46 protein-coding genes, 1 other RNA gene and 1 pseudogene (2 of these 48 running past the window's edge) are annotated in these 57,671 nt (G+C 62.7%); 24 read left to right on the forward strand and 24 right to left on the reverse strand.

From position 1 onward, the window contains the following. A protein-coding gene (locus FHY19_RS13310; protein WP_259166590.1) for a tail fiber protein crosses the window boundary here: on the reverse strand, window positions 1–280 show its 5' portion. Its footprint begins 272 nt before the window's first position; the window shows 280 of its 552 coding nt (coding positions 1–280); it begins with the start codon at window positions 278–280; its stop codon lies off the left edge, out of view. 24 nt (window positions 281–304) lie between these two features. After that, on the reverse strand, window positions 305–844 hold the full coding sequence (locus tag FHY19_RS13315) for a tail fiber protein (protein WP_259159121.1): 540 nt from the start codon (window positions 842–844) through the stop codon (window positions 305–307). 492 nt (window positions 845–1,336) lie between these two features. Here FHY19_RS13315 and FHY19_RS13320 point away from each other — a divergent pair, with 492 nt between their 5' ends. Beyond that, window positions 1,337–2,371, forward strand: a complete 1,035-nt coding sequence (locus FHY19_RS13320; protein WP_259166591.1) for a nucleotidyltransferase family protein — start codon at window positions 1,337–1,339, stop codon at window positions 2,369–2,371. Window positions 2,372–2,648: 277 nt separating this feature from the next. Here the strand turns inward: FHY19_RS13320 and FHY19_RS13325 are convergent, their stop codons facing one another. Together FHY19_RS13325 and FHY19_RS13330 are read right to left on the reverse strand one after the other, a co-directional pair. Further along, window positions 2,649–8,171, reverse strand: coding sequence for an AAA domain-containing protein (locus tag FHY19_RS13325; protein WP_259166592.1), 5,523 nt, complete (start codon window positions 8,169–8,171; stop codon window positions 2,649–2,651). Then, entirely contained in the window at window positions 8,168–9,325 is a 1,158-nt protein-coding gene (locus FHY19_RS13330) for a hypothetical protein (RefSeq protein WP_259166593.1), read from the reverse strand. The genes FHY19_RS13325 and FHY19_RS13330 overlap by 4 nt, the downstream gene beginning before the upstream one ends. A gap of 517 nt (window positions 9,326–9,842) precedes the next feature. Here FHY19_RS13330 and FHY19_RS13335 point away from each other — a divergent pair. Both FHY19_RS13335 and FHY19_RS13340 read left to right on the forward strand, forming a co-directional pair. Beyond that, window positions 9,843–10,232 (forward strand): BlaI/MecI/CopY family transcriptional regulator, encoded by a 390-nt coding sequence (locus FHY19_RS13335; RefSeq protein WP_064509858.1) that lies wholly within the window; start codon window positions 9,843–9,845, stop codon window positions 10,230–10,232. Window positions 10,233–10,235: 3 nt separating this feature from the next. Beyond that, window positions 10,236–11,846 carry a M56 family metallopeptidase gene (locus tag FHY19_RS13340; protein ID WP_259166594.1) on the forward strand — a complete coding sequence of 537 codons (1,611 nt, stop codon included), beginning with the start codon at window positions 10,236–10,238 and terminating at the stop codon, window positions 11,844–11,846. Window positions 11,847–12,339: 493 nt separating this feature from the next. On the opposite strand, the gene FHY19_RS13345 is transcribed toward FHY19_RS13340, so the two are convergent. Further along, window positions 12,340–12,579 carry a hypothetical protein gene (locus FHY19_RS13345; protein ID WP_259166595.1) on the reverse strand — a complete coding sequence of 80 codons (240 nt, stop codon included), beginning with the start codon at window positions 12,577–12,579 and terminating at the stop codon, window positions 12,340–12,342. A 254-nt stretch (window positions 12,580–12,833) separates the two neighbouring features. On the opposite strand from FHY19_RS13345, the gene FHY19_RS13350 reads away from it, so the two are divergent. The 3 genes from FHY19_RS13350 to FHY19_RS13360 all read left to right on the forward strand — a co-directional run bounded on the left by FHY19_RS13350 (window position 12,834) and on the right by FHY19_RS13360 (window position 15,756). After that, window positions 12,834–13,424 (forward strand): hypothetical protein, encoded by a 591-nt coding sequence (locus FHY19_RS13350; RefSeq protein WP_259166597.1) that lies wholly within the window; start codon window positions 12,834–12,836, stop codon window positions 13,422–13,424. Between the two features lie 301 nt (window positions 13,425–13,725). Continuing rightward, window positions 13,726–14,583: a hypothetical protein gene (locus tag FHY19_RS13355; RefSeq protein WP_259166600.1), complete on the forward strand. Its 858-nt coding sequence runs from the start codon at window positions 13,726–13,728 to the stop codon at window positions 14,581–14,583. A 57-nt stretch (window positions 14,584–14,640) separates the two neighbouring features. After that, window positions 14,641–15,756, forward strand: a complete 1,116-nt coding sequence (locus FHY19_RS13360) for a saccharopine dehydrogenase NADP-binding domain-containing protein (RefSeq protein WP_259166601.1) — start codon at window positions 14,641–14,643, stop codon at window positions 15,754–15,756. A 207-nt stretch (window positions 15,757–15,963) separates the two neighbouring features. Here FHY19_RS13360 and FHY19_RS13365 read toward each other — a convergent pair whose 3' ends face one another. From FHY19_RS13365 to FHY19_RS13375, 3 genes are all read right to left on the reverse strand, one after another. Beyond that, complete coding sequence (locus FHY19_RS13365; protein WP_259166603.1) at window positions 15,964–16,749, reverse strand: DUF1868 domain-containing protein; 786 nt, start codon at window positions 16,747–16,749, stop codon at window positions 15,964–15,966. A gap of 665 nt (window positions 16,750–17,414) precedes the next feature. Next, entirely contained in the window at window positions 17,415–19,211 is a 1,797-nt protein-coding gene (locus FHY19_RS13370) for a ribonuclease H-like domain-containing protein (protein WP_259166605.1), read from the reverse strand. Next, window positions 19,208–21,703 (reverse strand): DEAD/DEAH box helicase, encoded by a 2,496-nt coding sequence (locus tag FHY19_RS13375; RefSeq protein WP_259166606.1) that lies wholly within the window; start codon window positions 21,701–21,703, stop codon window positions 19,208–19,210. The genes FHY19_RS13370 and FHY19_RS13375 overlap by 4 nt, the downstream gene beginning before the upstream one ends. A gap of 177 nt (window positions 21,704–21,880) precedes the next feature. Here FHY19_RS13375 and FHY19_RS13380 point away from each other — a divergent pair, with 177 nt between their 5' ends. Continuing rightward, on the forward strand, window positions 21,881–22,543 hold the full coding sequence (locus FHY19_RS13380; protein ID WP_259166607.1) for a hemolysin III family protein: 663 nt from the start codon (window positions 21,881–21,883) through the stop codon (window positions 22,541–22,543). Window positions 22,544–22,843: 300 nt separating this feature from the next. Continuing rightward, window positions 22,844–24,484 (forward strand): ricin-type beta-trefoil lectin domain protein, encoded by a 1,641-nt coding sequence (locus tag FHY19_RS13385; protein WP_259166608.1) that lies wholly within the window; start codon window positions 22,844–22,846, stop codon window positions 24,482–24,484. Between the two features lie 521 nt (window positions 24,485–25,005). Here FHY19_RS13385 and FHY19_RS13390 read toward each other — a convergent pair. Next, complete coding sequence (locus FHY19_RS13390) at window positions 25,006–26,097, reverse strand: ATP-grasp fold amidoligase family protein (RefSeq protein ID WP_259166944.1); 1,092 nt, start codon at window positions 26,095–26,097, stop codon at window positions 25,006–25,008. A 479-nt stretch (window positions 26,098–26,576) separates the two neighbouring features. Between FHY19_RS13390 and FHY19_RS13395 the strand changes: the two genes are divergently transcribed. The 3 genes from FHY19_RS13395 to FHY19_RS13405 all read left to right on the forward strand — a co-directional run bounded on the left by FHY19_RS13395 (window position 26,577) and on the right by FHY19_RS13405 (window position 28,209). Next, window positions 26,577–27,230, forward strand: a complete 654-nt coding sequence (locus FHY19_RS13395) for a glutathione S-transferase family protein (protein WP_259166609.1) — start codon at window positions 26,577–26,579, stop codon at window positions 27,228–27,230. A gap of 26 nt (window positions 27,231–27,256) precedes the next feature. Beyond that, complete coding sequence (locus tag FHY19_RS13400; RefSeq protein ID WP_259166610.1) at window positions 27,257–28,072, forward strand: hypothetical protein; 816 nt, start codon at window positions 27,257–27,259, stop codon at window positions 28,070–28,072. Between the two features lie 60 nt (window positions 28,073–28,132). Beyond that, window positions 28,133–28,209, forward strand: a non-coding RNA gene (locus tag FHY19_RS13405) — sX9 sRNA. A 445-nt stretch (window positions 28,210–28,654) separates the two neighbouring features. Here the strand turns inward: FHY19_RS13405 and FHY19_RS13410 are convergent. Together FHY19_RS13410 and FHY19_RS13415 are read right to left on the reverse strand one after the other, a co-directional pair. After that, window positions 28,655–30,739: a M13 family metallopeptidase gene (locus FHY19_RS13410; protein ID WP_259166611.1), complete on the reverse strand. Its 2,085-nt coding sequence runs from the start codon at window positions 30,737–30,739 to the stop codon at window positions 28,655–28,657. A gap of 172 nt (window positions 30,740–30,911) precedes the next feature. Continuing rightward, on the reverse strand, window positions 30,912–31,799 hold the full coding sequence (locus tag FHY19_RS13415; protein ID WP_259166612.1) for a LysR family transcriptional regulator: 888 nt from the start codon (window positions 31,797–31,799) through the stop codon (window positions 30,912–30,914). 135 nt (window positions 31,800–31,934) lie between these two features. Here FHY19_RS13415 and FHY19_RS13420 point away from each other — a divergent pair, with 135 nt between their 5' ends. From FHY19_RS13420 to FHY19_RS13435, 4 genes are all read left to right on the forward strand, one after another. Further along, window positions 31,935–32,687, forward strand: coding sequence for an SDR family oxidoreductase (locus tag FHY19_RS13420; protein WP_259166613.1), 753 nt, complete (start codon window positions 31,935–31,937; stop codon window positions 32,685–32,687). Window positions 32,688–32,869: 182 nt separating this feature from the next. Next, on the forward strand, window positions 32,870–33,559 hold the full coding sequence (locus tag FHY19_RS13425; protein WP_259166616.1) for a glutathione S-transferase family protein: 690 nt from the start codon (window positions 32,870–32,872) through the stop codon (window positions 33,557–33,559). A 204-nt stretch (window positions 33,560–33,763) separates the two neighbouring features. Beyond that, a complete protein-coding gene (locus FHY19_RS13430) occupies window positions 33,764–34,753 on the forward strand; it encodes an antitoxin Xre/MbcA/ParS toxin-binding domain-containing protein (RefSeq protein ID WP_259166617.1) in 990 nt (329 codons plus the stop codon). 358 nt (window positions 34,754–35,111) lie between these two features. Beyond that, the gene (locus FHY19_RS13435; protein ID WP_259166619.1) at window positions 35,112–35,588 is read left to right on the forward strand and encodes a hypothetical protein; all 477 of its coding nucleotides are present in this window, start codon (window positions 35,112–35,114) and stop codon (window positions 35,586–35,588) included. A gap of 38 nt (window positions 35,589–35,626) precedes the next feature. On the opposite strand, the pseudogene FHY19_RS13440 reads toward FHY19_RS13435, so the two are convergent. Next, window positions 35,627–36,178, reverse strand: a pseudogene (locus tag FHY19_RS13440) (NAD(P)H-dependent oxidoreductase). Window positions 36,179–36,960: 782 nt separating this feature from the next. Here FHY19_RS13440 and FHY19_RS13445 point away from each other — a divergent pair. Both FHY19_RS13445 and FHY19_RS13450 read left to right on the forward strand, forming a co-directional pair. Continuing rightward, the gene (locus FHY19_RS13445) at window positions 36,961–38,340 is read left to right on the forward strand and encodes an ATP-binding protein (RefSeq protein ID WP_259166622.1); all 1,380 of its coding nucleotides are present in this window, start codon (window positions 36,961–36,963) and stop codon (window positions 38,338–38,340) included. After that, window positions 38,340–38,888, forward strand: coding sequence for a DUF4276 family protein (locus FHY19_RS13450; protein WP_259166624.1), 549 nt, complete (start codon window positions 38,340–38,342; stop codon window positions 38,886–38,888). The genes FHY19_RS13445 and FHY19_RS13450 overlap by 1 nt, the downstream gene beginning before the upstream one ends. A 567-nt stretch (window positions 38,889–39,455) precedes the next feature. Here the strand turns inward: FHY19_RS13450 and FHY19_RS13455 are convergent. From FHY19_RS13455 to FHY19_RS13480, 6 genes are all read right to left on the reverse strand, one after another. After that, entirely contained in the window at window positions 39,456–39,683 is a 228-nt protein-coding gene (locus FHY19_RS13455; RefSeq protein ID WP_259166625.1) for a hypothetical protein, read from the reverse strand. Between the two features lie 238 nt (window positions 39,684–39,921). Beyond that, entirely contained in the window at window positions 39,922–41,754 is a 1,833-nt protein-coding gene (locus FHY19_RS13460; RefSeq protein ID WP_259166945.1) for an XVIPCD domain-containing protein, read from the reverse strand. Between the two features lie 77 nt (window positions 41,755–41,831). Further along, window positions 41,832–42,485, reverse strand: coding sequence for a hypothetical protein (locus FHY19_RS13465; RefSeq protein ID WP_259166946.1), 654 nt, complete (start codon window positions 42,483–42,485; stop codon window positions 41,832–41,834). Between the two features lie 152 nt (window positions 42,486–42,637). Beyond that, complete coding sequence (locus tag FHY19_RS13470) at window positions 42,638–43,168, reverse strand: hypothetical protein (RefSeq protein ID WP_259166626.1); 531 nt, start codon at window positions 43,166–43,168, stop codon at window positions 42,638–42,640. Window positions 43,169–43,485: 317 nt separating this feature from the next. Further along, complete coding sequence (locus tag FHY19_RS13475) at window positions 43,486–44,127, reverse strand: hypothetical protein (protein ID WP_326521128.1); 642 nt, start codon at window positions 44,125–44,127, stop codon at window positions 43,486–43,488. Window positions 44,128–44,759: 632 nt separating this feature from the next. After that, window positions 44,760–45,035: a hypothetical protein gene (locus tag FHY19_RS13480; protein ID WP_259166628.1), complete on the reverse strand. Its 276-nt coding sequence runs from the start codon at window positions 45,033–45,035 to the stop codon at window positions 44,760–44,762. A 350-nt stretch (window positions 45,036–45,385) separates the two neighbouring features. Here FHY19_RS13480 and FHY19_RS13485 point away from each other — a divergent pair, with 350 nt between their 5' ends. From FHY19_RS13485 to FHY19_RS13500, 4 genes are all read left to right on the forward strand, one after another. Then, the gene (locus tag FHY19_RS13485; RefSeq protein ID WP_259166629.1) at window positions 45,386–46,648 is read left to right on the forward strand and encodes a hypothetical protein; all 1,263 of its coding nucleotides are present in this window, start codon (window positions 45,386–45,388) and stop codon (window positions 46,646–46,648) included. A gap of 376 nt (window positions 46,649–47,024) precedes the next feature. Beyond that, window positions 47,025–47,432, forward strand: a complete 408-nt coding sequence (locus FHY19_RS13490) for a VOC family protein (RefSeq protein ID WP_259166630.1) — start codon at window positions 47,025–47,027, stop codon at window positions 47,430–47,432. Window positions 47,433–47,564: 132 nt separating this feature from the next. Beyond that, window positions 47,565–48,107 (forward strand): demethoxyubiquinone hydroxylase family protein, encoded by a 543-nt coding sequence (locus FHY19_RS13495; RefSeq protein WP_259166632.1) that lies wholly within the window; start codon window positions 47,565–47,567, stop codon window positions 48,105–48,107. 1,093 nt (window positions 48,108–49,200) lie between these two features. Continuing rightward, entirely contained in the window at window positions 49,201–49,740 is a 540-nt protein-coding gene (locus FHY19_RS13500) for a hypothetical protein (protein WP_259159189.1), read from the forward strand. Between the two features lie 6 nt (window positions 49,741–49,746). Here FHY19_RS13500 and FHY19_RS13505 read toward each other — a convergent pair whose 3' ends face one another. Next, complete coding sequence (locus FHY19_RS13505) at window positions 49,747–50,193, reverse strand: hypothetical protein (RefSeq protein ID WP_259159190.1); 447 nt, start codon at window positions 50,191–50,193, stop codon at window positions 49,747–49,749. A 243-nt stretch (window positions 50,194–50,436) separates the two neighbouring features. Beyond that, window positions 50,437–51,618 (reverse strand): MFS transporter, encoded by a 1,182-nt coding sequence (locus FHY19_RS13510; RefSeq protein WP_259166634.1) that lies wholly within the window; start codon window positions 51,616–51,618, stop codon window positions 50,437–50,439. A 451-nt stretch (window positions 51,619–52,069) separates the two neighbouring features. On the opposite strand from FHY19_RS13510, the gene FHY19_RS13515 reads away from it, so the two are divergent. Next, a complete protein-coding gene (locus FHY19_RS13515; protein WP_259166638.1) occupies window positions 52,070–52,693 on the forward strand; it encodes a dihydrofolate reductase family protein in 624 nt (207 codons plus the stop codon). A 282-nt stretch (window positions 52,694–52,975) separates the two neighbouring features. Here FHY19_RS13515 and FHY19_RS13520 read toward each other — a convergent pair whose 3' ends face one another. Further along, window positions 52,976–53,713, reverse strand: a complete 738-nt coding sequence (locus FHY19_RS13520; protein WP_259166640.1) for an SDR family oxidoreductase — start codon at window positions 53,711–53,713, stop codon at window positions 52,976–52,978. A 9-nt stretch (window positions 53,714–53,722) separates the two neighbouring features. Next, window positions 53,723–54,151 carry a hypothetical protein gene (locus FHY19_RS13525; protein WP_259166642.1) on the reverse strand — a complete coding sequence of 143 codons (429 nt, stop codon included), beginning with the start codon at window positions 54,149–54,151 and terminating at the stop codon, window positions 53,723–53,725. A gap of 87 nt (window positions 54,152–54,238) precedes the next feature. Here FHY19_RS13525 and FHY19_RS13530 point away from each other — a divergent pair, with 87 nt between their 5' ends. Next, window positions 54,239–54,616 carry a helix-turn-helix domain-containing protein gene (locus tag FHY19_RS13530; RefSeq protein ID WP_259166644.1) on the forward strand — a complete coding sequence of 126 codons (378 nt, stop codon included), beginning with the start codon at window positions 54,239–54,241 and terminating at the stop codon, window positions 54,614–54,616. 636 nt (window positions 54,617–55,252) lie between these two features. Here the strand turns inward: FHY19_RS13530 and FHY19_RS13535 are convergent. Together FHY19_RS13535 and FHY19_RS13540 are read right to left on the reverse strand one after the other, a co-directional pair. Next, window positions 55,253–55,432: a CsbD family protein gene (locus FHY19_RS13535; RefSeq protein ID WP_259166645.1), complete on the reverse strand. Its 180-nt coding sequence runs from the start codon at window positions 55,430–55,432 to the stop codon at window positions 55,253–55,255. Between the two features lie 132 nt (window positions 55,433–55,564). Continuing rightward, window positions 55,565–57,085: a helix-turn-helix transcriptional regulator gene (locus FHY19_RS13540; RefSeq protein WP_259166646.1), complete on the reverse strand. Its 1,521-nt coding sequence runs from the start codon at window positions 57,083–57,085 to the stop codon at window positions 55,565–55,567. A gap of 162 nt (window positions 57,086–57,247) precedes the next feature. On the opposite strand from FHY19_RS13540, the gene FHY19_RS13545 reads away from it, so the two are divergent. Then, window positions 57,248–57,671, forward strand: the 5' end (the start) of a protein-coding gene (locus FHY19_RS13545) for a hypothetical protein (protein WP_259166647.1). Its footprint extends 542 nt past the window's final position; the window shows 424 of its 966 coding nt (coding positions 1–424); its start codon is at window positions 57,248–57,250; the stop codon falls past the right edge of the window.

Here is a 57,671-nt window from a genome sequence, read left to right on the forward strand (position 1 = left end):
GCAAGGACACCGTCTCGGTGCCCAACTGCTGTGCCAGCACCCGTGCGGTCAATTGCGGTGCGGGTGCACGCGCCACGCCCTGACCCTGGCCGACCGCCAGCCGGCCGCGCAAATCAGGCAGATTGAACGTGGTTCTGGCATCGCCGCCATACGTAGTGCCGATCAGCGCGTAGAGCGCCTGGTAATCGTTGATCAATAACTGGCGTCCGTCGCAAAATGCCCAATTCTCGGGCTGGTAGTTGCCGGCGAACACAATGATCTGACCGGTATAAGCGTCCATGATGTTGTTCCTTTTGTCGCCGCGTCAGGGGTGCTGCGGATAGAGGCCCATCGTGCAGATGCAGAAATTCAGCACCAGCGACGGCTGCATGTTGTTGTGCGCGGCGCCTGCACCCTCTTGGCTTACCGAATCGGCGGCCAGCCCCACCAGTGATCCGCTTTGCGCATACAGGGTGTGCGGTGCGGGGGTCTGGGCGAGCAGTAAGTTGGAGGCAGTCACGACCGCGGCAGTGGTCGCTGGTGCATTGACCGCATTCACGCTATGGGTATGCGGAGGAATCTGCGCGGCGGTCAGTGCCACACCTTCCAGACCGCCGTAATTGCCGACGGCATAGGTCACTGTCGGCGTGGTCGATGGATTAATGCCCTGGCTGACCGGGGCGCGGCCGCGCAGGTCCGGCAGATTGAAGTTGGTCCTGCCGTCGCCGCCGTACTGGGCACCGAGCAGCGACGCCAGCGCCTGGTTGCTCTGGATCGGCAGAGAACGGCCGTCGCAAGGTAGCCATCCCCGCGGGGTCCAATCAAACGGAAACAAGCGAATTTCGCCAACATATGCATCTGTCATCCGTGCACTCCTTTGATGTGAAAACCACGACGACGCACGTCACGCATACGAGATGCGTGACACTGCGGATGGGGCACCTGCGCAACGGCCGGCGCCGCGAACGCTATGCTATTAATGTGCAGACGTGCGCCACAGGACGTCTTTGGCGGCACGCCGAAAAAGCCGCTTGTCAGGCACACGACGATGTGGACGGATCAGGACTTGACTCAGTTTCCCCGCAATCTGCAGATGCAGAAATGACCCCTGACAGCGAACGTAGCACATGCCGCAGACGCGCTAAGGTGAGCACGTTCACCACTTGCGATTCTCATGCGGCCGCACGTTGAGGCGCATTGCGCCGTGACGGTCGAGAGCGCTTGTGCGGCGTGGTCCCCCGCATTCGGCTACGTGCTTTCGCTGTGGCGACACCACGAGGGTGCGGCTGCAGGACGGCCACTGCCGGCCGCACCGTCAGATGCGGTCGCGTTCGAACGCGCGCTTGCACAGCACCGAATGGCGTTGGCCTTGCCTGCTGCCGACACCCTGACGTCGAATGTTTCTGTTGCAGTGCGCGATCGGTTGCGGCGGCGGCAGCAGCGCATGCTGCTGCAGTCGCTGCAACAGACTGCTGCCATCCGTGAGATGGTCGCGGCGCTGCAGCAGGCGGGCATCCGCTGCTGCCTGCTCAAGGGTCTGGGATATGCGGCGCACTTCGGTCAACTGCACCGCCGCGAGGCATGCGATATCGATCTGCTGATCGAGCCGCATGCCACCCAAGATGCGCTCTCTGCGCTGAGCGTCCTGGGCTACGCACTGCAACCGGAGGCCGCGCTCGATCCGGTGGAGTACTGCCGCCACAACCATGCCTTGCCATTGCACCACCACGCGACCGGCGTGGTGCTGGAACTGCATCTGCGGCTGGCTAACCACGAGCGCCAGTTTCCGCTCAGTCAACAGGTCTGGCGCGATCATCTCAGCACTGTCGTGGTGGCCGGGACGCAGGTACCCACGCTGTCGCCGACAGCGGCCGTGGTCTATGCCGCCTTCCACGGCACCAAGCACCACTGGCACCGCGCATTCTGGCTGGTGGACATGGCGCAGGCGCTGCGCAGCGCGCAAGTGGACTGGGATGCGGTCCTCGCGTTGGCACGTCGGCTTGGCGTGGAACGACAGCTGGCGCTGAGTGCGTTGCTGGCAGAAGCGAGCCTGGGTGTCGCTCTACCGGCCGCGCTACAGCGGCAGCCTGCGTTGCTGCAAAAGGCCCGGCCGGCCGCCGCCGCGCTGCTGCCGTGCATGGATGCGCTCGGATCCGACCGCGGTGCGGATCTGGCGGTACGGCTGGGATTGTTTGCTTACGTCAGACACTTGCTATCGCTGCAATCGACCTGGCGCGGCCGTGTGCAACTGCTACCCATCCTGCTCGCTCCGACCGACATGGATCGCCAGGCCGTGCCGTTGCCCGGCGCATTGCATTGGGCCTACGTGGGCGTGCGCATCATCCGGTTGGCCAGGCAGCATCTGCTCAAACGCAGGCACCTGCAGACCTAGCGCGCCGGTTTCAACACGGCTCCAGCGGCCTGGTGTGCGGCATTGAACAACGGCAATCGTTACGTGCGGTGTCCGGAAGCTGCCCCAGGGCAGACGAGCATCCTCGATACAAATCGGCAGCATGGTGGGACGAATTTGCAGCGCTTCGGGCAAGTGCGGGCGGATGCGTGCCCGTCGCTGCCGCATGCGGCGAGCAACGTCCACAGGTTGCGGTACCGCCCTCAGCATTCGCCGAGCGCGCAGCGTCACATAGCGTTGGCGGCCATCCTGCTGGCCATCAAGATGCCGGCGGATCTGCATCCTCCACATAGCCCTTACGCAGCTTTTCAGCCGTCAGTTTGTCCATCTCGCGGGTCGCGCGTTCGACGGTATCGAAGGCTTTGAGTGTCGTCTGGCCGGTGGTGCCGATCCGGCCGAAGGACACGCTCAGCTCCGTACCGTTACGCGCCACGCGCCAGAACTTGCGGGAGCTGCCTTGCTCGAAACGCAGGCTGCGCAGCGCATCGGCCATCGGGGGCTGCGATGGCGCCGACGTCGCCGGTTGCGTCGGCGTCGGCAGGGGCGCCGGGCTGTCGGTCGGGGCGATCGGCAGCGATGCCTGCAGCATGTCATCCAGGGCCAGATCCAGCTCGGCGTCTTCCTCGATGTTCTCGCCAGCCAGCGCCGTTTCGATCCGTAGCAGCACGCCATCGGGCGCGCGCAACCAATCACGTCCCGGTACATCGATGACGTTCCAGCCAAAGCGCCGCAGCACGCCGGGGCGAAACACGTAACGCTCGCGCGTGTCGGCGACGGCCTGGTCGGGTGCATCGAGCAGGATCGCCAGCCGGTAGTCGCCGGTGCTGCGGTCGACGATGGCCAGGTCGCAGCGGAACTGGGAGCGCCCGACGCACTCGTGCACCAGGTGGCCACGCTCGCGCAATGCACGGGCGAGCGCGCTGCGTACCGCATCGGCGCTGGCCGGCCGCACGAAGGCCTCGCGCGCACCGGCATTGAGTGTGCCCAGGACGTGCTGGGCGCGGCCATGGTCGCCGATGGCGCTGGCCTGGGCAAAGCGCAAGAACGCCTGCAGCGCGGCGGCGCCGTCGTTGTGCACGTTGGTGATCGCTTCGGCCTGGATGCTGGACACCACTGCCATGCGATGACGTGCGCGGCTGAAGATCACGTTCAACCGCTTCTCGCCGCCGCGCTGGTTGATCGGGCCGAAGTTCATCAGCATGCGGCCGTCCGGTCCAGGCGCGTAGCAGATGCTGAGCAGGATCACGTCGCGCTCGTCGCCCTGCACGTTCTCCAGGTTCTTGACGAACAGTCCGTTGAACTGATCATCGTCCTCGCGCACGTACTCGCGGTCCAGGCGCAGCGCAAAGTCCGCATCCTCGGCGGCCAGGATCTCCAGTGCGCTTTCGATCTCGCCCTGCTGCGCCTCGGAGAAGGCGACGATACCCATGCTCAGGCCGGTCTCCCGGCGCAGTAGCTCGCGGACCGTCAGGGCGATGTAGCGTGCCTCGGCCGCGTTGCGCCGGCCGATGTACACGCCATCGTCCAGGCGATGGAAGCTCACCGCACGCGCCAGCACCGCATCGGCACCGGCAATGCCGGCATCGGGCCGATCCGAGCGCAGCGTGGCCGGTTGTTCGTCGGCAGGTTCGATCCGTCGGTCCGGAATGGTCACCAGCCGGCCGTCGTAGAACGCCGCGTTGGAAAAACTGATCAACGCCTCGTGGCGACTGCGGTAATGCCACGCCAGCAGGGTAGCCGGCAGATTGCGGGCGGCCTGATTGAGCAGGCTGTCGGCATCGAGATTGATGGCGATGCGCTCGCCGTCGTCTTCGACCACCAATGCGTCGGTGCCATCGCCGGCGCTCGAGAAGAAGCTGGTCGGCGGCAACTGCATCTCGTCGCCGACCACCACGATCTGGCGCGCGCGGCTCAGCGCCGGGACGGCTTCCTCGGTGGGGATCTGGCTGGCCTCGTCGAAAATCACCACGTCGAACAGGTCCGGCGACAGTGGAAGCGTGTCCGAGACCGACAGTGGGCTCATCAGCCAGATCGGCTTGAGGTCGTTGATCACCATGCCGGTCTCGTCATCGGACAGGTCACGGATGGAGCGGTGACGCATGCTCTTGGCAAATTCATGCTCCAGCTCGCGGCGGCCGGTGGCATAGAGCTTCTTGAACGCCTTGCCGTCCTGGTCGAGCTGGCTGGCAGACAGCGACGACTGCCGCACGTGTTCGGCAAAGCGCTGGTGCTGGGTCGCCTGGATCACCTGCGAATTCAGCGCCAGCAGGCGCGCCTGGCCCTGGGCCACCGTGGCCGCCGCGCGGGCCAGCATGGCCCCGTCGAACCCTGCCAGCGCCGGTGTGGCGGCTTCCAGCCGCCGCCAGGCCGCATGCGCGACGATTGCGTCCATGCCTGCAGGCGCTGCAGCGACATTGCGCATCACAAAGGCGCTGCCCGCATCCGCGGCATGCACGCTGCGCAGCAGCGGCAACAGGTCGGCCAGCTCGTCCAGGCATTCGCGCAGGTCGCGCAGATATTCGGAAATACTCTCAAGACTGGCTTCGCGCGGAAGCTCCAGGTGCTCCTCGATGCGGCTGGCCAGCCGCTCCAGCGGGCCGCGCGCGTCGGCGTCGGCACGGGCGAGGGCAAGCGGTGCGATGGCCGCGCGCAGATGCGCCACCAGCGTGCGGGTCGCGGCTGAGGCGCCCAGACGTTCACATAACTGGGCCACTGCATCGATCAGGTCCTGCAGCCGCGCCACACCGTAGCGGGCCTGCCCGGCGGCCTGCTCGGTCTGGACCGCGGCAGCCGCGGTCTGCTCGGCCACCAGCGCGCGCAGCACCGCCGTGTAACCAGGGTGCACGGCATGGCGGCCGAAATCGTAGCGACGAACGAGCTCGCCACGCAGCCGCCACCATGCCGGCTTCACCCAACGCAGCACGGAGCCTTCCAGTTGCTCCAGCAGCGCCAGCGCCGCCCGGGCATCGGCCGGGTCGAGCCGGTCCCGCCAGTGTGCGGTGGCCTGCTGCGCGGTGTTCAGCACGGCGGTCTTCTGGTCGAGCGCCGCACGCAGGGTCCGCAAGTCGCTCGCAGCCGGCGAGTCGTCGTCGAGCAGGTCCAGATGTGCGGCCAGGCCCTGGGTGACCAGCCACTGCGCCTGATCGGCGAACGCGCGTGCCTGGGCCAGCGACATGTCCGCGTCGAGCAGGCTGGAGCCACTTTCCAGCAGCGGGTCCAGCTGCGCCAGCAGTGCCTCGCTGTCGTCCAGCAGCTGGGTTATCCGTGCATGCGCACGCGGATCGGCCAGCACGTCGGCGTGCAGTCGACCCAAGGGATGCTCGGCCAGGCCCTGCACGCCAAAGCGTGTTTGCATCTGCGCATGGATGCGTGCGGCCAACGCGCGATGACGCTCCCACACGGCCAGATCCGGTAGCCGTTCCCAGGCCTGGCCATCCAGCGCGGGCGCGGCCGGTAGCTCAATCAGCTGCCGCACCAGCTGACGTGCGGTGGTGCCGATCGCCTCCGGTATCCGGCTCATGGCCTGCTCGAAGACATCGATGCGTTGCTGGCTGCCATCGATCAGCGCCACCAGCCGGTCGCGTTGGGCCATCAGCGCCTCGCGGCCATGCGCCTGGGCGATCCAGCGCGCGTAGCCTTCGCCCAGCTCGGCGATGAAAGCCTTCTTGTCGGTCTGGGAATCGTGGATCAGGCAGCACAGCGGATCCAGTCCGCTCTGCTTGAGGCGATGGAACACCACATCCAGCGCCGCACGCTTCTCGCAGACGAACAGCACGCGCTTGCCCTCGCCGGCGTAGTCGGCGATCAGGTTGGTGATGGTCTGCGATTTACCGGTGCCCGGCGGGCCCTGGATGATGAAGCTGTGCCGGGTACGCGCCAGCGCGACGGCAGCGTTCTGGGTCGCATCGGCATCCACCACGTTCCATTGCGCGCGCGTCGGCAGCGGCGCGGCGGCTGCGGGGTCGGCAGCGCGTGGCTCGATCGAGAACACCCGGTCGAAGGCCGGATTGGCGTCGGGGGCGTCGATCAACTGCGCGTAGTCGCGCACCAGCGACATCTTCTTGTAGTTGAAGTTCGCCAGGCTGACCTGGGTCAGATCCAGGTCCCAGGCGTAGCGATGGCCTTCGGACTCGCCCAGTGCGTAGCCCACGCGGTCGGCGACCTCCTCGACCGGGGCGGCCATGCGTGCGTGACGCGGCCCTGCCACCGGCGCGGCACCGGCCTCGAACCGCTGTGGCAGCGGGCTGGGCACCACCCGCTGTTCGTACAGCGCGCGGCCCAACGGGCGGTAGTTGTCGGGCGCGTAGCTGTAGTCGGGCAGCCCGCCCGTCGTGGCGGCCGTGCGCGCCAGCGAACGCCGGCGCTGAAACTGCTGCAGGCGCTGCAGCGCCTTCTGCCGCACCAGACGGATCTGCGGCTTGTCGACCAGGCGCAGTTCCACCGACGGTTCGCTGCGACGGATCTGCGCCAGCAGGTCGGCGTGGATCTCGGCCAACGAGGTCTTCTGCAGATCCACCTTTTCCGGCAAGCGGATGTCGTAGAGCTGGCGCAACTGGTGGCGCAGGACCGGATTGAACTCGGCCTCGTCGTCTTCGGCCTGCAGCACATAGCGGTCGCGCACGCCCTTGCGCCTGGTCAGCTCCACCGGCAGCCAGAGCAGGGGCGTCACGATCCGTTCCTCAGGGTCTTCCTTGAGGTTATGCCAACGCAGGAAGGCCGCCACCAGCCGCAGCGTGCCGAAACCGTACTCGGCGCGGTCGCGGCGCGTGTCCTGGATCAGCTTGTCCAAGGCCACCGGCAGATAGGGCTGGTCGTCGAACCGTAGCCAGCGTTGCAGATCGACCGCGCGCCCGCTGACCAGATCGTTGGCGAACGGCCCGCTCCAGGTGCAGATGTGGTCGGGCTGGATACTCTCCACCTGCAGCATCAACGGCACGCTCGACACGGTCAGGTTGACGCTGCTGGCGGTTGGCTTGAAGTAGAGCAGCCGATTGCGGCGCGACAGGTCGAACAAGCGATCGCGTAGATGCGACAGCACCGCCGTACGTCGCGGCACTGCGCCGCTGGCACCGGCCAGCGCACGCTGCACATCCAGTACCTCGGGCTGGTCGCGCCAGGTGCGCAGACGCGTGGCCAGGCTGGCCACGTCGGTGGCGCGCTCATGCCGGTTGAGCGCGGTCATCTCCACGATCACCGCAGCCACCACCGGGTGCAGCCGCTCGGCGATCACGAAGAGATTGCGCCGATGTGCGGCGAAGCTGCGCACGTCATCCACGTCGCCCAGATCCAGCCCGCAGGCCAACGCCGCAAGCACCAGGCCCAGCCGGAACACGTCGGTGATTTCGTCGTGATGCCCCAGCTGCAACTCCCAGCTGGCAAACGCCGGCAGGTACACCGGGCGCTCGATCGGGGCGGCAAGGTCGTCCTGCACCTCCATCAACGCGAGGTCTTCCATGCCGTTCGCGTCGTGCGAGCGCCGCAGCTCGCCGACGATGTTCAGGGCCGAGGCCGGATGCGGCTGCACCCGGTGGATGGCGCCGATGTCCATCACCGGCGCCTGGCCCTGTGGTTGCGCCAGCTGCAGCCCACCTTCCTGACCCAGCAAGATGCTGCGTGTGTCCAGTGCGGCGACCTTGCCGTGCGCATGCAGGTCGGCCACCTGCTGGAACAGGGGCAGCACCATCAACACCACATCGTCGGTGGAAAACGCGGCACCAGCCTGCGCCTGGATCACCGTTGCGAAGCTGCCGCCCGGCACCGCCGGCGTGTCCGATGCGCTCATGCCTGCACTTCCCAGACCTGCTTGCGCAGCCTGTCGATCTCGCGCTTGCCCATCCCGGCGTCGCGTTTGAGCTGCGCCAGCAGTTGCGCTTCGCTGTCCAGCACCCGCGCCACCACCATGGCGCGTTGCAGGGCCAACTCGCGCAGCTCGGAATCGACCAGTGCCAGGTCCAGCATCAGCGCGTTGAAATACCCACGCACGTCGTCGGCGGCCTGCAGGCTTTCGAACTGGTCGGGCGGCGCGACCGGCTCGTCGGCCACCCAGTCGGCAAACAGCATGCGCACCTGGGTGGCCACCGCGTCGCTGCGCAGCTGCGCACTCTCCAGGAACCAGTTGACGAACGCGCGCGTCATCGTCTGCAGCTGGACCTGTCGTGGCAGATCCAGCGTGGCCAGACGCAGGACGCCGCGCAGCTTGCTATCGGTCCACGCGTCCAGCATCGCATCGTCCTGCCACCACAACTCCAGCGCCCGTGCACGGACGAAGGTCTCTGGATGGGTGGTGCCGGCGCTGATGTCCTCCAGCGCACCCTCCAGCTCGGTGGCCTGGCGCAGGTACGCCGCCGGGTCCGGATTGCCGATGCCGGTCTGCACCTTGACCAGCGTGCTGATCGCAGGTGCCAACGCATCGGCTGCGAGCGCCGCACCGCGATCGGCGAACAGTTCGGTATGCAGGCCATAACTCCGTGCGGTTTGCCGGTGGCTATCGCTGGCCCCATGGGCGCCGAGCGCATCTTGCAGGATGCGCTCGGCGCACAGGAACGCCCCGCCCTCCAGCGACCACAGCAGGTAATGGGCCAGTTCATGACCGAACAGCGCCAGTTGCTCGTGCGCAGACAGGCGTTCAAGCACCGGACCTTCGAGCACGATATGCACTTCGCCTGGCACATAGACCAGCGCCGCGTTCATCGCCTGACCGCCGGACTGATACAGCGTGGCGGCTGCACTGATCCCCAGCCGCTGCATGGCCAGCGTCAGCGCCGCATGCACCTCCGGATGCGCTTCGGGTTCGAGCCGATACGTGTCGCGCAGCAGATGGGTGCGGACCTGTGCCAGATGCGCATCGCGGACCTGTTGCGACCCGGCCCACGCCCAGACCTCAGGCTCGTGCTGCTTCAGGTAGTCGACCACGTCACGCTGATACGGCAAGGGCATCAATGCTCTGCTCGTCGTCTCAAGGTCCATCCGCCACAGCTCCGTTGGTCATACCTCAAATGTTACGGAATCTACCGCAGTGGGGGAGGCTGGGTTGCAACCTCCTCCCAACCATCGTCGATGCAAGCGTGAGCAAACCGCCGCAGCGCCCACGCCAACACCGCTGCAGACGCCAGACATCCAGGGGCGCGTGTGGTTGGCCGAGCCGCCGGTGGCCATGGCGCGAACACGGCATCGACGATGGCGCGCTCATTCGATGCAGTGGCCCTTTGCCCCCGACGCCGGCCCTCTGCATCGTCTCCCTCTTCAAACGCGCTCGGCACCGCGCGTGCCCGGAGCGAGCGGCGCGCACGGCATTGCGAAGCGGAACCGGCAGGCTCGTCGACCTGGCCGACCGAGCGTGCCTGTACAGCGACACGCGGCCCCATGCCGGACATCCGACCCCCTGCCATCCGACCTATTGACGACAGCTGTAGTCAGGCCTACGGTAGCGACATCTGTAGTCATGGGGCACCACATGAGCGCGAAGACCATCGGGGACCAGGAGCTGGCCCTGCTGCAATACATCGAAGAACAGCGCCACGCCAGCGTGGGCGAAGTGGCGGCCGCGTTCGGTGAGCCGCGCGGGCTGGCCCGCTCGACGGTGCTGACCATGATGGAGCGGCTGCGCGCCAAGGGCTTCCTGCGGCGCAAGCAGGTCGATGGCATGTACCGCTACAGCGCCACCGCCGGGCAGGACGACGTGGTGCGCGGTGCAGTGGGGCAATTCGTGGAAAAGACGCTGCAGGGCTCGGTATCGCCGTTCGTGGCGTGGATGTCGCAGCGCGCCGACGAGGTCAGCGATACCGAACTGGCCGAACTCGAAGCATTGGTCGCCAAGCTGCAATCGCAGCGCAAGGAGAGCTGAGTCATGCAGAGCCTGTTCGAAGTGGTGGTGCAGCGGCTGGCGATGACCAGCCTGCAATCGGCGGTGCTGGTGGCAGTGGTGTGGCTGCTGTGCAAGGCCATGCCGCGCCTGCCGGCGTCCACGCAATGCTGGCTGTGGTGGATGGTAGGGCTGCAGGCGGTACTGGGCCTGTTCGTGGCGCCGGTCGAGCTGGCGGTATTGCCGGCTGCCGCGCCGGTGGCGCAGGCGGTTGGGGCGACGGTGACGGCCCTGCCGAGTGCCTCGCCATCGCTGTGGGTCCGCTGGGTGGTGGCGGCCTGGTTGGCCGGTGTGGTGGTGATGCTGGCGCGTAGCGCCGTGGCGTGGCGCATCAGCCGCCGCCAGGTGCAGGCCACCGAGCCGTGCACCGACCAGGCGCTGCTGGCGGCCCTGCAACTGGCCGCCGATGCGCACGGCCTGCGCCATGCGCCGCCGTTGCGCCTGAGCGCACAGATCGATTCGCCGCAACTCATCGGCCTGTGGCGGCCGGTGCTGCTGCTGCCGTCCCGCCGCCTGGCCAGCATCAGCGACGATGAGCTGGACATGGCGCTGACCCACGAGCTGGTGCATCTGCGTCGGCAGGATCTGCTGTGGGGACTGTTGCCGGCACTGGCGCAGCACCTGTTCTTCTTCCATCCGCTGCTGCATCTGGCTGCGCGCGAATACGCCATCGCCCGCGAAGCGGCCTGCGATGCGGCGGTGGTCGCCGGCCACGTGCGTTGCCGTCACGACTATGGCCGCCTGCTGGTCAGCCTTGGGGTGTCCGCAGCGCCGGTGGCCGGGGTGTCCAGCGCATCGCCAAGTTTTCTGAGCCTCAAGCGCCGCCTGATCATGTTGCAGAACACCAACGCCACGCCGGGGTGGCGCGCGCGCGCGCTGGTCGCCGTGGCGGTCCTGGGGGTGGCACCGCTGCGCCTGGTCGCCATGCCCGCGCCGCTGCCGTCGCCCGCGCTGCAGCCGATCGTGGTCACGGCCAGCGCAGCGCCGGCAATGTCGCACGGCATGCGTCGTGCCGATGGCGCCGAGCAACTGCACGTGCAGGCAGCGCCCGCCGCACCGGCCATGCCGGCCGCCCCTGCGGCACCGGCAAACGGCGTGCTGGCGGGTGTGCTGGATGCGCCGGACGCGCAAGACAGCTGGCAAATGGATGCCACCGGCTGGGACGCCGACGCACAGCAACGCGTACGCGACGCCATCGACGAGGCCACCCGCAGCGCGAAGGCTGCCGAGGTGGAAGCGCGCGCCGCCGCACAGCAGGCCATCGACGCGAGCGACCTGCATGCACAGATGCGGCAGGACGAGCTGCAGGCGGCGCAGGACGCATTGGCGCAGGCACGCGAGCAACTGGACTCGCTGGGACCAGAGTTGGAGCAGGCCAAGCAGGACGCCCAGCAGCAGGTGCGCGAAGCGGCGCAGCAGATCCGTGAGGTGGCGCTGCAACAACGCAACGCGCAGTACGCCTATGTCGCCGCCGCGCGTCAGGCCGCCGAGTTGAGCCGCCATCAGGCCGAAATGGACAAGGAAGCTGCACGCCAGGACCGCCTCAACGCCGCGCGTGCCCAACCTTCGGCTGCGGGCACGGACGAAGACAACTAGAGACCTGCATCACCACGGCGCGCATTGCCCTGGCAGTGCGCGCCAGATGGATCAACGCGTCGAGCACCACCCAAGCGTGAGGCAAGGCCTGCAGTCGTCAGGTGGGCGGCGCCGTGGCTGGCAGGCATGGCGCTGGTGATCGCCGATCGCCGATTGTCCTGCGCCTGCGGCGACCGGCGTGTCAGCACCGCAGCCTGTCGCCGGGCCTGACAGCGCCGGCAGCCGCTGGATCGTCCACTGACAGTGCAGGCGTTGCGTCACCGCTCCACCCGATCGACCGTTCCATCTATCGCGACCACTGCAGTGATCGCGCACACCACCTGGCGCCGTACCCACTCGGGCGGGTCAGGCCACGCGCCCGCTCATCGACTCAGCACGTGTCGACGCAACCAGCGTCGGCAACGCCGTGGCCGTGTGTTCGCTGTTCCCCATCCGCCTGGCCGCGACCGGCCGGCGGCACCCAAGTCCCCAAGGAGATCGCACATGCATCAGATCACGTTCCCACCACGGCGCCTGCGCAGTGCCTTGCTGCTTGCCCTCGGCGCGCTCGCTGCGCCCATGCTGATGGCAGCACCAACAGCACCAACAGCACCAACAGCACCAACAGCACCAACAGCGCCAACAGCAACAACAGCAACAACAGCAACAACAGCAACAACAGCAACAACAGCAACAACAGCAACAACAGCAACAACAGCAACAACAGCAACAACAGGACCATCCAGAACAACATTACCGGCACTGGAAGCCAACGCAGCCGCGATGCCGCTACTGCCCGCGCCGCCCGCGCCGCCCGCGCCGGCGCATCCCGCTGCGCCACCTGCGCCACGTGCAGCTCCGGCATTTGCGCCCGGTGCTGCGCTGGTCGCTCCTTCGCCGCCATCGGCCTCTGCCACTTCCGTCGCAGCACCGGTACCGTCCGCGCCTGCACAGCCCGCGCATCCACCTGCCCGTCCCGCTCCGCCCGCTGCGCCGATCTTTCCAGTAATGCCCGCAGCTAGGTCTGCGCTGTCGACGCCACGCCGAAGGCACCCCGCATCCGGCGCCATATCGACCAAAGCCGCTTGTCACAGCACCGCGCAGGACGCCCAGGACGATGGCGATGCCTATGTGCTGGTGCAGGGCGAGCGCCATCTGATGCACGGCACCACCGACGATCTGCAGACCGCGCGTCGCTACACCAACGCCAATGGCTGGGTGCTGTGGTTCCGGGCCAACGGCGTGCAATACGTCGTGCGCGATCCGGGCCTGCTGCATCGGCTGCGCACCGGCTATGCACGCAGCCTGCAACTGCGCGCGGCCCAGGACAGGTTGCAAGCGCGCCAGCAGGCGCTTGCCGCGCAGCTGGCCGCATCCGCAGTCGGTCTGCCCGCGGCGTCCAAGGCGACAGCGGCGCAACCGGCACAGGGCGCTGCCAGCGACACCCAGGCCCTGGTAGAGCAGCAGCGCCTGTTGACGCAAAGGCAGGCCGTGCTGGCCAGCAAGCAGGCCGGCGCCACGCGGCTGGCCACTCGCCAGGCGCTGAGCATCCTGCGCGAGGCACTTGCCAGCGGCCGGGCGACGCGGGTGACGGGTTGAGCGCTGCAGGAGCAAACAGGCATGGACGCAGCTTGCGGCTACCGCTGCGTTCTTCGGCGGCGCGCACGTACTGCTGCGGGCAGTGCGCCACGCCTGCAACGCCACGCATGTTTCCAGACAGCACCGGCACAAGGAACGGCAAGCAACGCTTGTTGGGCACCACGAAACCGCATGCGCGAGAACCCTGCAGTTGCCCCTGCTGCGCAGCATTGCAATCGGTAGCGCCGCACGACGACGCAGTGCGTAGCACCTGCGCCTCACACGACAGATTTGCCCACCTTATCCACACAAGGACATTCCCATGCTGCACATTCCCCCTGCATCGACGCGCGCTGGCGTGGCGGCCATCCTGGCGATCGCGCTCACCAGCGTGCTGACGCCATGCCTGGCCGCACGATCAGCCGGTCAACCCGCGCCTGCACCGGTGCCCGGTACGCAGACACCGGGCATCGCATCTGCCGCAGTCGCTGCAGTTGCCGCGACCGCGATGCCCGTCGCGCCGCACGCGCCGGCAGCGCCAGCGACACCCACGCGCACGCCGTCCAGCGACGTGACCACTTACGGCCATCTCACGCTGTCCGATCATCCCGACCAGGACGCGTACGTGCTGATGGAAGGCGGCCAGGCCCTGATGCACGGCTCCGCCGAAGACCTGGCCCACGCACGTCGCCTGGCCGGCAGCACCGGCGCATTGCTGTGGTTTCGTAGCGGCGGCAAGAGCTACGTGGTGCGCGATCCGGCCACCCTGCAGCGCATCCGTGTGCTGTACGCACCGGTCAGCCAGCTGGGTCAGGCCCAAGGCGCGCTGGGCGAGCGGCAGGGCCGGCTCGGCGAGCAGCAAGCGGTGCTGGGGACGCAGATGGCCGCCGTGGCCGCACGCGATGCGGCCGCTGCCGCTGCGCAGGCGCGCGCGTCGCTGGCACGCGACCATGCGGCGGCGCGCACCACCACGCCCATCGCGCAGCAAGCCAACGCCGCCAGCCAGCGCAGCAGCCGGCAGCAGATCGAGGCATTGGCCACGCAACAGCAAGCGCTCGCCGCGCAGCAGGCCGATCTGGCCACGCAGCAGGCGGCGGCAAGCGCGCGTGCAGATGGCCAGGCGCGGCAGGTCATGCGCGAGGCCATCCGGAACGGCCTGGCAAGCCCTGTGGCGCGTTGATCGCGGCGGCCGCGGTTCGCCGATACTGCAGAGCATTGGCGCAAAAGCGAGCAGGCGATGACGTACCGGGTGGTGGTGTTGGGCGGCTATGGGCACTTCGGTGCGCGCATCGTGCGGGCGCTGGCCGCGTTGCCGCACCTGCATGTCATTGCCGCCGGGCGTCATCCCGGCGCGATCGCGGCAACCTGGCCCGAGGCTGCGCCCGGTCGTATTTCCGCATGCCGGCTGGATAGCACTGCCGACGATTTCGCCACGCGCCTGGCAGCCACCACAGCCGATGTGGTGGTGCATACCGCCGGGCCGTTCCAGGGCCAGGACCACGCGGTGGCGCGGTGCTGCCTGCAGGCAGGCATGCACTACATCGACCTGGCCGACGGCCGCGCGTTCGTGCGCGACTTCCCGGCCGCCTTGCATGCGCTGGCACGGCAGGCCGGCCGCGTGGCGATCAGCGGTGCCAGCACCTTGCCCGCGTTGTCCAGCGCGGTGGTGGATGCGCTGTTGCCGCGCTTCTCGACCCTGCATGCCATCGGCATGGTGATCGCGCCCGCGCAGGGCACGCCGCTGGGGCTGGCCACCGTACGCGCGGTGCTGTCGTACTGCGGCACGCCGTTTACCTGGTGGAGCGAGGGTCGCTGGCAGACCGTGGTGGGGTGGGCGGGGCCGCAGCGCGTGCAGTTCGCACAGCTGGCACCGCGCCTGGCATCGCCCTGCGATGTGCCCGACCACGACCTGCTGCCGCAGCGCTACCCCGGCGTGCGCAGCGTGCAGTTCCGCGCCGCGCTGGAGGTGACGTTCCTGCAGCGCTGCCTGGCCGCGCTGGCCTGGTTACGCCAGCGCGGCGTGCCGTTGCCGATGTCGCGCCTGGCGCAAGCGCTCGCACGTGCGGGGCGCTGGTTCGATCGCTTCGGCACCGACCTGGGCGGCATGCGCGTGGAGCTGGCCGGCGAGTGCGATGGACAGCCGCTCACCGTGCGTTGGGATCTCACCGCGGCGATGTTGCACGGACCGGAGATCCCCTGTTTTGCCGCGATCCTGCTGGTGCGCAAACTTGCGGCAGGGCAGGCGATGCCAAGCGGTGCGTACGCCTGCATGGGCCTGCTGACCTTGGCCGAGTTCGAGCAGGAATTCGACGCATGGCAGATGACCACCGAAGTGACGCAGACGCGGCAGTGACCGCCTGCCGCCAACCGCCAACCGCTCTCGCCACACCACGCGTCACAAGGGCATCGGGAGTGCACAGCGTCGAGTACGTAACGCTGTGCATCCGCTGGTGAGAGGCGACATCGCTTGCGTGCTGGCGGGCTTTGGCCGCACGAGGAGCGGCTTCCAGTGTCGTGCGGCAGGTACGCAACAAGCTGCCGCAGATGGCGTGTTTCAACCTCACACCTCCCGCACCGTCCGAAACGCCTCCATATCCGCAAACGTGCAAAAGTGAAACCGCGGGATGGTGATCGGGCCCGCTGCCGCCAGTCGCTTGAGCCAGTTGCCCACGGCAACGCGGTAGGCGGCCTGCTCTGCGCGATCGAGCGTCTGACACAGGTAGGCCAGCGAGATATGAAACTGGAAATCGACGTAGTCCGGGCGCTGCAGGCGGGTCAGCGTCATCAGCGCCTGGCGCGCCGCTTCCAGGCGTTGCGCGGTCTGCGCATCGGCAGGTCGCAGCGGGATGAGCAGGTTGTCGTTGTTGCCGGTCCTGGCCGCAGCCGGATTCACCACAAAGCTGCACGCACCCAGCGGCGCCGCCGTGCGTTGCCTCAGCCGCGCAAGAAACTCCGCATGGATGTCGCTCAAGGCCACATCGCGCGCCAGGTCGCCTGGCCACGGCCCGCTTGCGCGGTCGATCTCGTTGACCCCGCCCAGCAGGGTTGCGTGATAACTGCTGGGCGGTAGCAGCGCGAACTTGTTCGCGAAGCCGTGCCCGGGTAGCTCGCGGTAGATATCCAGCACCCGGTCGAAACTGTCGTAGCCATCGCCCTGTTGCTGGAGATGGCCCAGAAACGTATTGCCGGCAAATGCCATCGGCCGGCGCGAGCGCAAGAACTTGCGCCCGAGATCCGGCGGCGGTGTGGCGCTTGATGCGGGCAAGGCCGAGCCCAGCAGCGAGGCGCCAGCGGCGGCCGCCACCAGGCGACGTCGGCTGATGCGTGTATCCAACAATGACGGCATGCGGCAATCCTTCAAATTCCAGGTCAAGCCACGACATGCGCGATAATCCCGGCCACGTCGCAGTGCATTGGTGTGTATCGATAGCGGCGCTTGCGGCGAGCTGACGAACCGACAACGGCCGGCAGCGCAGCGCGGCGGCGATGAGACGCGCTGCACACGAGCCAGTGTGCAGGCCTGCAAGATGCCGGCAAACACCGCTGCAAATGGAACAGCCACGGCAAGCCTAGGACTGCCGGTAAAAACGCATATGACAACGCACCGTCTTTCGCCATGAACCCGCTGCCTTCTTCGCGAATGCGGCGACGCCTTCGGGTTGCAGCCTTTGGGGGCCCGGGCGAGCAGGTGGATGCAGGTGTCGTGTGGCCGGTCCATCCGAAGGCCGCCGATGACACGACAACCCGACGCACCGCCGCGGCATTGCGTCTTACACATCCGGCGAACGTTGCGGAGGGACAGAGCGCTGGCCCTCGCACAACGAGCGAGCGCACCTGCGCATGCCGATGCCGATCACCACGTTCGACACAACGCGCAAGCGGCTGCGCTTCCATGAGAGGCGACAGAAGAGGGCGCCCCGGTGCCGGGCAAACATTCACCCACGCACCGCATCGCCTATATCCGGATCCGACCCGATCCGACGCCAATGCGCCCCGCGCTCGCCCAGAGGGCTAGACCGACTCCATCAACGGAATCACTTCCCGGTCCTGCGCCTCCACCTCCACCAGCCGCTGCATCAGCAGCGACAGCGTCACCACGTCCTGGTGGTTGTGGTCGGCCACCCGGCGCAGGTTGCGCGCGCTGCCGCCGCGCAGATAGCTCAGCCATGCCGCCGGCGCTTCGGAGCCGGGCAGGTCGTCCTCGCGCACCACGCGCAGCAGCTGCCGCTCGATGGTGGACAGCTTGCAGTTCTCCCAGGTGCCGCGATACCGGCGGCGGGTGGGGAACAACAGATCCACGTGATCCAACGCGGAAATCGGGTCGCCGCGTCGCGCCAGCCGGTACCGCGTCTTCAACAGCGGCGCGTCATAGCAGCGGCCGTTGTAGCTGGACAACACCGTGCGCGGCGTGAGCCAGGTACGGAACAGATCCAGCATGGCGCTCTCGGCGGCCATCGTGGACATCATCAGCTGGCGCACGCGCAGGCCGCTGCCTTGCACGGCATCGGTGCACCACTGCGCCACCCCGATCATGAAGGCGCGTGTGCCGGTACCGCCGGCAAGGCCGGTGGTTTCGGTATCGAAGAACAGCAGGTCTAGGGGGTCGACCGCGTCCTCGCGCTGGGCAAACGCCAGCGAGAGCGCTTGGCCGGGAATCGGCTGCGGCAGGAAGACTTCGATCAGATGCAGGCCGGGTGCGATTTCGTCGCCCGGCAGCTGCCGATCGGTGGACGCCGCGCGTACTGGCGGATGCGTCGACACCGCACGTTCGCGCAGGCCGATCATCTTGCGCAAGCCGGCAATGTCGGTGCGTTGCTGCAGCGGCGGTGCCGTGGTTGTGTTGCGCGCTGCTGGCGAGCGGCTTGCGACATCTGTCTCCACGGCATCGATTGCCTCGACATCGACATCGACAGCGGATGACAACGCCGGCTTGTGGCGCACATCGTGCTCCACCCACGCAAACACCGATGCCTCGCGCGCAGGCGGTGCAGGGGTGGGCGACAGCAAGGCGCGGCGCGTAAACGTCGGGGCGGCGGTCTGTGCGTGCACATCGTGCGAGCGGCCGGCCATGACACCATCGCGTGCAGGCGCCGTATTGCGAGCAGGCGCGCGTGCAGCAGGTGACGCGGCGCTGGAGACCGCAGCACGCTGCGCACGCGTCGGTATCGCTGCATCGTCCTTGCGCGATGCAGGTGTCAGCCCGCCGACCTGACGGCGCAGCAGGCGCAGACGTTCCGCACTGACGCCCGAGGCGCTGCCAGGTGCAGGCGTTGCCTGGTCCTGCGTTGGCGGCGTCGCAATGTCGGCAGCCACGTGCGCACCGCTTGCATGCGTACCGCCTGAGATAGCGCCAACCGTCGCTGTCTCAACGGCTGCTCGCCTGAGCAATGCCGGCTGCGTCTGTGGCGCAGACGGCTTGGTCGCGCGCTCGCTCGCCCATGCAGGCGCCACAGCGTTCACGTCGCTCTGCGTGATCGTCGGCGTAGCAACGCGCAAGGCTTCAACATGGTGCGCTGCGTCCGCCTGACTTGGCTCATCCGACAACCGCAAGGCCGGCGTATATGCGGGCACATCGGCCGCAGCAGAGGTTGCGGCCGCTGGCACCATCGGCGCAGACGATGTGCACGGCCTGGCTGCATCAACAGCTGTCTGCGGCATCTCACGCACAAGCGCGGCGTCGGCAGCTTTCGCACCCGCCGCTGCTGCAGCTTGCAGTGCATCGCTGTCAGCAACCACCACGGGCGCACGCACATCCGCATGCCCCGCCTGCCGACGCAGCCGCCGCAGCCGCTCTGCACTCACACTCATGCAAGCACATCCAGCGCCAGGTCGTCGTCCACCTGGGTGCCGTGCCGCAATGGCGCGTCCGCATCGAACAACAGCGCCAGCACCGTCAACGCCAACGACTTGGGCGACTCGCCCTTGCCTTCCTCATGCGCGGCCAGCACCGGGCCGACGCAGGCCGGGCAGCCGGCGCTGCAATCGCACCGCCGCACCAGTTCGTCGGCGCGCTGCAGCAGCTCGGCCTGACGCAGCCACAGCGGCTCGCTCAGGCCCACCCCGCCGGGGAAGTTGTCGTACAGATACACCGTGGGCACGAAGGCCTGCTGCAGTTCCACCGCGTCGTGCTCGCCTTCCTCCACGCCGCGCAGTTGTCCACGCCCGGTCTGGTCGGCCACCGCAAACCATGCGCCGTCGCCATTGCCCACTGCCTTTTGCAGGTCGCGCGCGTCGGCCATCACCGCCACCGTGGCCACCACGTGCAGCGCATAGGCCGCACCCAGGAAACCATCCAGCGCATCCTGCTTGGACGCGAACGCCTTGCCCAGGGTGGCCTGCGGCAGCTGCCACCACACCGCAGTGGTGTGCAGTTCCTGGTCGGGCAGATTCACCGGGCCGTAGCCGATGTTTTCATGCGTGTAGTAGCGGATCTTCTTGTAGCCGGACACGCGCCGCACCACATGCACCTCGCCATGGTGCGAATCGCCGCGCCCGGCCACGCCGCCGTCGAAGCGGTCCAGCACCTTGAGCTTGGTGTAGTCGATGCTGTCGGTGTAGTAGTCCACGTGGGTGCGCGTGACATAGGCCTTGCGGCCTTCCCAGTCCAGCCGCTCCACCTGGTACGGCGTGCTCTGCACCATGTGGATGGCGCCTTCGTACAGGGTCAGCGCGGCGGCCGAGTAATCCACCTCGGCAATGATCTGTTGCTTGCCATCGCTCTTGTCCACCACCACGAAGTTGCCGTCGGCCACCGAGCGCAGGCTCACCGCATTGGCCGGGTAGCTGTCGGCGATCCATTCCCAGCGGTCGCCTTCCTGGTGGATCACTTCGCTTTCGGCCAATGCTTCCAGGAACACCAGCGGGTCGATCGGCCCGAACGGTTCGCTGGCAATGAACGGCAGTTCGAACGCTGCGCAGCGGATGTGGTCGAACAGGATCAGCGGCTGGTCCGGCGCAATGCGTGCGTGCTCGGGCGAGGCATCGGCAAAGAAATCCGGGTGCCGCACCACGTACTGGTCCAGCGGTTGCGAGCTGGCCACCAGCACGCCCAGCGCCGGCTGCTGGCGCCGCCCGGCGCGGCCGAAGCGCTGCCAGGTGGCCGCCACACTGCCGGGGTAGCCATTGAGGATCACCACGTCCAGCGCGCCGATATCCACGCCCAGCTCCAGCGCCGAGGTGGAAATGATGCCGTCGATATTGCCCGCGCGCATCGCGCGCTCCACCTCGCGCCGCTCGGTGGGCAGGTAGCCGCCGCGGTAGGCACGGATCCGCGCCGGCTTGCGCGGGTCGTGGTCGAAGATGTCCTTCAGATACTTGGTCAGCACTTCCACCATCAGGCGCGTCTGCGCAAACACCAGCGTCTTCAGGCCGGACTTGATCGCGATGCGCGCAATGCGGTTGCTCTGCGAGCGTGCGGAGGCGCGCAGGCCGAGATCGGCATTGACCACCGGCGGGTTCCACAGCAACACGTGCTTGTCGCCGGTGGGCGCGCCGGACTCGGTGATCGCATGCACCTGTTCTTCGATCAAGGCCTGCGCGTGCGCATGCGGGTTGCCGATGGTGGCCGAGCACAGGATGAACTGCGGGTTGGCACCATAGAACGCGCAGATGCGCTTGAGCCGGCGCAGCACGTTGGTGACGTGGCTGCCGAACACGCCGCGATAAGTGTGGATCTCGTCGATCACCACGTAGCGCAGGTTTTCGAAGAACTGCGCCCACTTGGTGTGATGCGGCAGGATCGCCTGATGCAGCATGTCCGGGTTGCTCACCACGATGTCGCCATGCAGGCGGATCGCCTGGCGCGCATCGCCGGGCGTATCGCCGTCGAAGGTGAAGGCCTTCACCCCCAGTTCGCCGGCGCGGTTCAATTCCAGCAGCTCGGCCACCTGGTCCTGCGCCAGCGCCTTGGTGGGGAACAGGTACAGCGCCTTGGCACCTGCGGTCATCGCCGCGCTCACCACCGGCAGCGTGTAGCACAGCGACTTGCCCGAAGCGGTGGGCGTCACGATCGCCACATGCTCGCCGCGTTGGGTGGCCGCCCAGGCGTCGGCCTGGTGGCTGTAAAGCTGGCTGATGCCGCGCGCGCGCAAGGCATCGGCCAGCGCGGCCGGCACATCGTCCGGAATCGGCGCGTAGCTGCCTTCGCGCCCGGGCAGGGTGAAGCTGCCGGTGATGCGGTCGTGGTAGCGCCGTTCCAGGCGTTCGGTGAGCAATGCGCCATCGCGGCTGGGCCGGCCATCGGTGGTGGCCAGCGCGCGTTCGGCGGTTTCGGTGCGGGGAGCGAGGGCAAACGGAGGCATACGGCATTGGCTCCCAAAGCGGGAGATCAAACATCAGAGAGGTCTCAGGGTATGAGACCAGCGCCCAACCGCCCAGCCTGCCTCACTGAGTGGATTCAGCAAGCCGGGTATTCTGTTGCCCCCGCCGCGTCATCGTTGCCCTGCACGGCGTGGGCTCCCCCACCTTGAAGAACCGCCGTGCCCGTTCCCCCCAGTATCACCGCTCCACACTACAAGACCCCTGCTGCCCGCCGTGCCGACGTGATCGTGCATGCCGCCGGCCTGTTCCTTGCCATCGTCGGCGGCGCCTGGATGGTGTGGCGTGCCCACGCCAACCAGACCATGTTGCTGGCCACCTGCGTGTATGCGCTGGGCCTGTTGACCATGTTCGCCTGCTCGGCGGCCTACAACTTCGCCCCGCCGCTGCGCCAACCGATGCTGCGCAAGTTCGACCACGCCGGCATCTTCGTGATGATCGCCGGCTCGTACACGCCGTTTTTTCTGGTCGCGCTCGATGGCAGCTGGCGCTGGGCCATGATCCTGACCGTCTGGAGCGTGGCGCTGTTCGGCGTGTTCGCCAAACTGTGCCTGCCCGGTATCGCCAAGGGCTTCTGGGTGGCGATCTACCTGCTGCTGGGTTGGGCCGGGATCGTGGTGGTCAACCAGATGATCGCCGGCCTGGACAGCGCGGTGCTCTGGCTCATCGTCGCCGGCGGCGCGTTCTACACGGTGGGCGTGACCTTCTACGTGCGCAAATCCATGGTCTACAACCGCGCCATCTGGCATGCCCACGTGCTGGGCGGCGCGCTGTCGCACTGGTGTGCCATTTGGCTGTGCCTGCGGCCGGTGGTAGTTAACTGACGGCTGGTGTGAACTGCTGCTATTAAGTGCATTTTATAAGCGTATTCTACAAATAAAAATGGCAAAATTTAAAATGCAACCCCGAAACCGGGCCCCTCAAATTTTTGAGGAAAATAAACTGGTTTATACGCAACGGTGAGCAGTGTGATAAATATATCTTGGGTAGTGGAGAAGGGGGTGTATGGTCGAATTTTGGTTGAAGCAAATAAAAATTAAATTTTATTATGCTTGCCGAATGGGCTTCTATTTCTCAGAGCGGGGGGCAATGCAAAAGGTTGCTATGTGACCGGAGTGACCTAAATGGGTGAAAGTAAGGGAATTATCGCCGAAGGGCTAATGGGGAATGTTATGAATAAGCTAGTAAACATATTAGTAGCGTTTGTAATGATTTTTGCGTTAACATATTCGAAAGAAGCTTTCGCCCAACTTCAAATATGCACTAATAGTGCCGTGCCAGAAGGATACGTAAAAACTGCATTGCAGCGCGCTTCGAACTGTGGCTCAGGTCTGGCATGGGCAGTGGAATCACCGAGCGAAGGGAAGTTGATCTGCCGTAGCTCAAAGATACCTGATCCTTATGTAATTACTCCTTATGGAGACAACAATACGACGGTTTGTGGCGAGTCACGAGTACGTATCAATGCCGCCCGTAACAACATCACGATATGCTCTGACTCACCTATAGCTAAGAACTACGTGATAACAAACGTAAGTTCAGTTCCCCAAGGTTGCTTAGCGGGGCAATTTACAATCCAGCAGGCTCGTAATGGCATTCTGGGGTGCGGGAATAGCCCTACACCAGAGGGGTACGTCTTTACCTCAAACAGTGACTCATTGAATTGTGGTTCGCTACTTGGCACTACTCGGCGATATGAGCTGCCGCGAAACCAGATGCTGATTTGCGCTGACTCACCAGTGCCAAACGGGTATGTAATAACTCAGGCTTATAACAATAATGGCCAAACTTGCGATTTAGGGCAATATTTTATCCAGGTGCCCTACACCGGGATTGTGGTTTGCCCTGTATCTCCAATTCCAAGTGGGTGGTACCAATCTGGAACGACTACTACAAATTCATGCACTAGCAACTTTCCGTCCGGACTTGTCCTCGCGAAAAATCCATCTCCTCCAAGCCCGCCCCCTACAACGCCCCCGACTCCTACACCGACTCCTTCGGTATTTGGAGCTCTTATCGGCATTGGCAATAAATGCCTCGATGTTGAAGGTGGGGCTAAGTCAAACGGTGCATCAATTCAGCAATATTCTTGTAATGGTAATGAGCAACAAATTTGGTCACTTGAAGCTGGTTCGGGGTACTTGCGAAGCGTTCCAAGTCAGCGTGTACTTGATGTGGCAGGATACGGCACAGCGAATGGATCCATACTTCAACTATTTGACCAATTGGGCGGGAAGAATCAACAGTGGAATTTCACATTTGCATCAGTTGTTGGCATCAACGGGAAAGTCCTAGATGCCGTTAACGGCTCCAGCGCGAATGGTACTAAGCTGCAGCTATGGGATTGGTTGGGTAACACTCAACAGCGATGGAACTATGATCCAATCAGCGGCGAAATTCGTGGGGTTGGTGGGAAATGCCTAGATGTTGAAAATGGTTCTACGGCTGACGGTGCAAATGTCCAACTATGGGACTGCAATGGCTTTCCACAGCAAAAGTGGAGACTCGGTCGTAATGGCTCAGTGCAGTTTGGTGGTAAATGTTTAGAGGTAGCTAATGGTGAAGCAAATAATGGATCTCTGATTAGAATGTGGAGTTGCAACGCCGGCGCACATCAGCAGTGGCAGCTAATCGGAGAGCTTCGAAGCAATGCTAGCAACAAGTGTCTTGCCGATCCTGGCCGCGGCTCAGTGAATGGATCTAGGACATACATCTGGGAATGCACCGGAGATGCCAATCAAGTCTGGTCATATTCAGGATTTTAATCGGCGCTAGAGTTACTAAAATCTTAGATGGTGTGAGGGATGCCGAGCGCCATCTAAGACTGAAAAACTAGAATTTTCTATTTACTTCAAGTGAAACTTAGTATATTGCCGAGCTAAAAATTTGAATGAGCACTGGCGGTGTTCCACAAGAGAGGGAGTTATCAGTTATTCCACTGGATTATTTTTTACGCACCTAACGCTGGAGTTACTCTTCATTTTCGCTTCGACCACCGCATTCGGCGCGATGCTGCCGGGGAGCACGAATATCCAATGCAGCGTGCCCTTTGCTTGCACGTTGTATTCGAAACCTACTGGCTTGCCGACTATGGCTGAACGCCCTCTATCAAGCTTTACCCACCTAGGCCTGCCTTTATAACTCTTGCGCTCCAGACTAGGCGCTGGCACTGAGGTACCGGGCGCGGTGCGCTGAGGGTTGGCGTGCCCCGCCGTTGTAGGCAAACAGCAGGCTGAGAAGTTCCCATCTTCCGAACGCAGAAGGTGACCTCTGCGCGCAGGGCGCCTCACCGCACCGGCACCCGCATGCCAATGCCCATGCCATACGCAGGCAGTCGCGCTTCCGTCGGTGTGCGCCGTTGCACCCACATATCGCCCATCATCCGGTCCAGCCCACGCTCCAGGCCGGTGACCATGCCCGCGCCCGGGGTAAAGGTCAGTTCGCCGAAGTACACCTTCCCCTGCTGGATGTACCAATCCACCCGCACGTAATCGAAGTCGCTGGCCAGCACCTTGCTCAGCTCCAGCGCCTGTTCCAGCAACGCGGGTGTGCACGGCGGCGAGCGGCCGTCATCGCGGATGCGGTGGAACGGCGTGTGCAGGTTGTCCACAAAGAATGTCATCGACAGCTTCGGCGTATCGAAGCGGCCATAGATCACCTGCAGCACATAGCGAAAACTGCCATCCGGCTGCCGGAACATGTGGAACTTGTAATCCACCGGTACCTGTTGCGCGTCGCCGATGTACTGCTCCACCAGGATGCGCGGCGGGATGTTGTGGTAATGGATCTCGCGCTCCATGTCGGAGAAGTCGGTGCGCAGCCAGTGCTTGCACTGCGCCACGATGCGCTGCCGCTGCGCCGCATCCGGCTCATCGCGCACCACCTCCACCATGCTCGCGCCGTGATTGGCCTTGATCACCGTCTGCGCCCAGCGCGGCAGGCCCAGCAGATCGTCGGGATTGGCGGTGTCCAGCAGCAGCGGGATCAGATGCGCCGTGCCGATCCGCGCCGCCACATACGGCCGCACCGTCACCTTGTCCGCCAGGCGCTGATACAGCGGGTAATCGCCGTGCACGCATTTGCGGTACAGCACTTTTTCGTTGAAGCAGGTGGGGTGGTACAGATTGGGCAGCCGCCCGAAGGTGTTCAGGAAATACAGCCGGTCCTGATGCCGCCAGGGCAGCGTGCGCACCAGGCAACGCGCACCCTTGCGCAACACGCGTTTGAGGGTAGGCCGGATTGGTCTGGGCGCGGGCGCCTGCGGCAGGCGCAGCGGGCGGATGTCGCCACACGGTGCCGCCAGACCGGGGAAAAACGCGGCCCACCCCCGGCCCACCCCTGTACCCCGTGCTCCGATCAGTTGCGCCTGCAACCCCATCCCTTGATCGATCATGACAGTTCTCCCTCCGGCAATAAATGTGAATTGCGTCACATAAATATGTGACTCGATGCACGGTATACCTAAGAAGTGAGACGAGGATGGCAAAACGTCTCAATCGGCCTGATTGCGCAAAGGGATTGGCGGTTTACGCCTAAAGACACGCCGTCAACCGGGTAACCGGCCGCGACCGTTGTGCATTGCAAAAGCGATTCGGGCGGGCGGCGCGGTGCCCGGTGTTGGAGGTATTGGATGGCGTGGGCGGGGCGGGCAGTGGGCGGGCAGCTGGCGCCACCGCCAAGGTTGAGGTCGCCTACCCGGGCAAGCCCTCCGCGCGCGCGGTGCCCGCGGTGGTCTGTGCACGCGCGCGGGCGGGGTGGCAACCGGCTGGCGCTTCACTCAGGCCACGCCCGCCGCAGCCGTGGACCGTGCGGCGTACGCTATGCCCTCAGCCTCGGGCCGCAGGGAGTCTTCCACCCATGACGATCACCATCACTGCGTTCGAGCGCTCGCCCGATGGCGGCAAGGGCCTGGCTCGCGACACCCGCGTGCGCTGGGCATTGGAAGAAGCGGGCCAGCCCTATCAAGTGCGCCTGCTGCCGTTCGCCGCGCTCAGGCAACCGTCGCACCTGGCCCTGCACCCGTTCGGTCAGATCCCCACCTTCGAGCACGATGGCTTGGCCTTGTTCGAAACCGGCGCCATCGTGCTGCACATCGCCCAGCGCCATCCCGGCTTGCTGCCGCACGACGACAACGCCCGTGCCCGTGCCACCGCCTGGATGTTTGCCGCGCTCAACACCGTCGAGCCGCCGATGCTGGAGCTGGGCAACGCCCTGCTGCTGGAAGCGGACAAACCGTGGATGGCAGAGCGCTTGCCGCTGCTGCAAAAACGCATCAACCGCCGTCTGCAGCATCTGAGCGCCCATCTTGGCGACAGCACCTGGCTGGAAGACGACTTCAGCGCCGGCGACCTGCTGATGATCTCGGTGTTGCTCCGCATCCGGCTCACCGGCCTGCTGGACGCGTTCCCCTCACTGCAGTCCTATGTCGCGCGCGGCGAAGCCCGCCCGGCCTATCAGCGCGCCTTCGCAGCGCAGTGGGCGATCAACGGCGACGGTGGCGCACCGGCGTAATCGCATGCAGGGCGGCTGCAGCGGTCTTGACCACGCAGCCGCTGCACGCCAAGGTGGGCACGCGTCAGCCTGGCGCAACGGCGGCGATGACCGGCAACTGCCGTCGTCACCGCATCCACAAGGAGAGTGAGTTGAAACCGACCGGCATGCTTTTCGCCGCGATCGTTGCAGTGGCCTTGGCCGGCTGCGGACGCGCACAGCAACACACCCAAGCCGATGCAGCAGCAGCCAGTGAGCCCGGCGGCAACGCAGCGGCGGCTGACCGCACCGCCGCATCGAGCGACCCCATGCCGGCAGCGGTTACCCGTCCAGCGGCAACCGGTGCGGACACAACGCTCTACCTGTGCGAGCGTGGCGCACATGCCTGCCCCATCAGCAGCCCGTTGGTGGCCAACTCGCAGGCAGAAGCGCAGTGGCTGCTGACCCACGGTTACCCCTCGCAGGCCGAACGCGCGCGACTGGAGCGCATGGACCTGGCCCAGCTCAAGGCCGAATCGCAGGCGGGCAATCACGCGGCAACGGTGCTCTATGGCACCAGGACCGCGCTGAGCGGCCGCTTCCATCCAGGCCTGGCGATCCTGAGCAAGGCCGCAGCCACCGGAAACCTCTACGCCTACTACGGCCTGGCCGAGGTCTACGCCAGCGACACCGAACACAAGAATCTGTTGGATAGCGCGGCGTATCTGCGGCTGGCCTACCTGCTGGGCGATGGCAAGGCCTCCTCGGCGATCGCCGCGAAGGGGCTGAGCAGCGTCGAAAACGTCGCTGCCGACGAGCGCGCTGCAGGGCTGTACCAGACCTTCGCCAAGAACCGGCAACCGTCTCCACGGCCGCTGGAGTAAGAGCGGCTAACAACACGCCTGCGCCGCCGTCAGGCTGGCGCGGCCGATGCCCGGTGCGGCATGTGCCACGCCTGCACTCCGGTTCCGAGCGCGCCGTCCACACCCCGCTGACGACGGCCCGCTACGTGCTGTTAGCCGCCCCAAGCGTCCCTCGATGCGGGCAGGCTGAGAGACGGGTGTCATCCACCCGGCGAGGGAGACAAGCGGAGCTCTCGCGCTCGCGTTGGTGTGCCTGCCGTGTTCGGACGATCAGCGTCCCGCAGTGAGTTGCGGGATCGCAGCAAATGCCCCGGCGCGTTTGCGAAGTGCGGTCCTCCATGTGAACAGGCCAAGAGTCGCATTTTCCGGGAGCACGCCAGATGCGTTGCGGGCAGCCTGGCAAGAGGCTGCCGCCAACGCAATCTGCGTGTACGCGGGGACTGCAGGGCCTTGCACGCACAGCCGATGCAGCTTCACGACCTTGGTCTGCGTCGGCCATCTGGATCGGGGCTTGGCCGCGACCATCCTGATCATTAGCCTGCCCTGCGGACTGTCCACGCACCACCGCGGCCTGCGCGCCCGCCACACCGCCGAACGTCCGCCTCACCAGACCTGTACGCGCTCCTGATCGGTGCGCACCATCGCATCGCCCGCCTTGCACGAGAACGCCTTGGCGTACTGCGGCATGTTGGACGGCCCGGCGTTGACGCGTACCACGCTGGGCGGATGCGGGTCGGCATTGAGTGCCTTTACCTGGGCTTCTTCGCGGCGCGCATTGCGATACAGCCGGGCCCAGTTGATGAAGAAGCGTTGCTCGGGCGTGTAGCCGTCCACGGCGACATTGCGCTCGGGGTGTTGTTGCAGATCCAGCATCAGCGCGTCGTAGGCGATGGTGACCCCGGTGAAGTCGGCGATGCTTTCGCCCAGCACCAGCTGCCCGTTGACGTGCAGGTCCGGCCTGGTCTTGAGCGGCACATAGCGGCTCATCTGCTGCTTGATCCTGCCGGTGCGCGCGTCGAACGCGGCAACATCCGCGGGCAACCACCAGTTGCGGGTGGCGCCGATGGCATCGAACTGCCTGCCCTCGTCATCGAAGGCATGGCTGATCTCGTGACCGATCATGCCGCCGATTCCGCCGTAGTTGAGGCCATCGTCGGCCGTTGCCGCAAACAGCGGCGGCTGCAGGATCACCGCGGGGAAGTAGATGCTGTTTTCGCGCGGATAGTAGAAGGCATTCACCGTCTGCGGGGCCACGTCATCCCAGTGCGCCCGGTCTACCGGCTTGCCGATCCTGGCCATGTTTTCGCGATGATTGAAGGCGGCGGCCCGTTCGATGTTCTGCAGATAAGTGCCCGTGTCCAGCCGCAGGCCCGACCAATCCTGCCAGGTGTCCGGATACCCGATCTTCGGCATCATCTGGGCCAGCTTGTCCAAAGCCTTGGCCTTGGTCGCAGCGCTCAGCCAGTCGGCGTGCTCGATGCGCAGCTTCATGGCGGCGCGCACGTTCTCCACCAGCGCCAGCGCTTGCTGCTTGGAGGCCGGGGGGAACTTCTGGGCAACATACAGCTGGCCCATCGCCTCGGCGATCGTCGTGTTCAACGCATCGATCACCTGCTTCCAGCGCGGCGGCTGCACCTGCCGGCCCTCCAGCGTCTTCGAGTAAAAAGCGAAGCGATTCTCGACGAAGGGTTTGCTCAGTGCCGGCGCTGCGGTGTCGATGGCATGAAAGCGCAGATAGGCCTGCCACTGCGCCACCGGAACGGTCTGCAACAGCCCATCGAATGTCTTGAAGAAAGCGAGCTGGGAGAGCGCAAGGCCCTTCTCGCCATTGACACCCTGCGCTGCCATGAAGCGGTCCCAGGCAAAGTGCGGTGTCAGCGCATTGGCCTGCGCGGTGGTGAGCCAGTGATACATGTTCTTCGGCTCGCGCTGCTCGGCCGGTGTGAGCAGCGCGGCGGCCAGGCGGCTTTCCAACTGCAGCACCTGCTTGGCCTGTGCGGCTGCTTGCGCGGCCGGTATGCCAGCTAATACGAACGACTGTTGCACATATGCAAGGTAGGCCTCGCGGATGGGGGCGTATTGCGCATCCACATAATAATTTTTTGCGGGCAGGGTCATGCCCTGGACCAAGGCATAGCCCACCATCTTCGACACATCCTGCGCATCAGGCTGGGCAATGAACTGGAACACCACGCTGTCGCCCTCGGCGTGGCGCTGGGTGATGAAGCCGGCAATGTCGCCCGCATCCGTCAAGGCATCGATCGCCGCCAGCCGCTGCTGGATGGGCGCCGCGCCCAGGCGCTCGATGCCCGCCTCGTCCATGCCCGAGGCGTAGAACGTCCTGACCAGCTGCTCCACCGAGCCGCTGGCCGGCTGCGCCTTCAGCAAGGCCTCTGCAATGGCGTGCTGATCCCGATAGCTGGCGTTGTAAACGTCGTACGAGGTGCCGATGCCCACCTCGTCGTCGGGGATGCCCTTGGCCAGCGCCTTGCCATTGGCAAAGGCATTCAGATCCTTGCAGGCGTCGGCAGCGGGATCCAGTTCGCTGATATCCAATGCCGGTGCAGCCGCAGTGGTCGCCGCCGCCGCAGGCGTGGATGCGGTGGGCGCGGTCGCTTGCTCGCTGGCCTGCTTGCAACCGCTCAATGCCATGAAGGTGGCAAGCGCGAGAATGTGTCTGCTCAACATGGTCGTGGCAGCCGTGCATGGGGAAGGTGCCGCGAGCTTAGGCGAGCCTTGCGCGCAGGCCGCGCGCGGGCGAACAAAGTTGAGCATTCCCGCGTCCGCAACGGCACATGCGTGCAGGAAAGCGAAGCGCTGGCGGCGCACCAGCGCCGGCACCACCGCAGCGCAGGTGGCGCTAACGGTTGAGCTGCGGAATCTTTGCAAACGCCTCGGCAATGAAATCCATGAACACCAGCGCGCGCTTGGGCACCAACCGGTTGGCGGCGTAGACAATCTGCATCGGCGCCGGCGGCGGCGCAAAGGCATCCAGCACGGTCTGCAATTCGCCCGAGGCCAGGCCTTCTTCGTACAGCCACGCCGGGCCCAGGCCGATGCCGAGCCCGGCGCTGACCGCCGCGCGCGCGGCCTCGGGCGAGTTGACCCGGAACCGGCCAGATACCGGCACGTCGGTATCGCGGAAACGCCAGCTCGCCCCGGTGCTGAGCAGCGTGTACAGCACGCAGTCGTGGTGGCGCAGGTCCTCGGGCACGGCCGGCACCCCGCGCCTGGCCAGGTAGGCGCGGCTGGCCACCGTCACCCGCGTGAACGCGCCGATGCGGCGTGCGCGCAGCGCGCTGCTGTCCAGGTGGCCGATGCGGATGGCCAGCTCCGCGCCTTCGTCGAGCAGGTTCACGTAGCGGTCGTTGATCTGCAGGTCCAGCTCCAGCGCCGGAAACCGCTGCAAGAACGCCGGCACCAGCGGCAGCACGAAGGTGTGCGACAACGCCGTGGGGCAGGCCACCCGCAGCAGCCCGGACGGCTGCACGTCGTCGCGCAGCGCCATCTCAGACTCGCCCACCGCATCCAGGATGCGGCGCACCTCCGCGTAATAGCGCTCGCCCTCCGGGGTGAGCACCAGCTTGCGGGTGGAGCGGTTGAGCAGCCGGGTCTGCAGGTGCTGCTCCAGCGCCGCCACATGCCGGCTGACGTTGGGCTGGCCCAGCCCCAGGTCCCGCCCGGCGGCGGAAAAGCTGCCCGTCTCCACCGCGCGGGCAAAGCAGGTCATCAGCAGAAACCGGTCCATGCGTCCTCGATTCATGCGCACAGTGCATGAAGGTTATGTTCCCGCAGGATCTTATAGCAGCCGGCGCATGGGGCGACGATGCCGCATCGAAGGCCGCCATGCGGCGGCCGGGCACCGCACCATCAGGAGCACACCATGTCACGTCTTGCAGGCAAACGTACCCTCATCACCGGCGGCACCACCGGCATTGGCCTGGAAACCGCCAGGCAGTTCCTCGCCGAAGGCGCCCGCGTCATCGTCACTGGCGTCAACCCCGACTCCATCGCCAAGGCCCAGGCCATCCTGGGGCCCGACGTGCCGGTGCTGCGCGCCGACTCGGCCAGCGTTGCCGCCCAGCAGGAGCTGGCGCAGGCGGTGCAGGCCCATTACGGCCAGCTGGATGTCGTCTTCCTCAACGCCGGCGTCTCGGTCTGGGTGCCGATCGAGGAGTGGACCGAGCAGGCCTTCGACGCCTCCTTCGCCATCAACGTCAAGGGCCCGTACTTCCTGCTGCAGGCGCTGCTGCCGGTGCTGGCCAACCCGGCCTCGGTGGTGCTCAACACCTCCGTCAACGTGCATGCCGGCATGGCCCGCTCGTCGGTGTATGCCGCCACCAAGGCCGCCTTCCTCAGCATGACCAAGACCCTGTCCAGCGAACTGCTGGGCCGCGGCATCCGCGTCAACGCCGTCAGCCCCGGCCCGGTGGAAACCCCGCTCTACGACAAGCTCGGCGTGCCCGACGCCTACCGTGCAAAGCTCAACGAGGAAATCGCCGCCAGCATCCCAATGGGCCGCTTCGGCACCCCGGAAGAGGTGGCCAAGGCCGTGCTGTACCTGGCCTCGGACGAATCCAGCTGGACGGTGGGTTCGGAAATCGTGGTCGACGGCGGGCGCCTGCTCAACGGCTGAGCCTGGCGCACACCCGCCAGGCGCCGGCAGGCAGCGCGCACCGCCGCCCTGCCGGCACCCACCTTCGCCTGCGCATCGCCATGCACCGGTTGCATGGCGATGCGCAGGCGGTTTTTGCCATGCAGGCAAGGCCGGCCCACGGCTGCCCTGGCACCCCCCTTTCGCAACGCGAGCCATTGCCCATGCCCAACACCCTCACCCTGATCAGCCACCCGCTGTGCCCGTTCGTGCAACGCGCCGCCATCGTGTTGCTGGAACATGACGTCGCCTTCGAGCGCGTGGACATCGACCTGCATGCCAAGCCGGACTGGTTCCTGGCCCTGTCGCCCACCGGCAAGGTGCCGCTGCTGCGCATCGGCCAGCCGGACGGCAGCGTGGCTACCCTGTTCGAGAGTGTGGTGATCTGCGACTACCTCGACGAGACCAGCGGCAGCACCAGCCTGTACCCGCGCGACCCGCTGCAACGTGCGCAGCAACGCGCCTGGATCGAGTTTGCCGCGCCCACCTTTGCCGATGCATGGCAGTTCCTCAACGCCAGCGACCAGGCCAGTGCCGACACCGCCCGCGCCGCCTTCCGCGGCAAGCTGCAAAAGCTTGAGCAGGCGCTGGGCCAGGGCCCGTACTTCGCCGGCCCCACCTTCGGCATGGTCGATGTGGTGTTCGCCCCGCTGCTGCGCTACTTCGGCCTGCTGCCCGCCGATGTCTGTGCACCCCTCTTTGAAGGGCTGCCGCGCATCGGCGCCTGGCGCGCCGCCCTGGCCGCCCGGCCCAGCGTCATCGGCGCGGTGGCGCAGGACTACGCCAGCCGGTTCCAGCAGCATCTGCACAGGCAGCATGCCCTGCTGGCAGAGGCGGTGCGTGTGCCGGCGTAAGCAGCGAACGGCGCCGTGGCGCGCTGGGTGCGGTGGAGCTAATCGGGCTCGCGTAAAGCAACACAGCAGATGCACAGACCGGTCTTGTCATGGCAGGCGCATGCCTGGTTGACAGGCCTTTCGGTCCCGGCTAACGTCTGCCCCAACAACTAACCCTCATTGCTACGGGCTTGCACCATAGGAGTCAGGGAGAAAAAGCCGGCCTTGAGCCGGTTTTTTCATTTCAGGGAAGCGGAAATGGCAACGCTAAGGACGCGCGTCTATATAGACGGCTATAACCTGTATTACGGGTGTCTGCGTAAGACACCCTACAAGTGGTTGGATCTAGTCGAACTGTTCGGCAAGCACATATTGCCCTCGATTCTGCATCGAACCGCGCCGCATGCGCCTGCTTCTCGCATGGTTCTGGACCACTGCGCAATCCGTTATTTCACCGCCCCCATTGTGCCCCGGGCTGCAAAAGGTACCGACTCGGTTGCATCGCAACTTCAATACCACCGTGCCCTGGCTACAAACGACCGCATTTCGATCACATCGGGCTATTACTCGCTCAGCAAGTCGAACCAGTACGTCGTAGATGCAGCGGATCCTGACAAAGATCCACGCGAATGCGGGAAGATCACCGTGTGGAAGCTGGAAGAGAAGCAGTCAGACGTCAATCTGGCGCTGTCCTTGTATGACGATGCAATCAATTGCCGCGAGCTCGATCAGCTGGTGGTTGTCACCAACGATACCGACATCGCACCAGCACTGGAGCTGATTCGCAGAAAAGCCACCCACCTGATCATTGGTCTGGTGATTCCAACCAGGCGCGATGACAACAACCCAATGAAGAAAGAACGCCAGCCCAACGGGGAGCTGCGCAAGCATGCGCACTGGGTTCGCAAGCACATAACAGTTGAAGAACTCGCTGCCTCGCAATTGCCACGCGTGATCCCCGGAAAGAACAAGGACGCCACCAAACCCATCTCCTGGTACGCGCGCCCCGATCTTCTACAGGCGGCCATGATCGCTGCCAAACCGATCAAGCCAAAGCCCAGAGATTTTTTCCAATGGGCAGACACGCACAACCCGTATCTGCGCAATCAGCGACCGATCGACCTGCTGGAACACGATGCCGGCGCGGCATTGGTGATGGCATATATCGAGCAGTACATCCGCGATCACATGCCGACAGGCGCCAGCCTCACCTAGGCTTCCATGCCCATGTCATCGATCCTTCTGCCGATGGCGCGTGGGACACCGGGCGTTGAGGTGATGGATATCCTCAAGCTGGACCGCTGACGTATCGTCGCCTGGCGTGATTACTTCGATGTTAGTGCGGGCCAGGCGATTTCCACCGGTACAGGATGCTCCGAGTAGCCGCCACCGCTCGTCTGGCAAGCTGCGCATGGGCCCTGCAGACATCGAAGCGGCGAGAATGGGTGGATGCCTTCGCCACGCCGCAGCCACCTGGCGCATGCGCATCCCAACCCCGCCTCCAGCGCGGAACGACATTGCGGCGCAAGGCGGCTGAGCCAATACTGCGCAGGTCTTCTTTCAGTAGAGTGCCATGCGCGCCTTCTTTCTCTATGTTGCGGCGCCTTCGATTCTGCTGTCGGCGTTGGCAACCGCCCACGCGGCCCCTGCCGCTGAGTTATGCGAGGTCTTGCGCGCCTTTGTCGGTGCAGTACAGCCGGGCCAGACACGCAGTTTTGCGTTCCACACCTCATGGGGAACCAACTTCAAGCATGCGCAAGAGCAGGCGCTTTCCGCTAAACGGTGTGATCACGGAGGGGACCCCGCCGCGCAAGCCGTCTGCGCCTACCTGATGCAGCATGGGCAAACAGAGTTTGCAGACGCCACGGTAACGGACTCGGTGGCCTGCCTATCGAGCGGCACCACATTTGATAGCAGCCTGAGACTGCATAGCGCCGAGCTGTCCTTTCGTCATCAGGCCATCAACGCAGACGCAACGGTCACAGTCACCTTTGGCGAAGATACGGAACAGGGAGGCATGGTGTTTCGACTTCAGGCAGAAGGCGACTAGGCGCGGCCCGAGTGTTCTCTAGCAGTGCGATTCGCAACTCAGCGATCAAACAGCTGCCCGCCAAGTGCGTGCGCCGTGTCCAGGTGCGAATGGGAAACCCCGCATCCGGCACCGTCAGCAAGATGTCGTGGGCGATCTGCGTTTTCATTGCACCGAAGTAGCCGTGGCGCGCATAGGTGCGCTCGTCCACACCGCCAATAGCCAGCATGTTCACGTCCACGTGCTGCGGCTTCTTGCGGATCCGGCCTTCTGGGTCCTCCTCAAACGCCCAGCCCAGCGTAAACACTTGATCGATCCAGCCCTTGAGCAGCGTTAGCATCCCCAACAATAGATCGGAAACACCAGCACTAACGTATCCGCACGGTCAAGCCATGCATGCCTGGCGGCCACATCCGGCGTAGGGCTGGCCTGCCGGGCATAAAGCGCAATATCGGCCTGTATAAAGCGCGGGTCGAAGCTCTCTTGCGCCAGGTCGGTAGCTCAACCGTATGGGCGCCGCCGTGATCAACCAACTCAGCCTGTACCCGCCCCGCCACAGCATGCGTGTGCAAGCTGGGCTGGGAATGTGCAACGAAAGTCAGTGCATGCATGCAGGTAAGGGCTCCAATGACGAAGGCTCCGATGGTCACTTCCGAGTGCTGATGAGAATGTTGGCGGATGGACGTGTGCACGGCTGCTGCGCGTGGGGCAAGCACTATGGGGCGCAAGGGTTATGAGCAAGGGCGGGCGGCTATTAGTGCTGACAAAGTAAAGTGCTACGGAGTCAGGTCGAGTACGTTTGTATCCGAAGCGAGTTCATCCATTTACAAGTAATTGTGATCCCTGGGCGCAGTACCGCTACAACATCCGGTCATCCGAGTAAGCGAGCACAGCAACAATGACGTAGTCGCGACGATGACATCGCTGGTACACAACCTAGGGTTGCCCACTGACAAAACCCGTATATGGCAGTATTGTTGAGACTGGAACGGGGGTTTCATGCATGACATGCAGGCAAAGGACTAGCGGATTCACTACTGTGCGGGCAATCGCCATGGCCTGTAGGCCTCGCCGTGGGAGCCGTCGCTTTTTTTCATCCGTAATAGCGCGTCTTGGGTTCGGTCGCAGCAAAGCGGCACGCCTTGCACGAGGTCTCCGCGCAGCTCCTGCCCCCCAACTGTGTCGCAGATACTCGACATCTCTTGTCGGCGTTTTCGCTTGCTTCTCGGTAGCGTCGGACGCCGCAAACGGACATCGGTCGCACTCGTTAGAGCCGGACCTTGAAGGCACGCTCTAAACGTACTAGTGGTTTCTAGCTATCGAAAGCGGATAACGGCGCAAATAGTGCCGCGCATAGCTCCAGCATTTAAAAGCAAATAATTCAAGTGAAAATATGAAGCCGACTACTGTATTAGTTCAAAATTTCAGATCCATCGAGGAGTCTGTTTTTTCAATAAGAAACGGATTAAATGTACTTGTAGGGCCCAATGGAGCGGGAAAATCAAACGTGCTCCAGTCACTCAGATTCCTTTCATCCCTTCTTCATGACGGAGGGGCAGTTGCTTTAGGAAAAGCTGGTGGCCCAGCAAGAAATTTCAGACGAGGCAGTACCGAAATATCTTTCATTGTAGTTACTGAATATGAAACAACTCTTTACGAAGGCAAGCAAACCGCATTCTGGCTACAGTGGCATGTAAAATTATCTCTAACACAGGGCGATAATGTCCTTCAAATAAGTGGCGAGTCATTATCTGTGTTTCCAAGTTCGAAAGGAAAGCCTGTAATTCACATGGAGGTGGTCCGAAATTCGACAGGAGCACTTAAGTTCAAGGCAGATGAGATCATGTCTTCTAACCTAACCAAGAAGATGGTCGCATCGCAGAACGTTTCTAATAAAAGCGAACAGTTTAAAATCGCTAATAAGAATATTAGTGAAGCATTTTCAAGCATGAAGAAGCGTCCATCGGACGCTTCCTTCTTGCCGCATTTCAGTTGGCTACATGATTCGATCAGGCGCCTTTTGACCGAGATTGGGTCTTTTGACGAGTACAACATCCAACCAGATGTTGCCCGTTTAGCGGTGGATCCATTGCCATTTACGAGGATGGGGAACGACGGAAAAGCTGTTAGTGAGGTGATTAACGCTCTTGAATCGCATCAATATCATCGTCTAATGAACAACGCCTACGGAGGGGGGTACTATGGTTTTAAAAGTAATTTTGGATTTGGTTGGGGGAACTATTACAGTATTAACAGTTTGACAAAAAGTAACCCGCTAGAAAAAATTATTGAGCATCTTAGCGCGGCTGTATCTTCTATAGACGGTTTGTGCACTGAACTAGATCCATCTACGGGACGAAGGTTTGTTGTCTTCAAATCAGGCGCGAATCGCTTTAGGCCTGAAGAAATTTCCGACGGTACAATGAAGTGGCTTTGCCTGCTCGTCGCAATTTACGTCCCGCAGTCAAAAGTTATTCTTCTTGAAGAGCCTGAGAATTTTATGCATCCATGGATGCAACAACGCTTTGTATCAATACTGCGCGAGCAGGGGAAGAAACTGAATACCGCGGTTATTATGACCACTCATAGCGCAACAATTCTCAACGCGCTGATGGTAAGCGAATTACTTCTTGTTAGGCACGAGGGTGGTGCAACCAGTGTGCAGAATGTTGAAGACGTGGATCAAGTCCAAGCGGTATTAAATAAGACAAATTTCGGATTGGGCGATATGTGGGTTAGCGGCGCAATTGGTGCGGTTGCCGGAGAAAATTAATGATTGGGCTCATTGTTGATGGAGCAGGCGACTACGCTGCTTTGACCGCGCGTTACAAAGGAAGGGTAAGAGTGGTTAAATCAGATGGTCCTAGAGGGCACACAGCCACCGAAGATGCCATTGCTGAAAGTTCAAAAAAGCAAGTGGCGCTACTTTCTGCATTCGGATGCACAGAAATTGCCATATTGACCGATTTCGAGGGCAGGACGTGTGCTCTCGAAAGCTTCGCAGAAAAAATTCAGAGGAAAGCGATAAAAATTTCAAACTTGGATGTGACTGTTATTGTTGCAGACCAGATGATCGAGAACTGGCTATTGGCGGACATAGCCTATTTATCTAAAAAGAAAAAATATTTAAAAGGGGTAAGGAGCCAAAAAAAATATGAGTCTACTAACGGCAAATCGGAGATAAAAAAACATTTCGTTGCAGGGTTTGACTACAATGAAGTAAAGCACTCCTCAGAATTATTCCCTCTAATTCGAGTGGAGGAGGCATCAAAATACAGTGCTTCATTTAGTTATTTTATTAGAAAGCTTGGCCTTGACTGAAGGTTAAATCTTGGAGTTCTGATAAGCAAAGAAGTGAGTTGCAAGGATTCATCTAGCATGAACGGGGTCAAGTTCACTTATCAATCCGATGACCCTGCCGCCAGCGCGCAGCGTCCAATACCTGCTTTCACGCAATTGCTAGCAGTTGAAGGAGTGGTGTCGCGTGCCGAATGACGGGGTCGGGTTCGCTTATCCAATTCGACGACCCTGCTATCAACCCGCAGCGCCGGACATCTCTGCTCTCACCCAATCGCTAGCAGTTGAAGGGCATGGTGTCGCGTACAACCGATTTATACGATTGCGGCGCTCGCGCTCTGTATTTGTTCGTTGCTATACCGGTGGCTGACGCGCATGCCTTGTGTGTGCACCCCATGCGCGCACGCGTTTACGCATCACGCTGACATGCCAGTACGAAGCAGCGCGATGGTGGTGATGCGGTCCATGGCATTCCGTCTGTACGCACTGATCCTAGCCCGGGCGGTATGCACGTGGGTGGGTTAGGTAGTTTGGTGATCGCCGCATACTTGGGGGCTCGCATGGCACCTTGCTTGCATCGAAGGAAACGCACTACCCAGCAGTGCCCAAGTCGTCCAACACATCATCCACTTGCTCAGCCAACTGCTGCAGGCAGTGCGCCCATTGCTGCAGTGGAATCGCTGGTGCACCGAGCGAGCCTTCGTCGCGCGAACGCGGTGTGGCCAGGGTAGCGAGCAGGCGCAGTTGGTCGCGTACGCGCAGCAGCTGGTATTGCGTGCCTTCGGACATCCAGTAGCCGGGTTCGCTCAATGGGCGCATGAAATCCTCCGCAGATAGGAGAAACATCCACCATCTCGGAGGTGGAAAACCGCTGCATGAAGAGTTTCTAGGCTCTGATCGGGAGTGTGCAGCTGCCTGCCAGCAGGGTCAAGCGTGTTGTTTGGGTAGGTCTCTTCGCTCGTATGGTCACCGCGTAGCGGTGGCCGCAGGCAATGTTCCAGGGGGTGCAACCAATACCAATAAGGTTTAACACATGTAGGTAGGGTGACTTGATGCCCTAGCGAATGTGCATGCCTTGGTTCGGTTCGTTAACCCCACGCGCGAGCTCTTGCTGTTGTATAAGCACTCTTTCCTGTGCGATAGCCTGATTAGCTGCCAATAACTTCTGGTCAGACTGCTCGACAGGCGTGCGAATCGCCTCATCAATGTGCACATGCACCCGCAGATGTGCAGGGTCGTCCAGCCGGCCTTCGATCGCGAAGACATTGCCAGTCTTGCCCATCACTACATGGTCCACACGGCTAAGTGCACTGCCTGACAGCGACCGGTCATTGGAATCGGGATACGCATCTCGGTTGTCTTTGCACACAGCCAGCAGGCTGCGGCTAACGCGTTCGCTCATTTCGTCGTAGGGCTTGCCCACACTCTCGTCGATCTTGCGTACACCGCTACGGATCTGCTCGAGCATGGCGTGGTCTGGATGCGCAGGGTCGTCCGGGCCGCGCAGGCCGGCTGCAGGCGCACTAGGAACAACCGGAACATAGTTATGGTCATGTGCCGGGTTCACGCTGCCGTCCTGGGTATGGTCGAAATGGTGCAGCGTGGGCGGCGCAGTACTCCTGTCATGGTAAGGAAACGGCGCCTTGTTCGGTCCGCGGTCCAGGCCTTCATTCTCGATCAGGTGTTCCTTTAGCCCCAGCCCTGCCATATCGATGGTGACGCGCGGCCGGGCGCCCTGATACATCACGTTTGCACGGTCTTCTGCCTGCAGAATCTGCTCGATGGCCCAGGTGCCGTAGTAGTTGGCGTAGTCCGCAGTGGGCTGAAGCTGACCTGCTTGACTGCGGTGTTCGCCTATACCTACTGGGCGCTGACCTGGTTGTGCGTATAGGGGAGATGGACGATCGAAGTAGTTTTGACCCATTGCCGCAATGTTGCCGGGTGTCTGGGCGAGGCTTCCGTCCTGATTGAACGTAAGGTTAGGCTTGGCAACTGCCGCTGCGGGATTGGAAGGATCTCTTGATATGAAGTCCAGTTGCCTGGTGGTCCGGGCGGCAAGCATCACGTCGAGGCCATTTGCATTGGGATTGAGCTGCTTCTCGCGGCTCAGCAGAGCATTCCAACCAGCAATTTCCGCTTTTGCCTCGTCCTCCCGCCCCGCCTGTATGTAAGCCCTGAGCTCATCGGTATAGTCATGCACCGGACCCTTGATCTTAGATTGCTTTTCGATTTCAGCTAGAAACTGCGCGGTTGCGTGTGCCTTGGCCGCATGGTTGAAGCTGTGTTGTATTTCATGTCCCAAGACAAACGTCATGTCTTGTGCATTGAAGCTGCCGCCCGGTGTGGACTGCGATGCCGATTGCAGACCGATCGGAGGCAGATTCATTATTTTTCGGTTGCCATCGTATGTCCCACCCGCAGACACCCCGGGCCCAACAAATCCAAAGCCTTCCAGCTGAGCCCGCTGTGGTCTGCTAGTGTCAGACGTATCGACGGTCGTTGCAGCCTTTTTTATCTCATCGGCTAGATATGGTGACCTGTTGATGCTGGATTGCAGATTATCGACCATGTCCTGCGTGACAGGGTGCTGATTTCTCGCAGCATCTTGGTAGGTACTGTGAGCGAGCGCCACAGACATCTGTTGAATCTGCAGTGAAGCTTTCAGATCGCTGGTCGCAGCTGTACCTGAGGGTTGTAGATTCGCTGCAGGGAGCGTGATGACGCCATGTTGCTTGTCGTAAGTTCCTGTCAAATTCGGCTGAGTGCTGTTCGAATTCTGTATCGTGAATTCCTTGAGCTGCCCCAATTGAGCCTGCTGTTCAAACTGAGCCAGCAACCCAGCATCACCGGTGATTGCATTACGCAGTTGGGCAGCTTGGTCACTACTCACACCTTGGGTTGCAGAAAAGCGCGAGAGTGCGGCTTCAAGCTGTGGGCTCGGACTGGCCATGTAATCTCTCCCGAGGCTTAGCGCCCGTTTAATGTTCCGATTGATTTAACGCAGAGGCGCGTTTCCTCACGGGGAACTAGGTTCTGAGGAATCACAGAGATCACGATATTTCCTGCAGACCCGCTTTTTGCCAACTTTGTATAGCGCCAGTCTTCTAACTGCCCAATTGGGCCATAGGTAGGGGACGCCATGAATCCCATTGCCTTGAGCTTACGATCATAGTATTCAAAATCTAGCTTGCATACGCTGGACATACTTGCCAAGTCGTCCACGCTATTTTGAAACGTCAAGTCGACGCCTTTCAAAAGAGAGGGCGATTCTGGCGTATATGTGAATGCATAGCGCCATCCATCGGCTAGGTCGACACTCCAGTAGCCCACCGACAGCTTGCCCTGCTCAGGCACTTTGAGCGGGATTCCCATGGTCTCCCGAATACGTTCAGGACTCAGGTCATCTCGAGAATCAAGGCTTTCGATTAGCTTCAAAAACCGGTCGCCGATCTCTTCCGCGCTAAGAGTAATCTTGTCGGCCGTTACGGCCTCCGGCAAAGTCATGTCAGCGTGCTCCTTCGGAAGTGGCTTCAGGGGTTGGGCTGCCGTATGAGCACAAGCACTCATGGCAGTCCCACAGAATGCGATTAGGAATAACAGGGCGGTTCGGGGGAAGCGCATGGCAGATCCCAAAGACGGGTTGAGGAAAAAAGCTTGGCGAGCACGCTCTGAGCAGCTGTGCAATTTCATCCTTAATAACACCAAGCCCGGAGAACCTAAGCTAACTCTACTTCAATTTTTTATTGGAGGTCGTCATCAGCTTCCCTGCTCTGCTAATTCAATGTGCCAATTGATTTGATGCAGAGTCTACTAGGAAAGCCAGGTGTCTCGTTCTGTTGAACTATCGACATAACAATATCGGTATCACTTCCGTCTTTCGCAAACTTAGAAGGCCGCCAGCTCTGCAGTTGACCTATCTCCCCGTATACGGGTGAATCGACGAATCCAGCCTTTACAAGCGAATTCTTATATTTCTCAAAATCGATGCAGTTGCCCTCCAGGCTGGAATACTCATTCTCTTCGTTGATGAAAGACAAACCTATCCCCTGCTTCAGCGAGCGAGATTCGGGGATGAGCTCCAATGCGTAGCTCCAACCGTTGCCAAGTGCTTGGCCATGGATATATGTCTCAATATATTCAGAGGGGAAGGAGACTTTTCTCAGAGAAATCCCGGTAACTTCACGCACACGTTCAACTGTCAGATCCCTTCTAGATTCCAACCCTTGGAGCAGCCTCAGAAAACTTTCGCCAATTTCAACTGCGCTGAGCGCGGGATTGATCGTCGATGTCTCAGGCGTCGTCATTGCGCGTGGCTCCTTTAGGAGTGGCGAAGTTGGGTTGGTATGCGTATGCGCACACGCACAAAGCGTACTTTGGCAGAGAACGAGAAGTGAGAGGAAAGTGGCTCTTATGGGTCTCATCAGCAATCCGTCTACGCGGGCTAGTCGTCGTACTTTAGCAAGTTGGAAGCGGCGCCAGTTTCTTGCTCATGCAGGCACGCTACGCATGCAAATTCTTCTCAAAAGGTAAGTGGGTTCATCAGCATCTGTGCTTGGCTGTATGGAACACGTGTCTTCGAGGTCTGGGCTGTGACTGGCCACGAGAGGCTTTCCGTCGTGTCTTAGCGACCATTCAATGTAGTGATGGATTTAACGCATACCTGGCTTGAAGTGCCGGCAGCTGAATCCTGTGGAATGACAGACAAGACGATACTTCCGCGCTCCGCAAACTTTGCATAGCGCCAGTTCTCAAGCTGGCCAATTGGTCCGTATGTGGGAGAAGCAACAAATCCTGCACTCTTCAACGCACTGTCGTAGCGCTGAAAATCCAGGCTGCAAATCGCTTCCATATCAGAGAAGCGACCAGCAGTGTTCTCGAATGAAAGACCTATCCCTGGTAATAGCGATGGAGATGCAGGAACGTAGTCGAATGCGTACCGCCAACCGTCACCCAGGTCCTCACTCCGGATCACCGCGCCAAGCGCACTGGGAGCAACGGAGATCCGGAAGCCCATGACATCTTGAATGCGCCCTGGAGTTATGTCTTCGCGCGAATCTAGGCTAGTAATAAGCTTCAAGAAACGCACGCCCATCTCCTCCGCGCTAAGCGCAATTTTCTCAGCCATGGCGGCCTCCGGCAAAGTCATGTCGGCATGCTCCTTCAATAGCGGCTTCGTGGATTGGGCTGGCGTGTGGGCACAAGCGCTCGAGGCAGGCCCGCAAAGTATGGTTATAACGAGGAGGGCGACTCGGGGGAAACGCATCAGCAGATCCTGAAAGGCTGACAAAGAAGCGTACGCCGCATCCGTGCATCTTGTGGGCCGCGGACATCGATTGCAGTGACATGGTCTGACAAATTACGTAAAAAAAGCTGGCACCCCATCGTTAGACCACTTTTTGCAAAATGCCGTGGTCGCCTCTGAGAGGCTAGATCAAAGGAATTCTGGAGGTTGCCTTAATCCCTAACTTTTTAGCGTCACGCCAAACGCATCGCCATGTGCTATGTAGACCGTTAAGAATTCACTAGATGAATTGGCCGAACTGACAGCTTACCGAACACCTGATTGCAAGCATTGCACGGTCTAGCAATGCCACCAAGAAAGCGAGATCACAGCACGTGCGGTGCTCGCCGGTTGACTAGCGTGCATTGTTCACGGCTAAAGGCATGAGGTTAGTCGTGCTAACGTAGGCTGTCAACGGATGGAGCGGATCGAGGACACCTGGGTCTGCTGATAGTCGATGATGATCAGCGCCGCATTCTAGGGCGATAACAGGTGGTCGGTCTGTGGGTTGCGGAGCATCTCGCTGATCATTGATAGGCTCTACTTGATCTTGATTGCGATAGGGCGGCGCACGTTCGGCTAACGTGCGCCAGGCGGTGTGGAGCGAGCACCGCTTAGCTGGCAGGCACGGGCGTGTGCAGGAGTTGCTGCTCCCAAAGAAACGCGATGCCACTGCCCGCAGCGTGGTACTTCATCACCTCGCTCAGGCCGGTGGTCTCCAGTTGCGCCCAATCGCGTTGCCACGCCGCCGCGAGCGCAAGCCAGGTCATCACGTTCGCGCCTGCGGCGATCATGCGCTGAATCGCCACCTGGTGCGCTTCGCTGATTGATGCGTGCCGAAGTGATGGGGCACTGGCCCGGTCGCGCGTCGAGTGGCCAAGGTCGATCATCGCTGTGCCTTGCTCATAGCGATGCCGTTGCCTGGTGTGTGCAAGAGCACGCCATCGTGTTTGAACCAGCGGCGAAGCTGAAACAGATCAAGAGCGATTGAATCAGGTGCAGCGCAGGGTGTGCACATCATCCTGTTAAGACTCCGTTCTTTGCCCTTCGCTCCCGTCTCCTTGGGTTCTCTTTGAGCGCCAACTACTGTGACGCGTAACGGGGACCCGACGCGAGAATTTCCCTATCGTTATGACATGCAGCGACGGAATAACGCGGCCACTCGGCTCGTCGCCGATTGCCAGACAAACGCGCATCGCCCCCCCCCCACAACGTAGCGCCCCTAGCGCAAAGGTTCTTCATGATCGGTGTTATCAAGCGGCAAATCTTCTCAAGACGTTCGGTGATGGGTTTCGTGTTATCTACCGCCACCCTAGTGGCTGGAACGACAACCGCGGCAATGGCAAGCGAGCCGGTCGGCTTCGGCGCGGGAACCACCGGAGGCGCGGGGGGCGAGGTGGTCGATGTCTCCACACCGGCAGAGCTCAAGAATGCCTTGTGCCAGCGTTACCAGGGCTATACCTGCATAGACGACACGCCTCGCATCATCCGCCTGAACACCGTCATCGACTTCACGGCAACGCAGGGAACCACGTCCACAACGGGCTGCGTTTACGCCGACAGACAGTGTGCAGAGCCGAGCGGGAAGCAGGAGATGGTTCTGGACACCGGGTCATACTGCAGCGGTCGTACAACGTTCCCACTGACCTACGACAACGCAGCGAAGTCACTGCTGTCCGTGGGTTCGAACAAGACGCTGATCGGTATCGGGGCATTGGCGGGGATTAAGGGCACGGGCTTGTCGATGACCGGCGGTGTGTCGAACATCATCGTGCGGAACCTGTCGATCACCGATCTCAATGAGGGTATCGTCTTTGGCGGCGATGCGATCAGCATCGATAACGCAAGCAGGATCTGGATCGACCACAACGCGTTCGCACGCATCGGCCGGCAAATGATCGTGACGGGCTGGGGGCCGGCCAAGGCAGTCACCATTTCCAACAACATGTTTGATGGCGAGACCGCGTATGGGCACTACTGCAACGGTCGAAGCTCCTGGATCCTGCTGCTGATCGGCGAAGCTGAAGAAATCACCCTGCTGGCAAATCACTTCCACGCCACCGCAGGGCGTTCGCCAGAAATCGGCACGGGCGGCATGATTCATCTGGTGAACAATTTGTATACGTCCAACTTCTATTTTGGCGCCACTGCGTCAAGGGACGTCAACCTGTTGGCCGAAGGGAACTACTTCAATCCAGAGGGCCAATACTTCTTTCCTATCGCCAGTACACCCGGCGATCTGGTGTTCGCGCCGCTGGACGAGAACGTGTCCTCCACGGGGTCGCTTTGCTCGCAGACGCTGGGGCGTTCCTGTGTCACCAGTTACACGGAAACCGGACAGGAATCGTTTCTGCTGGATACCACGGTGATGGCGAATATTGCCGGCAACGCGACCTGGAAGAATGCGATAGGCAGCGTCAGGCCGATGATGTCCAACGACGTCGCCAAGTCGGTGGCCGCCAACGCAGGCCCCAGAGCCGACCCGGACAGCGTCAGCAGGTAGTCCCGAGCGGGCAAGGGATCTCCGGCGGCCTGAGGCGCGCGATGTCGCAGGTCCCTGCTGCGCCAACATCAGGTGGCTTGATCAAGCGTGCCGCTTGGCGCTGTCCTACAGCGCCCAATGGATGTCTGCCCAGTGCGAGCGGCAGGGTGGCGCAGTAAACATTGGCGGCGGCTGTTGCCACAGTTGTTTCTGTGGCCTTTGTACAGAAGATCGGGTTTGCCGATAACAGGCGTGAAGCCTGGTCCGCCGATGCGCTAGCTTGCGCCAATGAAGACGTGCCCTGACACTGCATTCCAGCCAGCGCCGCGCTATGGCGCTGGCTGATTCAGGCGTTATGCTGCACTTCGCAGTTGGCTGATCCCCGGAGTCAGGCGCCATGTCGGATATGCTCGTCAACATCGACGTCGATGATCTGGAGGCTGCCGAGCGCTTCTACTGCGCAGCGTTTGCGCTGCGCCCAGGGCGTCGCTTCGGCGCAGATGCGATTGAACTCATTGGCGCCTCCTCCAAGCTGTATCTTCTGGCCAAAGGAGAAGGAACCCTGGCATTTCCCAATGCGGGTTCAGTGCGCTCCTATGCACGACACTGGACGCCAGTCCACCTGGACTTCGTTGTGGACACCCTCGAGCAGGCGGTTGCCCGGTCGATCGCCGCTGGGGCCACCCAGGAGAACGCGATCCGCGACAATGCTTGGGGTCGCATCGCGTTGATGGCCGATCCCTTTGGGCATGGCTACTGCCTGATCGAATTCAGCGCTGCCGGCTACGACGCCATCACGTCCTGAAGCTGGTGTATCGCATGATCCGTTCAAGTAGCCGCCCGGTGAGGTCACGCTCATGCGCAAGCCGCAGGTGCGCCTTGATAATCACGCAAGCCCCACCCGCTTCGCGGGTAGCCTCAACTGGCATCTGACTGCATGGAAGCAACCGCGCGCTCTTCGGCATCGCATGACCTGGGCGATCGCATCCTCAAGGTGAATCACGCCGGCGAGCATGGCGCCATCAGCATCTATAGCGGGCAACTCTTCATGGCGCGCTTGACCGCACCCGGCCTGGTCGATGAGCTCAAGGAGTTTCGTTCGCACGAGCAGCGCCATCGTTCCATCTTTTGGGCAGAGTTGCGCCGTCGTCAGCGCCCACGCTGTCGCAGCTATTGGCTGTGCGGCTTCGGTGGTCTGGTCCTTGGCCTCATCACGGGTCTTCTTGGATCCGGCGCCATCGCGGCCACAACGGTGGCGGTAGAGAGCGTCGTACTCCGGCATCTGCAACAGCAGCTGGTGGCGCTGCAAGGGATTGACCCTGCCGCCGTCGCTGCGATCTCTTCCATTGTTGCGGAAGAGCAGCAGCACCACGATCACTCTGCCAGCCATGTCCAGGCGGGCACGCTCTGGCCCCGTCTGCTGTCACCCATCGTGTCCGCCTCCACGGAGGCGGTCATCTGGCTGGGTATGCGGCTATGACCTTGCCCACGACATGGGCCGCACCTGCCCGTACTTGCTGTGTCCCTCCGATTGATCCGTCTATAGGGCCTAGATAAGCGACATCCACCGCAAGGAACTTTGGTACATGGGGTCTTGCGACGAGCTCATTGCACAGTTCGTTGCGGAATGTCCGCAAGCTACAGGTGTTGATCGGATAGAATTTCTGACAATTCAATCAAGCCGATGCCGCCTTGCGGCCTGGCTTAGTTCAGGCCTCAGGCCACATGGAAAAAATGCGAGATCTTCCACTGCGATGCCCATGCTGCGGCTATAAGACGCTCGACGCGCGCGTAGCTTTCGAGATATGTGCCGTGTGTTGCTGGGAAGATGATGGTCAGGATGACGACGATGCGGATGAGGTATGGGGCGGCCCAAATGGAGAGATCAGCCTTACCGAGGGGCGCTCCAACTACAAAGCATTTGGCGCCTCTCACAAGGCATATCTCACTCGCGTGCGTCCGCCACGTCCTGACGAGCTGTTGGATAGGGCGTGACGGTGCATTGGTGCAGAACCTGCTCAGCAGTTCTGCTTGGTCAAGGTGTCAGGGCCTCTAGGCACACTCGATGTTATTTCTGGTCATTACCTCCGTCCCGCCTGGAGAAGCGCCCGAATGGGTGCGCGAGAAATGGGTAGGTCTGTCGCTGCCGCTTGCGGACGAGGCGGGCGCTGTGCATTCGCTACCCACCGTTGGGGTCATCTCACATCCCAAGACTCGCATTGGGTACTACTGGGCACAGCTGACTGGCCGGGTGAGGCATGCATCGGGCTACATCGTGTACTCCGCGGCCGCAATCGAGGTTCTTGAGCGATCAAGTCCGGCGGCAGCGGCTTGGTGGCGCAATCACGTTCCATGGGTTGTGCATCCCGGTCGAATTTTGATGTTTCAAGAAGGTGTCGGTCATGTGGAAACCGTCCACGCGTCCTGACAATCCATTCAGGCCCAGTCGGTTTCTTGGCAGGGCGTAACTTGCCGGCTGAGAGCACGTCGCGCGCAACATCGTGAACTGGCATGCTTGACATGTCAGTCGATAAATCGCCGCTCCGCGCCACAGCACAACGCATTGGGTACTGGTGAAAATTCTTAACTCATTGATGGATAAGCTGGACAGCATCAGTTCCTTGACGATGCTCTGCATAAACTCGGTACTGTGCGTATTTGTGCTGCTTGCGCATGGGGGCGCCCTGCTTTTGGTAAGGACCGGCAAGGTGCCGGAGATGGCGCAGGAGGTTGCGATTGCCTACGTCTCCATTCCTGCCGTGATCGTTTCATTGGCATTCTCGGCGCTGGCCTTGATTCGACGAGAAAAGCTTGTAGCCGCGCTCAAAGTCCATGCTGTCATGCTCATGGGCCTTGCTGCCTACACGCTTTATGTTGGCCTTGACGTAGTCTTCAATGGCGTGCCAAGCGGCAGCAGATTCAGCTGGGATCCCACTCTGTTTGCGGTTTTTCTGGGATATCCGTTCTTGCTGATCAAGCGGGCATTCCCGTGGTCAGGGTTTAGCCGTGCGCCACTGCGCTTCGCTCCGGTGCTAGCGGTAGGGATTTCATTTCTGATCAGCATCGCGGTTTCTTGGCGGATGTTCGCCTTGTTCAGGGCTAGCGTAGAGTAGGTTCACTTATCCACCCTGACACCGCTGCCACCCACCCGCAGCAGCCGATACCTGCTCCCATCCATTGCGCAGCCGCTTCATCGCCTGCCCGCCCACGCAGGCGTAGCCCAGTTGTTTGGCCTCTGCCGTGCCCAGGCCCGGCAGCGCGATGATGGAATCCGATGGGGCGGGGCGCCCCTGGCTGCGTGCCTCGTTGCGCAGCATCATGTTCTCGACGCCCTGGCAGTAACGCACCATGCCCGGATGCGGGTGCGCGCGGTATTGCTCGCAATTGAACGGCGTGGTGTCGCGCGCCATCGAGTTGTACGGCTGCCGCGTCGGCGGGACGTACTTGCTGTTCGCCTTGCCTGTGGCTGAGCGCATGCTTTGTGCGTAGGCGCCTTGCCCGCACGCAAGCACACACAGCGCTGTCAGTATCAGCGCGACGCCGCGCGCGGTGGTCATCCTGTCCATGGTGCTCCCCCTGTCCGCACCGATCCTAGCCCACCCATCGCCGGCGTGGGTGGTTCAGCCCGCTTGGTGCTCAGGGTCTGAATCAGGCGACCGTCGCCTCTACGACGCAAGGATGCCCGCGACGTCAGATAGGCCACCTCAACCGTATGCCCGGCATCTGGCGCCACGCTTGTGGCGACTGCAACGGCCCTTGCCGCGCAGGGCACTGCGCCACATCGCGTGGTGCTTGCTTCCCGACTCACATCATCCCGATGGTGCGGGCCGACTGCGCCACAACGGCATCAAGGCCAGCAACCCAAGCACGGGGCCAGGCAGCAGCACCCAGGCGATATGCAGCCCCAGCGCGTCTACATACCGCGTGGTCACACCGATCGCCACCACGGTGATCGCAAAACCAATCGCGTTCTGCATCGACAGCGCACTGCCCACGATGGCAGGCGGGCATGCACGTGCAGCCAATGCGGAAAACTGCGGTGAGTCGGCCACCACGCTGGCGCCCCACACCAGCATCAACGCCAGTGCCGCATAGCCAGATTGCCCACCCACCCCTGGAAACGCCAGGCAGCACAGTGCCGAGATCAGCAACGCCACCGCTGCCACACGCGCGCTACCGATGCGCGCACTCAACTGCCCGCCCAGCACGCAGCCCACCGCCCCTGCGGTAATCACCGCAAACGCCAAGGTGGCCGTGCTCACCCCAAGCGCCTGCGACAGGCCGGCGCGCGCGATCAGCAGCGGCGTCAGCGTCCACATCGCATACAACTCCCACATGTGGCCGAAGTAGCCGAACGTGGCGGCGCGAAAGTCCTTCAATGAAAACGCCTGCAGTACCGCGCCGAACGCCAGCTTGCCGCCTGCCCGTGCCGGTGCAGCCGCGCCTTGCCCCAGGCGCAGGATCATCACCGCCGCAATCACGGCCAGGAGCGATGCCACCCCCATCGGCGCCTGCCATGGCAACGCGCCACCCACCGCCCTGATGCCCTGCGGCAACGCCGTGCCCAGCGTCAGCATGCCCACCAGCCACGCCAGCGCCTTGCCCGCATGCTGCGGCGCCCACTGCACCACCAGCTTCATCCCGATCGGGTAGATGCCAGACAGGCACAGCCCAACCGCAAAGCGCCACACCATTCCCGTGGCGACATCGCTGGCGAAGATCGCAAAGCCCAGATTGCACGCCGCCCCCGTTATCGCGCAGACGGCAAAGATGCGGCTGGCCGCAAACCGGTCGGCCAACCCGCTCAGCGCAAAGCTCAACGTGCCCAGGATGAAACCCACCTGCGTGGCCATGGTCAGCCACCCGACTGCCGCTGCACCTACGCCCCACTGCCGCATCACGTCGTCGGCCGCGCTGTTGGCCGAAAACCATAACGAGGTGCCCAGCAGTTGCGCCAGGATAATCACCACCAGCGCAGTGCTTGGTCGCATGGGTGCCGGCACGGCGTGCGTCATCGGATCAGCCTTGCGCGTGCGCGTCGCAATACCGGCAGCGGGCGTCGAGCTGAAGGTGAGTAACGTCTGGTGTCTACGGCTGCTGGCATGGCACGGGACCCCATCAGACCCAGTCATGTAGTGGCGCTGAGCTTACTGCAGCCATCTGCTTGTTGCTCCCGCTTGCGAGTCGATGAGGTGTGCCTGGACATATGCCGCGGCGGCACCCAAAAAAGATGCCAGCGAAGCTGCCTTGATCGTCAGAAGCGGGAACCAAGACTATCCCAGCCCCACCGCACGGCCGCGCCTGCTGCCGGAGGGTGCGTTTGGCCGCAGGCAACGCAGTGCACGCGCATGGCGAATTCCGTACAGTCGGCTCGTCATCGTTGCAAGGCTGGCGTCCCGCCCACCACCGTATCGCGCCTGCCGGGCGCACAAGGAACCTGCAATGCGCGAGCTGAAATTGATGATGTCGGTGTCGTTGGACAGCTTTGTCAGCGGGCCGGATGGCGAGGTGGACTGGATGTTCAGCGGCGACCAGGAGGCGATCGCCTGGAAGGTCGCCACTGCGTGGGAAGCCAGCCTGCACATCATGGGCAGCCGTGTGTTCGCAGGGATGGCGTCGTTCTGGCCGACGGCCGACTCGCCATTTGCGCCGCCGATGAATCAGATCCCCAAGGCGGTATTTTCTGCGCGGGGTGCTGGAGTGCTGGAAGCGGCCGTTAGCGCGCTCGCGGCAGCGCAGGCACGGGCCGATGTTGCTGGCGCGCCATTGCAGGCTGGCGCGCAGAGTTGGTCGCAGGCCCATGTGGCCAGTGGCGATCTTGCGCAGGAAGTGGTCAAGCTCAAGATGCAGGGCGACAAGCCGATCATCGCCCATGGCGGCGCGGCGTTTGCGCGCAGTTTGATTGCGCACAATCTTGTGGATGAGTATGTCCTGGGCGTGTACCCGATCGTGCTGGGCAAGGGCTTGCCGATCTTCGATGACCTGCCCGCACCACGTGCGCTCACGCTGGTCGGCACCAAGACCTTTCCCAGCGGCTTCATGGCGCAGACGTATCGGCCGGTGTAAGCGAGTACGTCGGCGTCAGTGCTGGTACGTCGCTGCTGGCAGGGTGCGCACAGCTGGGACGGTACCGGCCGCGCGATGAAGGGAGCCGCGATGGCAACCCTCGGTGTGGATCAGGCGGCGCAGCGTGAGGAAGGGTCGCCTTGATGCTTGGCTGCGAGCGCATCCAGGGGTGCATCGCAGCGACGCGCCACCGCGTGCTGCCTGGATCACTCAGCACACGGTTCCCCGGCAGACGCTGGCCCATCGCGTGGCGGCCTCGCGGGCGCAGCTTGCGTGCGTGACCTAGCGCGCCGCGTCGATGACCATGCCGCCGTCCGGGGTGAGGCTGTAGCCGGTGATGAACTGCGCATCCTGGCTGGCAAGAAACAGGATCACCGGCGCAATGTCATGCTCGGGCGAGCCGTTGCGGTCGAACACATTGGGCAAGGGCGGACGGTCGCTGCCGAAGGTGTCGGCAATGGGCATGACGTTGTTGACGGTGATCCCGTCGGCGCCCCATTCGCGCGCGGCCACGCGTGTCAGTGCGCGCACCGCCTCCTTCGCCATGCCATAGGGGGCGTAGCCCGCCATGCCGAGCAAGCCGCCCGCCGAACCGAGATTGATGACGCGGCCCTGGCCACTGGCTTTCAGATACGGGTGGCAGGCCTGCATGCTGCGCAGGTACGCCAGTGGGCCTATGTCGAAGTTGCGCTGCAGCTGCTCCGCCGACAGGTTGATGACGGGCGAGAACACCGCTGACGGGTCGAAGGCATTGTTCACCAGGATGTCGATGCCCGCCCAGGTATCGACCACCGTCCTGACCGCTGCCTTGATATTGTCTGCATCGCGCACATCGCAGCGCACGCCAATGGCCGTGCCGCCAGCCACGTTGATGTCGTGAACCACTGCGTCGATGTTGGCCTGCGTGAGGGAGAGCACCGCGACCTTGGCCCCTTCTGTTGCGAACAGCTTGGCCGTGGCGCGGCCAATGCCGCGCCCGCCACCCATCACGATGGCAACCTTTCCGTTGAGACGTGTCATGCGGGATTCCTAGTGCGATGAAGTGTTGGATGAGGGCGCCAGCGGCTGCAGCGCGGCGATGGCCGGCGCGTAAGGTGAAGGCGGTTGGCGGGCGAGGTTTTGGGTGCCGAACGAGACGACCAGAAACACCAGGCCCAGCACCGCAGGAAGCGCGCCTTTGGGCTTACGCACACCCAGGTGTGCCATCCCCGACAGAAGCAGGTGGTACAACACACCTGCATACGCCAGATCGCTCAACGCCACGTTGAAGCGCGACACGATCACCAGTGGTGCCAGCAGCTTGATTGCGATCATGAACGGCACCAACAGGGGCGCCGAATAGCCCAGCTCAGCCTGCGCCTTGTGCACGAACTCGCCCTTGGCGAGATACAAGGCGGCAGAGCTCAGATAGAGCAAACACAGCAATACGGTGCTGATCCAATAAACGTAAATGGCCATCTGGTGTGCGAGACGCCGCTGCGAGATGCACGCAGAATGTCGACTAAGATGACCCTTGAAAAGTAGGATGAATAGCTGGTGCTTAGTATGAAAAAGCAGACCATTGAGACCGGCACGGTCAACATGCACGAGGAAATGCGCCGTGCATTCGCGCTGCTCTCGGGCAAATGGAAACTGGAAATCATGTGGCTGCTCAATCAACGCATGTATCGCTTTGGCGAGCTGCGCAAGGCGATCCCGGGCATCACCCAACACATGCTGACCGCACAGTTGCGCGAGCTGGAGGCAGATGGCTTGATCACCCGCACGGTGTTTGCAGAAGTGCCGCCGCGTGTTGAATACGCAATCACAGCCAAGGCGCGCGGACTTGGTGCGACGATGGAGGCGCTGACGGTGTGGTGGCAGGAATATGGGACGACCATCGCCAAGCGCCCGACCACGCGTGGGCGAAAGGCGCGCGCCTAGCATGCGTACGTTAGCGAGGCCGTGTGTGCGCTGTTAAAGGTTGGGAGCGGCGCATATGCAGGCGCTCGAGGTGAGCGGTGACTGGCCCCTGTCCTCGCGGGAGAGGGGTTGGGGCGAGGGGACGGACTATGCGTAGTTGCCTAGTTGCATCAGGCTTTGCACCTACCCTCATCCGGCCCTTCGGGCCACCTTCTCCCGAGGGGAGAAGGGAGCGGCTGCAGGTGCTTCGGCTGGTTTGCGGGGCGTGCATTGGCTGGCTATCGCTTGGCCAGGTAACCTGGCTTGTGACTGGATATGATAAAACAATGACGCCCCGATTGAGTCGGGGCGTCGTTGCTTGTTTGTCGCTTAACAGGGAAAGTGCGCTGCGCTTGAGCGCTCGCAAAGCGAGTTGATGGAGAGTGCAAGCTGCTGCGGGCCCATAGTTGTCGCACCAGGTAGGTGATCAAGATACATAACCCGCATTATCAAATTGCTATTTGATAATGACAACGACGGTCCCACTAGCCAAACTTCTGCTTGGGAGAACAACGCTACGCATCGACCGAAGTCGCCGACAGGTTGCTGTTCGACAACCGTGGTTGACGTATCGCGTCACTCTTGCACTTCCCAATCTCGCAAACCCTCGCGTCACGCTTACTTGGACGCGTCGCGGACCTTGTCGGCCACTTCGCCAGCCTTGCGCTGCACCTTGCCCACGTTCTTTTCGGCAGCGCCTTCGAGCTCGGTGCTCTTGTCGCCGGTGACGCGGCCGATGGCTTCCTTGACCGAGCCCTTGACCTGCTTAGCAGTACCTTCGATACGGTTCTTATCCATGGGACGTTTCTCGTAGTTTGGGGAACCCGGCCAGTCTGTCTGGGCCGGTGTGAGCATGATGTGCGCTCGCATTCGGCCAGCCCAGTCGCGAATGCACTAACCGCGTTGGTGCATTCGCGCCAATGGATGCAGTTACTTCTTGCGCGTTGCCGGTTTGCCGCTGCGACCGGCAAAGCCGCGTTCGCGTGCCCACACGATCGCTTCACCGCGGCTATGCACGTCGATCTTTGAATACAACGCCGCCACATGATTGCGCACCGTATTGGGCGCCACGCCCAGGGCCTGCGCAATCTGCTTGTCGGCCAGGCCTTCGGCGAGGTGCCCGAGCACGTCGCGTTCGCGGTCGGTGAGGTCGGCGATGCCGCAGCCGGCGGTCTGGCTGGGCCGGTTGGCGCGGCGCACGTTGGCCAGTTTTTCCAGCAGGCTCTGGCTGAACCACGAGGCGTCCTGCATCACCGCTTCGATGGCGGTCACCAGTTCCATCTCGGTGCGTTTGCGGTCGGTGATGTCCATCAGCGACAGCAGATAACACTGCACGCCGTGGATGCTGACGGTTTCTGCGGAGACCAGGCAGTCCAGTTGCTCGCCGTCCTTGCGTGCAATGGCGTATTCGACATTGAGCATGCTGCCGGTTTCGGCAAGTGCGCGATGAAACTGCTGGTAGGCCTGGCGACCGGGAAACAGGCCGATTTCCTCGATGGGCTTGCCGACGATGTCTTCAGTGGCGTACTGGGTGATCTGCGACACGGCATCGTTGATCTCCACGATCTGCAAGGTCTCTGCATTGCACATCAGGGTGGGTACCGGGGTGATGCGGAAGGCCTTGGCAAAGCGTTCCTCGCTTTGCCGCAACGCCACCTCGGCGCGGCGGCGCGGTTCCAGGTCCATGAAGGTGAACAGCATGCAGGCTTCTTCGCCGATTTCGATCGGCTGGCCGGCCACCACCACCAGTTTGGTGGTGCCATCGGGCAGGCTGAGTTCGGCCTGCATCTGCGGGATGGTGGCGCCCTCGTTGAGCCGTTCCAGCCCCAGCTCACGGCGGTCGGCCATCTCCATCACGTCCACTTCGAACACGCTCTTGCCCACCACCGCTTCGCGCGTGTAGCCGGTCATTTCCAGGAAACCCTGGTTGGCCTTGATATAGCGCTTGTCTTCGAGCCGGCAAATGCAGGCCGGTGCGGGGTTGGCATTGAAGGTGCGCTCGAAGCGTTGTTCGGCGCTGGCCCAGTCGCTGGCATCGGCCACGATCAGCACCAGGCAATCCGGCTCGCCTTGCGCGTCGGTGAGCACCAGGCTGCGCACGCGATGCACCCATTGCGCATCGGTGCCTTCGCGGAACACTTCCACCACCACGTCGTTGAACACTTCGCCGGCAATCACGCGGTCGATGGGGTAGTTGCCGGCGTTCAAGCGGTGGTTGTTGCGATAGCGCAGCTGGAAGCGGGCGCGGTAGTCGCTGACGGTGGCGCCCAGCTCGGAGAGTTCGCTGGCGCCATGCATGGCCAGCGCGGCCTCGTTGGCCCAGGCAATGGTCTGATCCGGCTCGATCAGGATCACCCCTTCGCTCAGGCCGGTGATGATCTGCTGCAGCTGGCGACGGTTGGTGGAACTGGGCGGGCTGCTGGGAGGTGTGGCTTCACTGCCTGACGACATGGGTGACCCTCGGGCAAACAATGGCGGTAGAGCGCAACAGTGGGCGCTCACGGTAGCGGCTGCCTGACGCGAATGCACTAGCTGCGCTGGTGCATCCGGCTCAGGCGTCGAGCCGGCGCCGCTTCCACACTGGCGGCACTTTCACTGCAATGAGGCCATTCCATGGCACAGGTTGTCCGCCATTCCTACGCCCCCAACATGTCGTGGGGCGCCGTGCTCGCCGGCTGCACCATCGCGCTGGTGACGTATCTGACCCTGAGCGTGCTGGGCACCGCGATCGGCGCGTCCACCATCGACCCGCTGCGCGAGGCCAACCCGGTTAGCGGGCTGGGTACCGGCGCCGGCATCTGGCTGGGCCTGAGCACCCTCATCTCGATTGCGGTGGGTGCATTCGTCGCCGGCCGGCTGGCCACCTCCCGCGGCGGTACGCACGGCCTGCTGAGCTGGGCGCTGACTTCGCTGCTGACCACCTGGCTGGTGGCCGCGCTGGCCAGCAGCGCGGTGGGTGCAGTGTCCGGCGTGGTGGGCAAGGGCCTGTCGCTGACCGGGCAGGGGATTGCCGCCGCCGCCCCGACGCTGGGCAACG

Origin of the sequence: Xanthomonas sp. 4461 (assembly GCF_024806475.1) — a bacterium.
Taxonomy (GTDB): domain Bacteria; phylum Pseudomonadota; class Gammaproteobacteria; order Xanthomonadales; family Xanthomonadaceae; genus Xanthomonas; species Xanthomonas arboricola_F.

Excerpts from the sequence above, each read along its gene's own strand:
- FHY19_RS13315 (WP_259159121.1), bottom strand. The coding sequence starts at position 844 with ATGACAGATGCATATGTTGGCGAAATTCGCTTGTTTCCGTTTGATTGG.
- FHY19_RS13320 (WP_259166591.1), top strand. The coding sequence starts at position 1,337 with ATGGCGTTGGCCTTGCCTGCTGCCGACACCCTGACGTCGAATGTTTCT.
- FHY19_RS13325 (WP_259166592.1), bottom strand. The coding sequence starts at position 8,171 with ATGAGCGCATCGGACACGCCGGCGGTGCCGGGCGGCAGCTTCGCAACG.
- FHY19_RS13330 (WP_259166593.1), bottom strand. The coding sequence starts at position 9,325 with ATGCCCTTGCCGTATCAGCGTGACGTGGTCGACTACCTGAAGCAGCAC.
- FHY19_RS13335 (WP_064509858.1), top strand. The coding sequence starts at position 9,843 with ATGAGCGCGAAGACCATCGGGGACCAGGAGCTGGCCCTGCTGCAATAC.
- FHY19_RS13340 (WP_259166594.1), top strand. The coding sequence starts at position 10,236 with ATGCAGAGCCTGTTCGAAGTGGTGGTGCAGCGGCTGGCGATGACCAGC.
- FHY19_RS13345 (WP_259166595.1), bottom strand. The coding sequence starts at position 12,579 with ATGTTGTTCTGGATGGTCCTGTTGTTGCTGTTGTTGCTGTTGTTGCTG.
- FHY19_RS13350 (WP_259166597.1), top strand. The coding sequence starts at position 12,834 with ATGCCCGCAGCTAGGTCTGCGCTGTCGACGCCACGCCGAAGGCACCCC.
- FHY19_RS13355 (WP_259166600.1), top strand. The coding sequence starts at position 13,726 with ATGCTGCACATTCCCCCTGCATCGACGCGCGCTGGCGTGGCGGCCATC.
- FHY19_RS13360 (WP_259166601.1), top strand. The coding sequence starts at position 14,641 with ATGACGTACCGGGTGGTGGTGTTGGGCGGCTATGGGCACTTCGGTGCG.
- FHY19_RS13365 (WP_259166603.1), bottom strand. The coding sequence starts at position 16,749 with ATGCCGTCATTGTTGGATACACGCATCAGCCGACGTCGCCTGGTGGCG.
- FHY19_RS13370 (WP_259166605.1), bottom strand. The coding sequence starts at position 19,211 with ATGAGTGTGAGTGCAGAGCGGCTGCGGCGGCTGCGTCGGCAGGCGGGG.
- FHY19_RS13375 (WP_259166606.1), bottom strand. The coding sequence starts at position 21,703 with ATGCCTCCGTTTGCCCTCGCTCCCCGCACCGAAACCGCCGAACGCGCG.
- FHY19_RS13385 (WP_259166608.1), top strand. The coding sequence starts at position 22,844 with ATGGGTGAAAGTAAGGGAATTATCGCCGAAGGGCTAATGGGGAATGTT.
- FHY19_RS13390 (WP_259166944.1), bottom strand. The coding sequence starts at position 26,097 with ATGGGGTTGCAGGCGCAACTGATCGGAGCACGGGGTACAGGGGTGGGC.
- FHY19_RS13395 (WP_259166609.1), top strand. The coding sequence starts at position 26,577 with ATGACGATCACCATCACTGCGTTCGAGCGCTCGCCCGATGGCGGCAAG.
- FHY19_RS13410 (WP_259166611.1), bottom strand. The coding sequence starts at position 30,739 with ATGTTGAGCAGACACATTCTCGCGCTTGCCACCTTCATGGCATTGAGC.
- FHY19_RS13415 (WP_259166612.1), bottom strand. The coding sequence starts at position 31,799 with ATGGACCGGTTTCTGCTGATGACCTGCTTTGCCCGCGCGGTGGAGACG.
- FHY19_RS13420 (WP_259166613.1), top strand. The coding sequence starts at position 31,935 with ATGTCACGTCTTGCAGGCAAACGTACCCTCATCACCGGCGGCACCACC.
- FHY19_RS13425 (WP_259166616.1), top strand. The coding sequence starts at position 32,870 with ATGCCCAACACCCTCACCCTGATCAGCCACCCGCTGTGCCCGTTCGTG.
- FHY19_RS13435 (WP_259166619.1), top strand. The coding sequence starts at position 35,112 with ATGCGCGCCTTCTTTCTCTATGTTGCGGCGCCTTCGATTCTGCTGTCG.
- FHY19_RS13445 (WP_259166622.1), top strand. The coding sequence starts at position 36,961 with ATGAAGCCGACTACTGTATTAGTTCAAAATTTCAGATCCATCGAGGAG.
- FHY19_RS13450 (WP_259166624.1), top strand. The coding sequence starts at position 38,340 with ATGATTGGGCTCATTGTTGATGGAGCAGGCGACTACGCTGCTTTGACC.
- FHY19_RS13455 (WP_259166625.1), bottom strand. The coding sequence starts at position 39,683 with ATGCGCCCATTGAGCGAACCCGGCTACTGGATGTCCGAAGGCACGCAA.
- FHY19_RS13465 (WP_259166946.1), bottom strand. The coding sequence starts at position 42,485 with ATGCGCTTCCCCCGAACCGCCCTGTTATTCCTAATCGCATTCTGTGGG.
- FHY19_RS13470 (WP_259166626.1), bottom strand. The coding sequence starts at position 43,168 with ATGACGACGCCTGAGACATCGACGATCAATCCCGCGCTCAGCGCAGTT.
- FHY19_RS13475 (WP_326521128.1), bottom strand. The coding sequence starts at position 44,127 with ATGCGTTTCCCCCGAGTCGCCCTCCTCGTTATAACCATACTTTGCGGG.
- FHY19_RS13480 (WP_259166628.1), bottom strand. The coding sequence starts at position 45,035 with ATGATCGACCTTGGCCACTCGACGCGCGACCGGGCCAGTGCCCCATCA.
- FHY19_RS13485 (WP_259166629.1), top strand. The coding sequence starts at position 45,386 with ATGATCGGTGTTATCAAGCGGCAAATCTTCTCAAGACGTTCGGTGATG.
- FHY19_RS13490 (WP_259166630.1), top strand. The coding sequence starts at position 47,025 with ATGTCGGATATGCTCGTCAACATCGACGTCGATGATCTGGAGGCTGCC.
- FHY19_RS13495 (WP_259166632.1), top strand. The coding sequence starts at position 47,565 with ATGGAAGCAACCGCGCGCTCTTCGGCATCGCATGACCTGGGCGATCGC.
- FHY19_RS13505 (WP_259159190.1), bottom strand. The coding sequence starts at position 50,193 with ATGGACAGGATGACCACCGCGCGCGGCGTCGCGCTGATACTGACAGCG.
- FHY19_RS13510 (WP_259166634.1), bottom strand. The coding sequence starts at position 51,618 with ATGCGACCAAGCACTGCGCTGGTGGTGATTATCCTGGCGCAACTGCTG.
- FHY19_RS13515 (WP_259166638.1), top strand. The coding sequence starts at position 52,070 with ATGCGCGAGCTGAAATTGATGATGTCGGTGTCGTTGGACAGCTTTGTC.
- FHY19_RS13520 (WP_259166640.1), bottom strand. The coding sequence starts at position 53,713 with ATGACACGTCTCAACGGAAAGGTTGCCATCGTGATGGGTGGCGGGCGC.
- FHY19_RS13525 (WP_259166642.1), bottom strand. The coding sequence starts at position 54,151 with ATGGCCATTTACGTTTATTGGATCAGCACCGTATTGCTGTGTTTGCTC.
- FHY19_RS13530 (WP_259166644.1), top strand. The coding sequence starts at position 54,239 with ATGAAAAAGCAGACCATTGAGACCGGCACGGTCAACATGCACGAGGAA.
- FHY19_RS13535 (WP_259166645.1), bottom strand. The coding sequence starts at position 55,432 with ATGGATAAGAACCGTATCGAAGGTACTGCTAAGCAGGTCAAGGGCTCG.
- FHY19_RS13540 (WP_259166646.1), bottom strand. The coding sequence starts at position 57,085 with ATGTCGTCAGGCAGTGAAGCCACACCTCCCAGCAGCCCGCCCAGTTCC.